The sequence below is a fragment of the Mangrovicoccus sp. HB161399 genome, from assembly GCF_013184745.1.
Classification (GTDB): Bacteria; Pseudomonadota; Alphaproteobacteria; order Rhodobacterales; family Rhodobacteraceae; genus Mangrovicoccus.
The window spans coordinates 114125-169646 of record NZ_JAATVU010000008.1; the positions used below are offsets into that span (position 1 = coordinate 114125).

General features: G+C 70.8%; 42 protein-coding genes (1 of these 42 only partly in view). 13 read left to right on the plus strand and 29 right to left on the minus strand.

The window, feature by feature from the left end; translation table 11 throughout:
• Window positions 1-173, minus strand: the 5' end (the start) of a protein-coding gene (locus tag HCC78_RS06595; RefSeq protein WP_172327948.1) for a LacI family DNA-binding transcriptional regulator. The gene continues 859 nt to the left of window position 1, outside the view; 173 of the gene's 1032 nt are visible here — the first part of the coding sequence; it begins with the start codon at window positions 171-173; its stop codon lies off the left edge, out of view.
• Between the two features lie 150 nt (window positions 174-323).
• Between HCC78_RS06595 and HCC78_RS06600 the strand changes: the two genes are divergently transcribed.
• Genes HCC78_RS06600 through HCC78_RS06625 form a run of 6 tightly spaced genes read left to right on the plus strand, consistent with a single transcriptional unit; the run spans window position 324 to window position 6277 of the window.
• Window positions 324-1337 carry a TRAP transporter substrate-binding protein gene (locus HCC78_RS06600; protein WP_172327949.1) on the plus strand — a complete coding sequence of 338 codons (1014 nt, stop codon included), beginning with the start codon at window positions 324-326 and terminating at the stop codon, window positions 1335-1337.
• Window positions 1337-1885, plus strand: a complete 549-nt coding sequence (locus tag HCC78_RS06605) for a TRAP transporter small permease (RefSeq protein ID WP_172327950.1) — start codon at window positions 1337-1339, stop codon at window positions 1883-1885. The genes HCC78_RS06600 and HCC78_RS06605 overlap by 1 nt, the downstream gene beginning before the upstream one ends.
• On the plus strand, window positions 1882-3159 hold the full coding sequence (locus tag HCC78_RS06610) for a TRAP transporter large permease (protein WP_172327951.1): 1278 nt from the start codon (window positions 1882-1884) through the stop codon (window positions 3157-3159). Before HCC78_RS06605 ends, HCC78_RS06610 begins: the two co-directional genes overlap by 4 nt.
• Window positions 3160-3167: 8 nt before the next feature.
• A complete protein-coding gene (locus tag HCC78_RS06615) occupies window positions 3168-3707 on the plus strand; it encodes a VOC family protein (RefSeq protein WP_172327952.1) in 540 nt (179 codons plus the stop codon).
• A gap of 7 nt (window positions 3708-3714) precedes the next feature.
• Window positions 3715-4980, plus strand: coding sequence for a RuBisCO large subunit C-terminal-like domain-containing protein (locus HCC78_RS06620; RefSeq protein ID WP_172327953.1), 1266 nt, complete (start codon window positions 3715-3717; stop codon window positions 4978-4980).
• Window position 4981: 1 nt separating this feature from the next.
• Complete coding sequence (locus HCC78_RS06625; RefSeq protein WP_172327954.1) at window positions 4982-6277, plus strand: four-carbon acid sugar kinase family protein; 1296 nt, start codon at window positions 4982-4984, stop codon at window positions 6275-6277.
• 103 nt (window positions 6278-6380) lie between these two features.
• Here the strand turns inward: HCC78_RS06625 and HCC78_RS06630 are convergent, their stop codons facing one another.
• From HCC78_RS06630 to HCC78_RS06640, 3 genes are all read right to left on the minus strand, one after another.
• The gene (locus HCC78_RS06630) at window positions 6381-8558 is read right to left on the minus strand and encodes a protein kinase (protein WP_172327955.1); all 2178 of its coding nucleotides are present in this window, start codon (window positions 8556-8558) and stop codon (window positions 6381-6383) included.
• 29 nt (window positions 8559-8587) lie between these two features.
• Window positions 8588-9217, minus strand: a complete 630-nt coding sequence (locus HCC78_RS06635) for an OmpA family protein (protein ID WP_172327956.1) — start codon at window positions 9215-9217, stop codon at window positions 8588-8590.
• 77 nt (window positions 9218-9294) lie between these two features.
• On the minus strand, window positions 9295-10359 hold the full coding sequence (locus HCC78_RS06640) for an OmpA family protein (RefSeq protein WP_371743786.1): 1065 nt from the start codon (window positions 10357-10359) through the stop codon (window positions 9295-9297).
• 184 nt (window positions 10360-10543) lie between these two features.
• On the opposite strand from HCC78_RS06640, the gene HCC78_RS06645 reads away from it, so the two are divergent.
• On the plus strand, window positions 10544-12040 hold the full coding sequence (locus tag HCC78_RS06645) for a caspase family protein (RefSeq protein WP_172327958.1): 1497 nt from the start codon (window positions 10544-10546) through the stop codon (window positions 12038-12040).
• 266 nt (window positions 12041-12306) lie between these two features.
• Here the strand turns inward: HCC78_RS06645 and HCC78_RS06650 are convergent, their stop codons facing one another.
• From HCC78_RS06650 to tssA, 19 genes are all read right to left on the minus strand, one after another.
• Window positions 12307-13170, minus strand: a complete 864-nt coding sequence (locus HCC78_RS06650) for a M15 family metallopeptidase (RefSeq protein ID WP_172327959.1) — start codon at window positions 13168-13170, stop codon at window positions 12307-12309.
• A 15-nt stretch (window positions 13171-13185) separates the two neighbouring features.
• Window positions 13186-13899, minus strand: a complete 714-nt coding sequence (locus HCC78_RS06655) for a protein phosphatase 2C domain-containing protein (protein WP_172327960.1) — start codon at window positions 13897-13899, stop codon at window positions 13186-13188.
• Window positions 13896-14594, minus strand: coding sequence for a type VI secretion system-associated protein TagF (tagF, locus tag HCC78_RS33605; RefSeq protein ID WP_172327961.1), 699 nt, complete (start codon window positions 14592-14594; stop codon window positions 13896-13898). The genes HCC78_RS06655 and tagF overlap by 4 nt, the downstream gene beginning before the upstream one ends.
• Window positions 14594-18268 carry a type VI secretion system membrane subunit TssM gene (gene tssM / locus HCC78_RS06665; protein ID WP_172327962.1) on the minus strand — a complete coding sequence of 1225 codons (3675 nt, stop codon included), beginning with the start codon at window positions 18266-18268 and terminating at the stop codon, window positions 14594-14596. Before tssM ends, tagF begins: the two co-directional genes overlap by 1 nt.
• Window positions 18265-19638: a type IVB secretion system protein IcmH/DotU gene (gene icmH, locus HCC78_RS06670; protein WP_172327963.1), complete on the minus strand. Its 1374-nt coding sequence runs from the start codon at window positions 19636-19638 to the stop codon at window positions 18265-18267. Before icmH ends, tssM begins: the two co-directional genes overlap by 4 nt.
• Window positions 19639-19669: 31 nt before the next feature.
• A complete protein-coding gene (tssK, locus tag HCC78_RS06675; RefSeq protein ID WP_172327964.1) occupies window positions 19670-21010 on the minus strand; it encodes a type VI secretion system baseplate subunit TssK in 1341 nt (446 codons plus the stop codon).
• The gene (tagH, locus tag HCC78_RS06680; protein ID WP_172327965.1) at window positions 21011-22432 is read right to left on the minus strand and encodes a type VI secretion system-associated FHA domain protein TagH; all 1422 of its coding nucleotides are present in this window, start codon (window positions 22430-22432) and stop codon (window positions 21011-21013) included.
• Between the two features lie 6 nt (window positions 22433-22438).
• Window positions 22439-22732 carry a PAAR domain-containing protein gene (locus tag HCC78_RS06685; protein WP_172327966.1) on the minus strand — a complete coding sequence of 98 codons (294 nt, stop codon included), beginning with the start codon at window positions 22730-22732 and terminating at the stop codon, window positions 22439-22441.
• A gap of 1 nt (window position 22733) precedes the next feature.
• Window positions 22734-23330, minus strand: a complete 597-nt coding sequence (locus HCC78_RS06690; RefSeq protein WP_172327967.1) for a hypothetical protein — start codon at window positions 23328-23330, stop codon at window positions 22734-22736.
• A gap of 10 nt (window positions 23331-23340) precedes the next feature.
• Complete coding sequence (locus HCC78_RS06695; protein ID WP_172327968.1) at window positions 23341-25395, minus strand: type VI secretion system Vgr family protein; 2055 nt, start codon at window positions 25393-25395, stop codon at window positions 23341-23343.
• A gap of 94 nt (window positions 25396-25489) precedes the next feature.
• Complete coding sequence (tssH, locus tag HCC78_RS06700; protein WP_172327969.1) at window positions 25490-28177, minus strand: type VI secretion system ATPase TssH; 2688 nt, start codon at window positions 28175-28177, stop codon at window positions 25490-25492.
• A 10-nt stretch (window positions 28178-28187) separates the two neighbouring features.
• Window positions 28188-29228, minus strand: coding sequence for a type VI secretion system baseplate subunit TssG (gene tssG, locus HCC78_RS06705; RefSeq protein WP_172327970.1), 1041 nt, complete (start codon window positions 29226-29228; stop codon window positions 28188-28190).
• On the minus strand, window positions 29192-31075 hold the full coding sequence (gene tssF, locus HCC78_RS06710; RefSeq protein ID WP_172327971.1) for a type VI secretion system baseplate subunit TssF: 1884 nt from the start codon (window positions 31073-31075) through the stop codon (window positions 29192-29194). Before tssF ends, tssG begins: the two co-directional genes overlap by 37 nt.
• A gap of 6 nt (window positions 31076-31081) precedes the next feature.
• Window positions 31082-31579, minus strand: coding sequence for a type VI secretion system baseplate subunit TssE (tssE, locus tag HCC78_RS06715; protein WP_172327972.1), 498 nt, complete (start codon window positions 31577-31579; stop codon window positions 31082-31084).
• Entirely contained in the window at window positions 31572-32396 is an 825-nt protein-coding gene (locus HCC78_RS06720) for a type VI secretion system accessory protein TagJ (RefSeq protein WP_172327973.1), read from the minus strand. Before HCC78_RS06720 ends, tssE begins: the two co-directional genes overlap by 8 nt.
• A 70-nt stretch (window positions 32397-32466) precedes the next feature.
• Entirely contained in the window at window positions 32467-32967 is a 501-nt protein-coding gene (locus HCC78_RS06725; RefSeq protein WP_172327974.1) for a type VI secretion system tube protein Hcp, read from the minus strand.
• A gap of 114 nt (window positions 32968-33081) precedes the next feature.
• The gene (gene tssC / locus HCC78_RS06730) at window positions 33082-34575 is read right to left on the minus strand and encodes a type VI secretion system contractile sheath large subunit (RefSeq protein WP_172327975.1); all 1494 of its coding nucleotides are present in this window, start codon (window positions 34573-34575) and stop codon (window positions 33082-33084) included.
• Window positions 34576-34577: 2 nt separating this feature from the next.
• Window positions 34578-35087 (minus strand): type VI secretion system contractile sheath small subunit, encoded by a 510-nt coding sequence (gene tssB, locus HCC78_RS06735; protein WP_172327976.1) that lies wholly within the window; start codon window positions 35085-35087, stop codon window positions 34578-34580.
• A 125-nt stretch (window positions 35088-35212) separates the two neighbouring features.
• Complete coding sequence (tssA, locus tag HCC78_RS06740) at window positions 35213-36250, minus strand: type VI secretion system protein TssA (RefSeq protein ID WP_172327977.1); 1038 nt, start codon at window positions 36248-36250, stop codon at window positions 35213-35215.
• A 213-nt stretch (window positions 36251-36463) separates the two neighbouring features.
• On the opposite strand from tssA, the gene HCC78_RS06745 reads away from it, so the two are divergent.
• Both HCC78_RS06745 and HCC78_RS06750 read left to right on the plus strand, forming a co-directional pair.
• The gene (locus HCC78_RS06745; protein WP_172327978.1) at window positions 36464-37627 is read left to right on the plus strand and encodes a class I SAM-dependent methyltransferase; all 1164 of its coding nucleotides are present in this window, start codon (window positions 36464-36466) and stop codon (window positions 37625-37627) included.
• 1008 nt (window positions 37628-38635) lie between these two features.
• Entirely contained in the window at window positions 38636-39478 is an 843-nt protein-coding gene (locus tag HCC78_RS06750; protein WP_172327979.1) for a class I SAM-dependent methyltransferase, read from the plus strand.
• 946 nt (window positions 39479-40424) lie between these two features.
• Here HCC78_RS06750 and HCC78_RS06755 read toward each other — a convergent pair.
• Together HCC78_RS06755 and HCC78_RS06760 are read right to left on the minus strand one after the other, a co-directional pair.
• Window positions 40425-40973 carry an RES family NAD+ phosphorylase gene (locus tag HCC78_RS06755; RefSeq protein ID WP_172327980.1) on the minus strand — a complete coding sequence of 183 codons (549 nt, stop codon included), beginning with the start codon at window positions 40971-40973 and terminating at the stop codon, window positions 40425-40427.
• Between the two features lie 3 nt (window positions 40974-40976).
• A complete protein-coding gene (locus tag HCC78_RS06760; protein ID WP_172327981.1) occupies window positions 40977-41315 on the minus strand; it encodes an antitoxin Xre/MbcA/ParS toxin-binding domain-containing protein in 339 nt (112 codons plus the stop codon).
• A 200-nt stretch (window positions 41316-41515) separates the two neighbouring features.
• Between HCC78_RS06760 and repA the strand changes: the two genes are divergently transcribed.
• From repA to repC, 3 genes are all read left to right on the plus strand, one after another.
• Complete coding sequence (gene repA / locus HCC78_RS06765) at window positions 41516-42703, plus strand: plasmid partitioning protein RepA (protein ID WP_172327982.1); 1188 nt, start codon at window positions 41516-41518, stop codon at window positions 42701-42703.
• Window positions 42700-43704: a plasmid partitioning protein RepB gene (gene repB, locus HCC78_RS06770; protein WP_172327983.1), complete on the plus strand. Its 1005-nt coding sequence runs from the start codon at window positions 42700-42702 to the stop codon at window positions 43702-43704. Before repA ends, repB begins: the two co-directional genes overlap by 4 nt.
• 191 nt (window positions 43705-43895) lie before the next feature.
• The gene (repC, locus tag HCC78_RS06775) at window positions 43896-45113 is read left to right on the plus strand and encodes a plasmid replication protein RepC (protein ID WP_253949081.1); all 1218 of its coding nucleotides are present in this window, start codon (window positions 43896-43898) and stop codon (window positions 45111-45113) included.
• Between the two features lie 64 nt (window positions 45114-45177).
• Here the strand turns inward: repC and HCC78_RS06780 are convergent, their stop codons facing one another.
• From HCC78_RS06780 to HCC78_RS06790, 3 genes are read right to left on the minus strand one after another with little or no spacing between them, the layout of a single operon-like run.
• Window positions 45178-46596 (minus strand): cytochrome c, encoded by a 1419-nt coding sequence (locus HCC78_RS06780; protein WP_172327985.1) that lies wholly within the window; start codon window positions 46594-46596, stop codon window positions 45178-45180.
• Window positions 46597-46598: 2 nt separating this feature from the next.
• Entirely contained in the window at window positions 46599-48188 is a 1590-nt protein-coding gene (locus tag HCC78_RS06785) for a GMC family oxidoreductase (RefSeq protein WP_172327986.1), read from the minus strand.
• A gap of 34 nt (window positions 48189-48222) precedes the next feature.
• Window positions 48223-48708: a sugar dehydrogenase complex small subunit gene (locus tag HCC78_RS06790; RefSeq protein WP_172327987.1), complete on the minus strand. Its 486-nt coding sequence runs from the start codon at window positions 48706-48708 to the stop codon at window positions 48223-48225.
• A 3436-nt stretch (window positions 48709-52144) separates the two neighbouring features.
• Between HCC78_RS06790 and HCC78_RS06795 the strand changes: the two genes are divergently transcribed.
• A complete protein-coding gene (locus tag HCC78_RS06795; protein WP_172327988.1) occupies window positions 52145-53026 on the plus strand; it encodes a DMT family transporter in 882 nt (293 codons plus the stop codon).
• Window positions 53027-54765: 1739 nt separating this feature from the next.
• Here HCC78_RS06795 and HCC78_RS34730 read toward each other — a convergent pair.
• Entirely contained in the window at window positions 54766-54906 is a 141-nt protein-coding gene (locus HCC78_RS34730; RefSeq protein ID WP_371743787.1) for a transposase, read from the minus strand.
• Window positions 54907-55522: the final 616 nt, after the last annotated feature.

Sequence of the window (55522 nt, forward strand, 5' to 3'; positions counted from 1 at the left end):
GCGAGGAAGCCGAGCTCTCGCGCCGCCTCCAGCACGCGGCGGCGCGTCCGCTCCTTGACGCCCTTGCGGCGGTTCAGCACCCGGTCGACCGTCGCCAGCGACACCCCGGCCCGGGCCGCGACATCGGCCTGCTGCGGGCGGGCACCGTCCGGCACATCCCCATCCTTTTCCATCAAACCCATCAAAACCCGTCATGCCGTTTTCTTTGACGGATGCTGCTCCGGAACGATAGCTTCCGTCAACAACAACATGCGAAGAAAGACGGCGCGCAGGACATCGCGCGCGACACATCGGAACGCATCAATTCTCAGGGAGGAGATCAGATGCCGAAGCTCCATCACATGACCCGCCGCACGCTGCTGGCGGCCGGCGCGGGCGCGCTGGCGGCCCCGCTGGTTGCGCGCCGCGCCGCCGCCGCCTCGACGCTGCGCTACGGCCACAACAACGAGACCGCCTCGGTCGCCGGCGCCCAGGCCGACTGGTTCGCCGAGGCGCTGGGAACCAGCTCGGGCGGCGAAATCGCGGTGCAGGTCTTCCCCAACAGCCAGCTCGGCAAGCTGCAGGAACTGGCCGAGGCGGTCTCGCTCGGCACCATCGCCTTCTCGCACAATACCGCCGGTGCGCTCGGCTCGCTCTACCCGCCCTTCGCTGCGCTCGACACGCCCTATCTGTACCGCGATGTCGGCCATCTGATGGCAGTGACCGATGTGGAGAGCCCGGTGATGCAGGAGCTGAACCAGGGGCTGATCGCCGCCGCCAATGTCCGGGTGATCTACGCGCACTACTTCGGCCGCCGGAACCTGACCTGCTCGAAGCCGGTGCTGTCGCCCGCCGATCTCGCCGGCACCAAGATCCGCGCCGTGCCCTTCCCGATCTACACCGCCGCGGTCGAGGGCATGGGCGCCGTCGCCGTGCCGGTCGACTGGTCCGAGGTCCCGACCGCGCTGGCCACCGGCGTCGTGCAGGGCCAGGAGAACCCGGTCAACGTCGTGCTGAACGTCAAGCTCTACGAGGTGCAGTCGCACCTGATGCTGACCGGACACATGTCGAATGCCGAGGTCGTGGTGATGAACGAGGATGCCTGGCAGGCGCTCGGCCCGGCCGGGCAGGACGCCGTGCGCGAGGCTGCCGCAGCCACCCGCGAGAAGGCCACCAACGCGATCCTCGACAACGAGGCCGCCGAGACCCAGCAGCTGCGCGACCTCGGCATGACCGTGATCGGCGAGGAGGACGGGCTCGACATCGGCGCCTTCCGCGCCTCGGTGGGCAAGCTCGTCTCGGACCGCTTCGGCGACGATTACGGCGACCTCTACGCCAAGATCGCGGCGGTCGGCTGATGGTCCGCGCCCTGCCCGGCCGCGCGGCGCTCGCGCGGCTGCTCTCGCTCGGCGCCGGCGCCGGGATGGCGCTGCTGGCGGCGATGGCCGGGCTGGTCATCCTGCAGGTGGCGGCGCGCAACTTCGCCGATGCGGGCCTGCCCTGGGCAGACGAGGCGGCGCGGTTCTGCGGCATCGGCCTGGTCTTCCTGGCAGTGCCGCTGCTGGCGCTGCGCCAGGTGCTGGTGGCGGTGACGCTTGGGCCCGACCTGATGCCCCTGCCGCTGCGCCGCGCGGCAGGGCTGGTCTCCGATCTCGCCACGCTGGCCTTCGCGGGGCTGATGCTGTGGAGCTTCGCCGCCTTCCTGCCGCGGGCGGGCAAGTTCCTGACCCCGGCGATCGGCCTGCCCAACTGGATCTACTACAGCCTCGCGCTTGCAGGCTGCCTGCTGCTTGCCGCGGCGGCCGCCTTCCGCACCGCGGCCGCGCTGGCGGGCCGCAGCGCCTGCCCTGCCGCCGCCGAGCGGAACGCCGGAACGCCCGCCGCCGCCACGGGAGCCGCGCCATGAGCCTGCTGCTGATCGCCCTCTTCGCCGGGCTCCTCGCCATCGGCGCGCCGGTCGCCGTCTGCCTGGGCCTGTCGGCCGGCGTGGTGATCGTCACCCAGGGCCTGCCGGTCTCGGTTCTGGCGCAGCGCAGCGTCAATGCGCTGGACAGCACGCCGCTCCTGGCGGTGCCGCTCTTCATCCTGGCCGCCAGCCTGCTGAACGCCACCGGCGTCACCACCCATCTCTTCGACCTCGTGCGCATGGTCTTCGGCCGCATCCGCGGCGCCGTCGCCCAGGTCAGCGTCTTCGTCTCGCTGATCTTCTCGGGCGTCTCCGGCGCGGCGCTGGCCGATATCGGCGCGCTCGGCGCGATCCAGATCAACCAGATGAAGGCCCAGGGCTACCGCGAGGATTTCGCCGCCGGGCTGACCGTCGCGGCCGCCACGATCGGCCCGATCTTCCCGCCGTCGATCCCGCTGATCATCTATGCCTCGGTCGCCAACGTCTCGGCGGTCAAGCTGCTGCTGGCGGGGATCGTCCCGGCGCTGCTGCTGACGCTGCTGCTGATGGCGCAGGTAGCGCTGGTCGCCCGGATGAAGGGCCTGCCCCGCGACACCCTGCGCCCGGCCCGCCGCGAGGTGGCCCGCAAGGCGGCCGTCTCCCTGCCCGCGCTGCTCGCCCCTGCGCTGCTGATCGGCGGGCTGATGAGCGGCTGGTTCGGCCCGACCGAGGTGGCCGGCGTCACCGTGGCCTATGCGCTGTTCATCGGCTTCGCCGTCTACCGCAGCCTGACGGTCCGGGCAGTGCTCGGCGCGCTGCGCGAGACGGTAGAGGCCACGGCGAACATCCTCTTCGTGGTTGCCGCCGCGGCGCTCTTCGCCTGGGTGCTGACCCTCGACCAGGTGCCGATGAAGGCCTCCGCCTTCCTGCTCGGCCTGTCGGAGAACCCGCTGGTGCTGCTGCTGATCGTCAATGTCTTCCTTCTGGCGGTGGGGATGGTGCTGGAAAGCATCGCCGCCATCCTGATCATCGCCCCGATCGTCGCGCCGGCGCTGGCCGCCGCCGGAGTCGATCCGCTGCAGCTGGGCATCGTCTTCGTGCTGAACCTGATGATCGGGCTGCTGACGCCGCCCGTGGGCATGAGCCTCTACATGATCACCGTGATCACCGGCATGCCGGTGGCGCGGGTGATCGCCGGGGTGATGCCCTTCTTCCTGCCGCTCTTGCTGTCGCTGCTGGTGGTTTCCGCCGTGCCGGCGCTCTCGACCTGGCTTCCCGAACTCCTGATGAACTGAGGTATCCGATGAGCACTCTCCTGGGCCCCATCCGCCAGCTCGGCTACGTGGTCGACGACATCGAGGCCGCCATGGCGCACTGGTCGGACGCGATGGGCGTCGGGCCGTGGTTCTACAACCCGCAGGTCCCGATCGAGGACTATGTCTTCGAGGGCGAAAGCTACCGCCCGCACAACTCGGTGGCGCTGGCCAATTCCGGCGGCATGCAGGTCGAGCTGATCCAGACCCGCAACGACGTGCCCTCCTGCTACCGCGACTTCATGCAGAAGGGGCTGCGCGGGCTGCAGCATGTCGCCTTCTGGACCCGCGACTACGATGCCGACCTGGCGCGGATGGAGGCGCAGGGCTTCACCGTCAGGATGTCCGGCTGCGTCGGGCGCAACGGCCGCTTCGCCTATTTCGCCGAGGAGCACCATCCCGGCACCTGCATCGAGCTGTCGGAGGTGCTCGGCCCCAAGGGCACGATGTTCGACCTGATCCGCGATGCCTCCGAGGGATGGGACGGCAGCGACCCGGTCCGGCCCTTCCCCGACCTTTCCGCGCTCTGAGGCCAAGATGGACCGGATCACCGCCGACTACCTGCTGGAGACCCCCTTCCCGCCCGCCGAGGTCGCCGCCATGATGGCGGGCGAGCAATCCTCGGGCACCTTCGTGCGGGTCGCGGGCGAGACCGACGCGCTGCGCGCCCGCACCGCCGCCGAGGTGGTCTCGCTCGAGGAGCTGGAGCCCGCCCCCGCCGCCTCGCTCCACTCCGCCTATGCCGCGCGCAAGGGCGCCGCCGCGCCGTTCCGACGGGCGAAGGTGCGCATCGCCTACCCGGCCGCCAATGTCGGGCCCAACCTGCCGACCCTGGCCGCCACGGTAGCGGGAAATCTCTACGACCTCGGCGAGGTCACCGGGCTGCGGCTGCTGTCGGTCGGCCTGCCTGCCGCCGTCCGCGCGGGATTTCCCCTGCCGCTGCAGGGCATCGCCGGCACCCGCGCCTCGGCAGGCGTGGCCGCGGGACCGCTCTTCGGCACGATCATCAAGCCCAATGTCGGGCTCGGCCCGGCCGAGATCGCCGCCCTGGTCGACCAGCTCTGCGCCGCAGGGGTGGATTTCATCAAGGATGACGAGATCTGCGCCGATCCCGCGAGCGCGCCCCTGGCCGAGCGCGTGCCGGCCGTCATGGCGGTGATCCGCAAATGGCGCGACCGCACCGGGCGGCTGGTGATGATGGCCTTCAACATCACCGGCGAGACCGACGCGATGCGCCGCCATGCCGATCTGGTCGAGGCCGAGGGCGGCAGCTGCGTCATGGCCAGCCTCAACTGGTGCGGACTTTCGGGGATGGAGACGCTGCGACGCCACACGCCACTGGCGATCCACGGCCACCGCAACGGCTACGGCGCGATGGGTCGGCACCCGGCGCTCGGCATCGGCTTCGCGGCCTACCAGGCGCTATACCGGCTCGCCGGGATCGACCACATGCATGTCCACGGCATCGGCGGCAAGTTCGCCGACACGGCGGAGGAGGTGGCCGAGGCCGCCCGGCTCTGTCTCGCCCCGCTCTGCCCGGAGGGGCCGGACGACCGCGTGATGCCCGCCTTCTCCTCTGGGCAATGGGCCGGGACGCTGCCGCAGACGCTGGACGCGGCCGGATCGCCGGACTTCATGTTCATGTGCGGCGGCGGCATCCTCGCCCATCCCGGCGGCCCGGCGGCGGGCATCGCCTCGCTGCGCGAGGCGCATGACGTGCTCGCCTCGGGCGGGTCGCTGGCCGCGGCAGCGGCGCGGCGGCCGGCGCTGCAGGCCGCGCTCGACTTCTTCGGGGCGCGCTGAGATGGCGGTGCAGACCGTCTTTCTCGGCGACGACTTCACCGGCGCCTCGGACAGCCTCGCCACCTATGCGCGCGCCGGGCTGCGGGCGCGGCTCGACCTCTCGGGCGCTGCGCAAGGCACGGCCGGGCTCGACGTGCTGGGCCTGGCCACCGACCTGCGTTCGCTTGCGCCCTCGGAAGCGGAGGCGGCCGTTGCCCGGCTCTGGCCCCGCATCGCTGCCGCTGCGCCGCGGGCGCTGCACCTCAAGGTCTGCTCCACCTTCGACTCCGCGCCGCAGACCGGGTCGATCGGCGCCGTGGCGCGGGCGCTCGCCGCCCGCTTCCGTCCCGACGTGCTGGCGGTGATCGGCGGACAGCCGGATCTGGGACGCCACTGCGCCTTCGGCACGCTCTTCGCCCGCGGCCCGGACGGCGCGGTGCACCGCATCGACCGGCACCCGGTGATGAGCCGCCACCCCGTCACCCCGATGCTGGAGGCCGACCTGCGCCGCCATCTGGCCCTGCAGGGACTCGATGGCCTCGGCCTCGTTGCCCTGCCCGCCCTCGCCGACACGGCGGCAGCGGCCGCGCGGCTGCAGGCTGGGCCGGTTCTGGTCGATGCAGCCTGCGACGGCGACCTCGTGCTGATCGCCGCCGCGCTGCGCCGCGCGGGCGGCAGGCAGCTGCTGGTCGGCGCCAGTTCGGTGGCCCGCATCCTCGGCGGCGGCGGCAGTGCCGGCGTGGCCCCGCCATGCGCCGCGCCGACGTCGCCGGGGATCTTCGCCTTCGCGGGCAGCCGCTCGTCCGTCACGGCTGCGCAGGTCGCCGGGGCCACCGCCTATGCGCGCCTGCCGCTTCCGCCCGGCGCGCTCGGCGACGGCGCTTCGGCGGCCGAGGCCGCCGCCCTGCTGCGCGGCGGCACGCCGGTGCTGGCCCATCTGCTGCCCGATGCAGGCTACGGCCTCTCCCCCGGCGCATTGGCGGACCGCTGCAGCGACTTTGTCTGCGCCGTGATGGAACAGGCCGGGGCGGGCTGGCTCGGACTGGCGGGCGGCGACACTTCGAGCCGCATCTGCGCGAGGCTGGGCTTTTCCTCGCTGGCCTACCGGCGCAGCCTCGGCCCCGGCGTACCGGTCTGCGCCGCCAGCCATGCCGATCCGCGCCTTCACCGCATGCGGATCATGCTGAAGGGCGGCCAGATGGGCGCGCCCGGACTGTTCGACGCCTTCGCTTCCATGGCTGCCGCGACCCGGCCGCACCCCGCGGAGCAACCGCTCCGAAGCGATGCCACCCGCAACCGTGGCGGCGCTTTCATCTGAAACGCGAATGACAACCGCCGCATCGCGGCGCCACCTCCCATGTCCGGTAAGTCCGCCGCAACGACACGCGGCCTCATGGGACCGGTCCAAAACCGCGGGCCGCCTAGTTCTCGGTGGTGAGGATGGCCGTGTCGATGCGGTAGCCGCCGAGCCCGCCCCGGGCCTGCACTGCGGCGAGCGCGTCGGCATAGCTTTCGGCGGATTCCGTCACCGGCCGGAATTCGTCGAAGATCCGGTCCCTGGTAAACAGCACGAGGATCTTCGACTTGCCCAGGACGCTGTCATCCACGGTGAAGGCGATCACCCCCTCGGCCGCCCGCGCGGCCGGATAGGCGACGCGGACCCAGCCGTCCTCCGCTTCCGCGCGCAGCGCGGAAACCGCGTTGTCCGGACGCAGCCGGTTCGGCAGCATGTGGAACACCACGCCCTTCACGTCGACGATCGACACCCAGAGATAGCCGTCGCCCAGATCCTCCGGCAGGCGGATGTCGATCACCGGGTTGTCGCCGACGTGGTAGACCGCCGACGGGTTGTCCGCCCCGCTGCCGCCATCGCCGAAGCGGATCGCGACATTTCCCGGCGCCGCTTCCGGCAGGACCGCATCCACCCGGCAGAGGCTGTCATTGAGGATCGCGGCATCGACCCGCACCGGACGGTCGCCCGCCACGCCCTGCAGCGCCGCCTCCAGCGCGGTCCGGCTGTCCGTACCGGCCAGCTGGCCGGTCACCGCCACGGCATCGTTCAGGCCGTAGCCGCCGGCGGGCGGCGCCTCCAGCTGCAGCGGACCGCAATCGGCATTGGCTGCCAGGACCGGGTCCAGCGCAGCGGCTGGCAGCAGCCGCGGCCCGAGGCCGATCCGCGCCGAAACTTCCAGCCCGGCGGGCGCGCCCGCGCCGAACGCGGCCTCGGCCTCGGATTGCGCCTGCCGCGTCGGGGCGAGCCCGGCCACGTTCACCCGCGGTCCCAGCGCCGAGATGCGGAATTCCTCCAGCGGGCCGGCATCGGCCAGAAGCGCCAGCATGCCCTCGCCCCAGCCATCGGGAATGTCGCCGGAGGCCAGAGTCAGGTCGGAGGTGCCGCCGAGCTCCTGCATCTGCACCGCGAGCGCCTGGAGCATCTCTTCGGAGGGAACATTGCCGACCGCACGGGTTTCGCCGTCCGGGCGCCGCTCGATGATCAGCGCATAGGGATCGGCAACCGGATAGGCGGGGCCGGTCAGCCCGTCGAGCAGGCCGCCGTACCAGGCGCCCGCCCCGGCCGCAGCCAGCAGCAGGGCCAGCCCCGCCGCAGCCAGCCCGCCGCGGCCCCTGCGCGGCGCGGGACCAGCGGAAGCGGGCGCCGCCGACGGCTCCGGGGCAGGCGCGGCCATGGCCGGGGCGATCACGGTGGCGTCGCCGGACAAAAGCTCGTCCAGCAGGTCCGGCTCCGGTTCGGGCAGAGGCGGCACGCTGTCCGGATCGCGGAAGGCGGACAGAAGCTCCTCGGCGCTCTGGAACCGGTCCTCCGGATCGGGCGCGGTCATCTTGCCCAGCAGGCGCCGCAGCGGTTCCGGCACGCCCTCCAGATCCAGCGGCGCGCGCTTCCTCTCCAGCACTTCCATCGGGTTGCGGCCGATCTCGGGCTTGCGGCCCCGGAAGGTGGCCAGCAGCAGCGCGCCCAGCGAATAGATGTCGGTCCGCGGATCGGCCTTGCCGGCCAGCTGCTCGGGCGCGGCATAGGCGTATTTCCCGGCGAACTTGTCGCCGACGATCGTCTCGGCGCCCGGATTGGTGTCCTTGGCGATGCCGAAATCGATGATCACCGCCTCGGCGGGCGATCCGCCCTTGAGGATGATGTTGTCCGGCGACAGGTCGCGATGGACGATGTTGCGCGCGTGCGCCGCGGCGAGCCCGCCCGCGATCCGCTGCCCGGCGGTCATCAGCTCGTCCGCCGTCATGCCGCCCGAGGCCAGCCGGGAATCCATCCCGGGGCCCTCGACGTAGTCCATGACAAGGTAGACGACGCCATCCGCCATCCGCTGGGCATCGAAATAGCGCACCACCGCGTCATGGCGGATTTCGCGGACATCCTCCTCGCGGGTCATCAGCGACAGGAAATCCTCGTCGCGGGCGAATTCCGCCCGCAGCGCCTTCACCGCGACGACGCGGCCGGAGATTTCCGAGCGCGCCTTGTAGACTTCCGAGACGCCCCCCCGACCGAGCAGCGCCTCGATGCGGTAGGTGTTGTTCAGGAGGTCGCCTGGCTGGAAGATATCGCCGGAGTCCCGGCCGGTCGTGGACACGCCTGACGGCTCCCTCTAGCTCACCGGGCTCAGCTGAGCGCCTGGAATTCCACCCGGCGGTTCTCGTCCGCGTTGGGGTCGAGATTTTCGAGCGGGAAGCCCTCGCCGACGCCCACCGCCTCGAGCCGCTCCGGCGCGATGCCGCAATCGTTGACCAGATGGCGCTTCACCTCCGCCGCGCGCAGCTGCGAGAGCTGCTCGTTGTAGCTGGCCGAGCCCGAGGCATCGGTATGGCCGACCACGCGGAAGGACACGCTGTCCATCTTCTGCATCACTTCGCAGAGGGTCGAGAGCTTGGGCTTCTGGTCGTCGCGCAGGGCGGCGCTGTCGAAGTCGAAGCGGATCTGGATGTTGACCTGCTCCTCAGGGGCGAGCGCCACATAGGTCGGGGTCTCTTCGGCAGCAGGCCCCGGCGCCGCTTCGGGGGCGGCCTCCGGCGCGGCGGTCACGGTGGTGCCGCCGGGCGCCGCCGCTTCGGCCGCGGCCTCCTCGCCGGGCTGCACCAGCACCAGTCCGCGGGTCTTCTGCTTCTGGAAGATCGCCTCCAGCTCGTCCGCGCTCAGGCTGCTGGCATCGGATTGCTGCGCCCGGACCGGACCGGCCGCGGCAAGCGCGGCACACAGCACGATCCCCAGTCCATGAAATGCATATCTCGGCATCTGGGACCTCCCTCCCTGCTTCGCCGGAATCGTATATCAGGCAACGTTGCGGAACAACGGCCTTGCCTGGAACGGCGTTACCCGCCCTCGACGGAAAACTCGATGCGGCGGTTGCGCAGCCGCCCCTCCGGCGTGCCGTTGCCGGCCACCGGCCGGGCCTCGCCGTAGCCGACGGAGGTCATGCGCCCCTGCCCGACGCCCTTGCCCAGCAGGTAGTCCACCACCGCCGCCGCGCGCAGCTCGGACAGCTTTTGGTTGTAGCCGGGGTCACCCACGCTGTCGGTATGGCCCGCGATCACGATGTCGAGACCCGGGCAGCGGTTGACGATGTCGGCCACCTGGTCGAGCAGCGGAAACGAAGCGGAGCGCAGCCGCGCCGAGCCCGACTCGAAAGAGATGTTGTCGGTGCGCGACAGGATCTCGAACCGCCCGACGCAGGCCTCCAGCGAGAAATCGCCCTGTGCCTCCAGCGCCGCGCTGGCCGGGGCCGGAACCGGCGCCGGCGCTGCGGGCGCGGCAGCGGCGGCAGGCTGCGGGGTCCCGGCCGCATCGGCGCGGAAGATGAAGTTGAAATTCACCGTGGTCGCCGGAACGATGGTGACGTTGGCGGTTTCCTCCAGCTTCTTCAGCCCGGCGGCGAGGTTGAAATCCGCGACCTGGATGGTCACCGGCTCGGCCGTCGCCACCGAGACCAGGTCGTCGCCGATCAGCGTCAGCGCCACCTGCGCCTCCAGCTCCCTGGTGACGCCGTGCAGCTCCATCGCGAAGGGCAGCGCGAGCGTCTTGCGCCGCGTCTCCGCCAAGTCCGCCACCATGTCCGGCGGGATCGTCGCCGTGATCTTCGCCTGCGGGTATTCGAAGGTCTCGAAGAACAGGAAGCGCATCCGCACGTTGCGCAGGTCGACCTTGGTGTCGACGCTGTCGAGCAGCACGGTCAGCTCGGCATGGCCGGACGGATCGATCGTGCCGGAATAGGTCGCGAAGGAGGAAATCTCGATCTTCGAGCCGTTCTTGATCGACTGGAACTGAAGCGACGACGCCCCGCCGTCAAGCGTCCAGCCATTGCCGAACGGACCGGCATGGGCCGCGGGGGCAAGCAGGGCGGAGAGAAGGGCGAAGAGGCGGGCGGTCCGGCGGGTCACGGCAATTCCAATCACGTTTTTTCGCGACAAGATCATTTGTTGTTCAAGTTCACTGGCAAGACTATGCCGCGAAGCTACGCGACCGGCGGACGTGTCCGCAACAGGTTTCGGGGCGTTTCCGCGGACCGTTGGCCTCCGCCCTGCGGTGGTCTAGGCTCGCGCCAGTCGTGACGGGAAGACAGCAATGCGTTTCTTTATTTTCTTGGCTGTGGCAGCCACCGCGGCGCTGGCCGCAGCGGCACGGGCGGAGGAGCGGATCGCGCTGGTGATCGGCAATTCCGGCTATGCCGCGGTGCCGTCGCTGGAGAATGCCGGCAATGACGCGCGGCTGGTGGCCGGCGCGCTGGAGGCGACCGGCTTCGCGGTCACGCTGATGGAGGACGCCACCCAGGCCGCGCTGAAGCGCGCGGTGGCCGAATTCGGCCAGGCGCTGCGCGCGGGCGGGGCCGACACGGTCGGGCTGTTCTACTATGCCGGGCACGGCGTGCAGTCCTTCGGCGCGAACTACCTGCTGCCGGTCGACGCGAAGCTGACCGATGCCGCCGACCTGGACCTGGTCGCGATCGACGCGGCCTCGGTGCTGCGCCAGATGGCCTCGGCGCGCAACCGCACCAACATCGTCATCCTCGACGCCTGCCGCAACAACCCGTTCGAGGCGATCCGCGATCTCAACGACAACGGCCTGGCCGAGATGAAGGCGCCGACCGGCACTTTCCTGGCCTATGCCACGGCGCCGGGCGCGGTGGCGCTGGACGGCACCGGCGCGAACAGCCCGTTCTCCTCGGCGCTGGCGGCCGCGATGCAGACCGAGGGCGTGCCGGTGGAGCAGATGTTCAAGACGGTGCGCAACGAGGTGATCGCGGCGACCGGCGGGCTGCAGACGCCCTGGGACACGTCTTCGCTGACCCAGGACTTCGCCTTCCTGCCGGCCCGGCAGCTCAGTCCCGAGGAGGCCGCCGAGGCACAGGTCTGGGAGTCGGTGCGCACGACCACCGACCCGCTGCAGGTGATGCTGTTCCTGCGCTCCTTCCCCGAGGGCGCCAAGGCCGCCGAGGCGCGGGCACTGCTGGCGAAGCTGCTGTCCGAGGAGATGGGCGTCGATGCCGTGGCCCCGGCAGGGCAGGACGCGCCGCCCCCGCCCAGGCCGGCCGCCGCCGCGCCGCAGGACCGCGAGGTCGCGCTGATGGATGCCGCGCGCGCCTCCGGCAGGCTGGAGGATTACCGCGCCTATCTGGAGGCCTTCCCGCAGGGCGTCTTCGCCGAATTGGCGAAGATCGAGATTGCCGGGATCGAGGCGAAGGCTGCCACCGATCCCGATCCGAAGCCCTCGGCCGCCGCGGCGACTCCTGCCCCTGGGGCGCCCGCGGCGGAGCCCGAGGCCGAGCCCGCCCCGGTCTTCTTCGACCGGCCGATGACCGAGGGCGCGCCCGAGATCGTCGGCCGCACGATCATGGAGGTGACCGGGCTCTCGCCGCTCTACCCGCCGATCGAGGGCCTGCCGGAAGAGATCTGGAAGGACAAGCAATGCTCCAGCTGCCACAGCTGGACGCGCGAGGCGCTCTGCACCCAGGCGCAGGTCTATCTCGGCGAGAGCATGACGCGGGCGGTGGCGAAGGAGCATCCGCTGGGCGGATCGTTCAAGCGCAACCTGCGGGCCTGGGCGGCCAACGACTGCCGCTAGGCTCCGGCCCGGCGGCCGGCAGCGCGGCATCCGCGGCGGCCTGAGATCGGGCTCCGGAACGGATCGGCGGCCTCGGCTTCCCGGAAGAACAGGAGGCCGAGGCGCCCGAACCGCATCGGACATCGGCGTTCCGGAGCGGTGCGGACGCTGCCCGCGATCCGTTGGCCTGACGAAAAGCGTCCGGCGTCCCGCCGTGGCGGACATGGCCTGCGGGCGCCCTCGGACCATTGCGCAGGAATGGCCGGATGCGCTCCGCCGGCCGGCGGTCAGATCAGCCCTTCGGCGCGCCATTCGACCAGCTGCTTCTGGCTGACCTCGAAATGCATGCTGTCCTCGCGGCGGAATCCCGCGCCCCAGACCCAGCCTTCCTCGTGGAAATAGTCGGCGATCAGGATCAGCCCCAGCTGGGTCCGCCCGTCGGCGAAATTGTCGAGCTGCCCGGCGATGTTGACATCCAACGCCAGTCCGAAGGCATGGGTCGAGGTGCGCCCCACCGTGCCGCGGATCTGGCGCACGCAGAGCGATCCCGAGGTGTCGATCAGCCCGTAGAGATCCGGGTCCGAAGCCTCGATCCGGGCGAAGACGCGCTTCAGGCTCTCGATCGCGGGCTCCAGCATGTTCACGCGGATCGGTCCGACCTGCTCCACCCGCAGCTTGTCCTTCAGCGCCGGGTTGGTCATCGGCTCGCAATCGTCGCTGAGCACCTCGCGCGGCTTGCCGAGGAAGTCCTGCAGGAAATCCGGCGAGGCGACGGTGATGCCCTTGTTGACGTTCAGCCGGTCGGCGATCAGCACGACCTTGGCATAGGCGTCGAGGATCGGGTTCGGCCCGCCCTGCCGGAAGCCGCCCGCGCCGGGTCCGGCGCCCTGGCCGCCCGGCACCGGCTGCACCGGCCGGCGCAGGCGGCTTTCCTCCAGGCTCTTCAGCCGGCCCTCCAGCTCGTCGATGCGCTGCTGCTGGTTCTCCAGCTGGAAGCGCATCCGCTCGATGTCGATCCGCGCGCCGCTGTCGATGCCGCCGCCGCCGCCCACGGTTCCGACCGGAAGCTGCAGCCGCGGCAGCAGCAGGAGCCCGGCGAGCCCCAGCGCCAGGACGACGATGGCCGCGATCAGCCAGGGAACGGCGCGCATGGACCCTCCTTCCGCCTACAGGATGTCGACGACGATGGCCGAGACATTGTCCGTCCCCCCCGCCTTCAGCGCGCGCGAGATCAGCGCCTCGGCCACGGTTTCCATCGGCTCGCGGTCCAGCACCTCGGCCAGCTCGCGGGGGCCGACATGCTTGGTCAGCCCGTCGGTGCACAGCAGGAAGCGGTCGCCCGGGCGCACCTCGCCGCGGATCTTGTCGAGCTCCAGCGCCTCGCCGACGCCCACCGCGCGGGTGATCACATTGGCATGCGGCATCAGTTCGGCCTCTTCCCAGGTGACGGTGCCGCCCGCCACCAGCTCGGCCACCATCGAATGGTCGGCGGTCAGCATGTCGAGATGCCGCTCGCGGTAGCTGTAGAGCCGGCTGTCCCCGGCCCAGAAGGCCGCGAAATGGTCGTTGGCCAGGATCAGCGCCACAACCGTCGCGCCGATCGGCCCGCGGCCGCGGCGCGCGGCCTCGGCCAGGATCTGGGCATGGGCGTCGAGGATCGCGCGGCGCAGCGCCGCCATCATCTCGCCCGGCCCCAGCCCCGGCGGCAGCGCCGCGACCGATGCCGTCACCGTCTGGCTGGCGAAATCGCCTGCCTCGTGCCCGCCCATGCCGTCGGCGACCACCCAGATGCGGTGCTCCGGCAGGGCGAGGATCGCGTCCTCGTTGATCTTGCGCACGCGGCCGACATGGGTCGCCGCGCTGTGCCTGATGACCGTCACCCGTCCCTCCCTTCCGGCGCCGCCCGGCTCCCCTCCCGGAGCGCGGGGTCGAACAGCGCCGCCGCCGTCTCCGCCCGCGGCATCTCCGGCAGCACCATCAGCCGGTGCCCGCCGCCGCCGGCGATGCAAGACCAGTAGCCGGGCAGAGCCCCGTGGCGCAAGGTCAGTGCGCAGGCGAGCCCGGCAGCGAGGCCCGCCGCATCCGCGGCCGACACGTCGAGCCAGCCGGACGGCGCCGCGAAGCCGATGCCCTGCGGCACCGCAGGCGGAGCGATTGCGGCCAGCCGCTCCGCCAGCATCGCCGCGTCCATGCCGTCTTCCAGCGCGTCGAGCGCCGCCGCCTCCAGCGCCGCGAAGACCGGCCCCGCACCGAGATGCAGGGCCGGCAGGAGCTCCGGCGGACAATCCGCGGCAGCCGCCAGCGCCAGCGGGAACTGCCGCCCGACCCGGTCGACCGAGGGCATCATCACGCCGGTCGCCGCCGCCTCCCCCGCCATGCCCGCAGGCAGGGTGAAGCGCCAGATCGGCGCCGACATGTAGCAGCCGGTCCAGCGGTCCCCGAGCCGCGCGCGCGCCTCCGTCATCGCCGCCTGCAGCCAGCCATCCCAGGCCCGCACGAAGCCCGGCGGCATTCCGAGCCGCAGGAAATCGCCCAGGCCGGGGATCTTGCCGTAGGCGCCGAAGCCCGCCGCCATCAGAAGCTCTGCGGGCAGCTGAACCGCGCGAGGCTCGGCAACGTGAAGGGGTTGGCGAGCGACCCCGCCTGGATCTCGAAGATCGCGATCCGCCCGCCCACGTTGAAGGTCACCCGCGTCCGGTCCGCCGCGGTCGTGCCGCGCAGCGCCGCCGCGTCGAGGATGCGGAACAGCGCCCACGGCCCGGTCTGGGAGATGTCGTTGACCGAGTTGCGCTTCGGCCGTTCCAGCACTACCTGGCTCAGCCCGACGCTGCCCGGCCAGGTGATTGCCGCCGGGCGCGGGCTGTCGCCCTGGCTGAACGCGATGGTCTGGCCGTCGATTTCCCAGGACACGGCGCGCGCATCGGGGTCGAGCGCCTGCGGATTGACCTGGAAGCGGATCTGCGGCGCGGGACCGCCGGCGAAGAACGCCTCGCGGATCGCGGCGGCATGCTGCATCTCGATCAGGACGTTCTGCGAGATCCCCAGATCCTCGCCGTTGACGGGCTTCCAGCTCCACGGATTGGTCGAGGTGTCGACGAAGGGCGCCAGCGTCTGGGTGAAGAACCCGTCGATCAGCCCGCCCGGCCCGAAGAGCCGCCCGAAATCCTGAAGGGGCACGTCGGTGCGCGAGCCGCGCTTGAACGGATAGGTGTTGCCGGTGACCTGCAGGCAGGCCGGCAGCACCTCAGCCTGCCACTTGGCGGAGATCGCCGCGCGGGTGCCGCCCGCGGCGACGCCGCTGGATCCGACCGCGATCTGCGCCGCCCAGCGTTTCATCGGCCCTTCCAGCCGTCCGGCGGCGGCGCGGAAATTGGTCAGCGCCACGCTGCCGGAGCCCAGGTCGGTGACCCCGCCGGCGATGCTCATCCGATTGAGGTCGTCATAGACCGAGCCGAGAAGCGAGATCATCGCGTCCAGATCCGAGGGCTGGCCGCCCTCGCTGGCCACCAGCTTGTGAAGCCAGGCGAATTCCTCCTGCACGTAGCTGCCGGGCGGCGGCGGCAGCCCGTCCGGCCCCGGCGGGCGGGTCTTCTGCACCTCCTCCAGGAACAGCCGGCTGTCGCTTCCCAGCCGCAGCGTGGCCGCCCGCCCCGCCACCGCGCCGGCCGCGGAGAGCACGCCGCCCGCCGCGGCAGGGACCGCCGGTTCGCTGCTTGCGGGCGGTTCGGCCAGCCGGGTCTCGGCATCGACTGCGGTCAGGATGTTGGCGATCGGCGAGGACGGGCCCGAGAGGATCTGGGTGACCTCGACGGCACGCGACAGGCTCTCGATCGGGATGATGTCGACATCGGCCAGCAGCTGGTCATAGGCCAGCTTGTAGTCGTTGAAATACTGGTCCAGCACGTCGCGGCTGAGTGCCACCAGCGCCTGCTCGCTCTGCTGCTCCTCCGCGGTCGCGCCCAGGACCCAGCTTTCCGCCTGCACGCGCGCCACCACGTTTACCGCCTCGCCGAGGAAGAAATCGTAGAAGCCGCGCTTGGTGAAGATGCCCGGCACCCCCGCGTTCAGCGGCTTGCCCGAAGGCCGGATCATCGCGCTGGCGATCTTCGGCCCGCCGATGTCGGTGAGGCGGAATTCCGGCAGGGCCTGGGCCTCCTCGCTGGCCAGGATGCCGCTATAGACCCGCTCGGCCAGCGGCATGGCGGTCAGCACGTCCTGCACCTGCCCGACCAGGTCGCTGTTCAGTTCGATCCTGTCCATCGGCTGCGCCAGCAGGGCGGCCAGATGGACGTTCAGCGCCGCGCGCTCGGCCTCGAAGGACGCGCCGGGGAAGCTCGCCGCCCAGTCCTGCGCCAGCCAGGAGGCAACATAGTCGCGGTCCATCGGCCCCAGCTGGCCCAGCATCAGATAGGTCTTGAGCGCGTCGTAGAGGAAATCCGGATCGTTGATCGACCGGCTCATCTGCTCTTCGAGGCCCAGCAGGATCCGCGGCAGGAAATGCCGGTTCAGCGCCGCGCGGTAGCTCAGCCGCGCCTGGTTGCCGATCGCATAGCCCTGGTAGAGCCCCCAGCCCAGCCCGGCAGGCACCGGCTGTCCGGTCTCCTGCCCCGGAAATCCGGCGGCAATCTCCAGCGCGGGCAGCACCGACAGCACGTCGCTGTCGGCTACCGGACCGGGCGGGATGCCGGCGCCGGAACAGCCCGCCTGCGTGGCCGCCTCCACCGCGCCCGGCGCTTCCTCCGAAACCGCGCCGCCGGCGCCCTGCGCCCCCGGCACGCCCTCGATGCAGAAACGGTAGGCGGCAATCTGGGTCTCCGCCTCGGCAGTCAGCGCGCGGTTGCCCAGATAGCTGCGGGTCCATGCCCCGCCCAGGCCCGCCGCGGCCAGCACCGCCGCGGCGACGGCAAGGCGGCGGCTCCAGCGGTAGCGGCGCTCCACCTTGTCATCGGCGCTGACGAGGCCGGCCTCGGGGAAGATCACGTCCGAGAAGACCCGCGTCAGGAAATAGGACAGCCCCGAGCCGCGGCCCGAACCGATCGCCTGCCGCCCGATCCCGAAGGTGCGCGCCATGCCCTGCATCAGCCGGTCGATCGGCGTGCCCTCCTGCGTGCCGGAAGTGAAATAGACCCCGCGCAGCAGCTGCCGGTGCTCGTAGCTGTTCTCCTGGAAGAGCTCGGACAGGAATTCCTCGGCGACCGGCTTCAGCGAGGCGACCTGCGCCGGGAAGGCGGCGATCAGCGCGCGGCGCTGCGGGTCCTGCTCCTCCTGCATGCGCCCGATCAGCCCCTCGTTCAGCCGCGCCAGCAGCGCGTCGAATTCCGGCGCCAGCCGGTCCCAGGCCGGGGTCTTGTCGCGCGGATCGCCCAAGGGCAGCGTCATGCCCCAGACCTGCGCCAGCCCGTCCTTGCCGAGCCGGCCGAAGGTTTCCTCGAAGCCCGCCACGAGATCGGCCTTGGTGAAGAGCACGTAGACCGGGAAGCGGATGCCCAGCCGCGTGCGCAGCTCGTGCAGGCGGCGGCGGATCGCCTGGGCATGGGCCCTGCGGGTGATCTCGTCCTGGTTCGACAGGTCGGCAAGGCTGATCGCCACCAGCGCGCCGTTGACCGGCTGGCGCGGGCGCTGGCGCTTCAGCATGCCGAGGAACCCCAGCCAGGCGGCATTGTCCGAGGCCGCGTCGCTGTCCTGCGTGGTGTATCGCCCGGCAGTGTCGATCAGCACCGCCTGGTCGGTGAACCACCAGTCGCAGTTGCGCGTGCCGCCCACCCCCGCCAGCGCCGCCTTGCCGAATTCGTCCTCCAGCGGGAAGTTCAGCTTCGAATTGGCGATGGCCGTCGTCTTGCCCGCGCCGGGCGGGCCGATGATCACGTACCAGGGCAGGTCATAGAGCCGCTTGCGCCCGCCCTTGGCGCCGCGCAGCACCTTCAGCGCGCGCTTGAGCTTCCCGCGCATCTCGGCCACGTCCTCGGCGGCATATCCGTCGGGCGGAAGGTCGTCCGCTGCCTGCGCGGTCACTTCCTCGACGATGGCCTCGTCGCGCTTGCGTCCGGTGACCAGCACCAGCAGGATCAGCAGCAGCGTCAGCAGCCAGAGCACGGCAAGGCCGATCAGCCGGCCCGTCACGGTGTCGAAGGGGCGCGCCTCGCCGATCGCCAGGAGCGGCCCGACCAGCCAGATGATGCCGGAGAAGACCAGCGCGACGATGACGAGGATGCCGACCGCAGACGTCAGCGCATTCCAGACCTGCTTCACTGGCCGGTCCCTCCCTGTTCGACGCCCTCGCGCAGGAGGATGATCTCGATCCGCCGGTTCTTGGCCTTGCCCTCGCGGGTCGCGTTGTCGGCGATCGGCTCGCGGTCGGAGCGGCCTTCCGCCCGGAGCCGCGAGGGATCGCCGACCAGCTTGGCGAGCCGCGCCCGCACCGCCTCGGCGCGCGCCAACGACAGCGCCATGTTGTCGGGGAAGCGCGCAGTGCGGATCGGGTCGCTGTCGGAATGCCCGGCGATCAGCACCGGGCCGGTGGTGCTTTCGTTCAGCGCCTGCGCCACCGCGGCCAGCGGACCCTCGAATTGCGGCTGCAGCCGGTCGGAGGCGGAGGCGAACATGTTGGCCCCGGCAAAGCGCACGGTGATGGTGTTGGCATCCTGGAACGCGGTGACCAGCCCGGCCTCGATCGCCTCGGTCAGGAAGCCCTGCACCTCTTCGAGCTGCCGCGTGTCGTCGGGAAGGGGCAGCGCGGGCGGCGCCGGGCGGTCGAGCTTCGCCACGCCCGGCGGGTCGAGCACGGCAAGCTGCCCGGCGATGCCGCGGGTGGACAGCCCCAGCAGGTAGCTCAGGCCCAGGAATCCGGCGAGCAGCACGAGGCCGAGAAGCCCGGCGGAAATCCAGACCGGCTTCCACGCCGAGAGCGGCCGGTGGGGCTTCTTCACGCCTTCCCAATGCGGCGACAGCGGCTCGGGCGCCGCGCCGCGCTGCGCGGCGACGATGCGCTGCAGCCCCAGCCGGATCTCGGCATGGCGGTCGCGGCCCGACTGTTCGACGCGCAGCCGCCCCTCGAAGCCCAGCGACAGGCAGACATATAGGAATTCCAGCAGGTGCAGGTTCTTGGCCGGGTCCTGCTCCAGCCGCGCCAGCAGGTCGTAGAAGCGGTCGCCGCCGACCGTCTCGCGGTGGAAGGTGGCGACCATGCTCTGCTGCGCCCAGGCGGAGTCCGACGCCCAGGGCGTGTTCAGCACCACGTCATCCACCGTCGCGCAGATCGCGTAGCGCGCCACACGCACCGTCTGCTGGTCGACGCCGGATTGCAGCGCGCGGTCCTCGAAGGCGCGGATCTCGGCCACCACCGCGCGGCGCAGCTCTTCGGGATCGGCATGCTGGGCGCGGTTGCGGATGCGGCCCACTAGCGCGAACAGGCTGGAGGCCGCGGCATTGACCGGGTTCGGCCCGGTCATCGCCACCGCCGCCCCGCCCGGCAGCGGCGCCTGCGCCGGCTGGGATGCGGCCGCGGCGGGACGCGCCGCCGGGGCCTCGGGGGCAAGCGACGGCCGCCGCCCGCCCGGATTGGGCCGGATCACCGTGCGGTCGGTATCGCCGGGCTCCGCGAACGGATCGTCGTCTGACATCTGCCCCTCCCTTCACTCGGGCCGGCCGGGCCTAGCCCTGCCGGATCGCCCAAAGTTCCATCGTCAGCCCCGGATATTCGCCGGCCACGTGCACGGCGATGCCCCCCGAGGTCGTCATCTTGCCCCAGTAGGGGCTGGCCGCGTCGAGCTGGAAATACACCTTGCCCGCCTCGTAGGGGATCTGGCGCGGCACCACCGGCAGCGGCGTCAGCTCGATCCCCGGCAGGGCGGAATTGACCAGCGTACGGATCTCCTCGACCGGGCCGATCTTGGCCTGGCCCGCGAAATGGCGGCGCAGCGTCTCCTCCGCCATGTCGGCGCCGACGGCCAGCACGAAGCCCGCGGAGCCGATCAGCTTGCGGTCGGCGATCAGACCGACGGAGATGCCGTATTTCCGCGGGTCGAGCGGGATCGCCACCGCGTTCGATTCCAGCACTGCCGAGAGGTAGCTGCGCAGCTCGCGGATCACCGCGCCGTAGCAGACTGTCAGGTCGTGATGCTGGTAGGCCAGGAATTGCGGCGGGTGGCGGTCGCGCGCCATGAAGGTGGCCAGCTCGCCCGCCAGCGCCAGCAGGAAGGCATAGAGCCTCTCGGGATGCAGGTTCTCCACCTGGGTGAAATGCCGGACCACCGGCAGCGCGCGGTTGATCGCCTGCAGCAGCAGGAAATCCTGGATCTCGGCCGTCGCCTTGACCGTGCCCGACTGGGTCAGCCGCCCCGACAGGGCAGTCATGCGGTGCGCCAGCAACCCTTCCAGTTCCGTCAGGAAGCCCGACAGCACGGCGGAGGCGCGGCAATCCATGACCGAGGGCACGAAGCTGCCGTCCAGCAGCACCTCGCTGTCGGGGCGCACCTCGATGATGCGGGCGACGGGGATCCGGACCTTGTCCGAGAGGTCGTCGACCGCCAGCCCGAATTGCAGGCGCAGCTTGCCTATGCCCAGCGTGACCGGCGTGCGGGACGTGCCCATCGTGTCGGTCACCTGCTGCTCGCCCGGGCGCAGCCGCGCCGCGGACAGTTCCGCGCCCGACATGTCGACCTCCATCGCGCCCTGCCGCCGCGACGGCACGGTCAGGTAGACGATGCAGTCCTTGACCTGCGCGGGCACGTCCAGCGCCGGCGGATGGTCCTCGGCGTCCGGCACGCGGAAAAGGCTGCCGTCGGGCGTGATCCCGGCGCAGGACTTCACCGCGAACTGGCCGATCTTCAGCGCCTCGCGGTCGATCTCGAAGGACGAGACCCCCCAGGCATAGGGCGCGATCCGCTGCGCCAGGCCCGCGGCCAGCGCCGCGGTATGGCGGTCCTGCTGCTGGAAATGCTGCGGCTGCAGGAACAGCCCCTCGCTCCACAGAACCCTGCTGTCCCAGGACATCTAGCTCCCCCTGCTCCTGTCTTCCTTCAGCCGCCTCAGCTGCGCCTGGTAGGCCTTGCCGAATTCCCGCGCGAAAACCTCGTGGAAATCGGTCTCGGCCTGCCCCGCGATCTCGCCGTAGAGCTGTTCGTAGGCTTCCCAGTAGCGCGCCTTCTTGCCCTTGAACATCGAGCCGAGCCCGCCCGAGGCGGCGATCCTGCCCTCGAGCTTCGCCGGATCGAGCTCGGCCAGCACGCCCTTCAGCGCCGCCTCCATCCCGGTCACCATGGCGACCTGGTGGGCGGTAATGTCGTCGATCGCCTCGCGCGCCGCCTCTTCGGGGTCGAGGAAGCCGCGCGACGGGCTGATCATCCCCTCCACCGCCGTCTCCGGCGTGACCGAAAATTTCAGAGGGTTGTTGCCGCGCGGCGAGATCATCGTGGTCTCGATGCGGAACTCGCTCTTCAGCATGGTCCGCGCCATCAGCGTCTCGCGCAGACCTTCGACCAGCCCGCGGAACACCCGGCCGACCCGGGCCATGACCTTGGGCGCCTCGTCCGCAGGGACCGCCAGGCCCTCCATCCCCGCGCCGGCGAGGAAGGAGGCCAGGAGCGCGTCGCCCCCGGCCGGGGCCGCGGCGGGCGCAGGGACCTCCTGCGGCGGTTCGGGCGCGCGCTCCGGCCGCTCCGGAACCGGCGGCGGCGCCGGCAGCGGATCGCCGGTCGAGGTGTCTTCGGGGATCCCGGGGGCGGCGGGCGGCGGCGCGGCGTCCTCCCCGGGTTCGAGGAACTTGTCCCAGTCGTCGGGAATCTGCGGCGCCTCGCGCTGCGGCAGGCGCATCGCGTCGCTTCCGGCCGGGCCGTGCTGGGGCATGGCCGGACCCGCGGGACCGGGCGGCGGCGCGAACAGCTCGTCGGGGTCGAGCGGCGGAAGGATGTCACCCGCGCCCTCGTCCGGCCCCGGGCGCGAGACGCTGCCATGGCCCCGGGGCTTGGCGGACTCGCCCAGCAGGTCGTCGAGGAAATCGCCGCCATCCTCCTCCGGCTGCCAGCCGGCGGCAGTGCTGCGCGCGGCGGGCGGCGGGGCGTCCTCCAGCGGCGGCAGCGCGGCGGGACCGGGCGCCGCGTCGGCGGCGATCTCGATCACCAGCTCGTAGCTGCCGATGCACAGGATGTCGCCGTCGTTGAGCGGCGTCGGCGCGGGGCCCAGCCGCACCTTGCCGTAGTTGAGGAACGTGCCGTTGGTGGAGAAATCGACCACGACGAGATTGCCGTTCTGATCCTCGATCGCGCAGTGGCGGCCCGAGATCATCCGGTCAGGATCGGGCAGGACGACATCGTTCTCGGCGCCGCGGCCGATGGTCAGCGAGCCGCCCCTCATCTCGACCGGGCGGCCATCTCCGGGCACCGTGCCCGTGGACTGGAACTTGACGGTTACCGGCATGCGTCCTCAGCCACCCGTGATGACCGTGGGGGCGCCCATGATGATCGTCCCGCCCATCGCGCAGAGATCGCCCATCCGCGCCGCAGGCAGCTTCTGGATCATCACCGTGAACGACCCCTTGGCGATCGGATGCGGCACCGGCGGCGCGGGCGGCGTGATCGACATCGACATGTCGGTCACCCGCGCGGCCGGCAGCGAGCAGACCAGCACGGTCAGCGCGCAGGGCGGCAGGATCGGGCTCGGCGCGCCCATCGTGCAGGGCCCGGCATGGGGGTCGGTCATCCTTGCCTGGGGGGGCATGTCAGCTCTCCTCCTTCTGCCGCGGCCGGCCCGAACCGCCGCGGGCGATGTCCAGCGCGCGGTCGATCAGCGCCGCCGCCGCGTCCTCCAGCGCCATGTCCGGCCGGTCGAGCGCCATGACGTTGACCCCGAAGGCCGCCGCCGCCGCGCCGCCCGGCGGCGCCGCCATCCCGGCATAGTCCCCGGCGCCGAGCCGCCCGCCGGCATAGAGCGCAGCCATCGCGCAGAGCGTCAGGTCGTCATCGGCATCCGCCGCCTCCAGCGCCTGCTGCACGGCGGCCAGCGTCTCCTCGCCGGGGCGGTAGACCCAGGCCTCGGCCGCCAGCAGCGTCGCCGGCGGTTCTTCGCCCCTTGCCGCGCAGACATCGCGCCCGGCGAGGCAGGCCCACCAGCTGCGCTCCCGCCCCGGCAGCGCCACGGAGAGAAGCCGCAGCATGTCGACCTGCGCGCCCGCCGCCTGCAGCCCCGCCAGCACATCCGGAACCGACGCGCTCGCAGGCAGCGGCAGTTTCGTCGCCAGCTTGGCATTCGCCCCCGCCAGCAGGCGCACCGCCGGCTCCGCCGGGATCTTCTTCAGCTCTGCAAACCGTCCGTCCATCGCCATTGCCTCAGTTGATCAGCGTCATGCCGCCCTTGAGGATCAGCAGCCCGTCGCCCTTCACGGTGCTCATCGGCGCCTTCGCCTCCAGCATGGCGGTCCCCTCGATCTTGATCATCGGCCCCTTGATCGTCACCCCCGTGGGATCGATCTTGATCGAGCTCGGCCCCACCTTCATCTCGATGCTCTGCATCGCCTCTTCCTCGATCTTGCCCGCGGAGCATTTCAGCGAATAGTTCCCGGCATTCAGCGTCGTCGTCATGTTGCCCGTCTTGACCGTGCGGGTGACATTGCCCTGCTTCACCGTCAGCGCGACATCGCCCTGCACCGTCTCGGTCTGCTTGCCCTGCGTGACCTCCATCGTCTGGTCTCCCTTGGAGACGGTGAAGGAATGGTTGCCGTCGGTCACCGTCTCGGTCAGGTCGTTATGCACCGTCAGCGTCATGTTGCCGGGGTCCTTCTTGTCGGAGCCCACGGTGATGGTTGCGTCGTTCTTGACGATCTGCTCGTAATCCGTCTCGGCCTGGAAGCGGACCAGCTCCTCGTCCTTCTTGTCCTCGAACATCAGTTCGTTGTAGCCGCCGCCGCCCTTCGAGGAATTCGTCTTGATCCCCGACTGGGTCTTGGCGCCGTCGAGCCCCCAGGGCGGCATCGTGTCGGCATTGTAGAGCATCCCCGTCACCAGCGGCCGGTCGGGATCGCCCTCCTCGAACTGCACGACCACCTCCTGGCCGATCCGGGGGATGTGGATCATCCCCCAGTTCTTGCCCGACCAGGGCGTCATGTGGCGCACCCAGCAGGTGGAGGTCTCGTCCGAGCCGCCCAGCCGGTCCCAGTGGAACTGGATGCGGATGCGGCCGTACTTGTCGGTATGGATCTCCTCGCCCGAGGGGCCGGTCACCACGGCGGTCTGCACCCCGGCGATCGCCGGGCGCGGCGTCGATTGCGGCGCGCGGTAGGGCACGGCTTTCGGCAGCGCGCGGAACTCCACGGCCAGGTGGTCGTCCTGCGGATTGCCCTGGACCCGCGCAATGCGCCGCCCCGCGCCCAGCCCGCTGCCCGCCGTCGGGTCCGAGTCCTCTCCCATGATGACGGTATGGGTCACGCCGATCACCACGAATTCCTCGGATTTCTGCGTGCGCTCGTGGCGGTCGAGCTTCATCGTGCCGCCGCAGGTCACCGCAGCCACGTTCGCCCCGGCCGCGAAGGTGCGGTGCTTCCAGGCGCGGCTCTCCATCTTGATCCGGGCGTAGCGGTCGCCGTCGCCGGTTTCGGCATAGAGCCCGGGATAGTCGTAGACCTCGACATCCTTCAGCGAATGCTTGCCCTTCGGGATCGCCTTGGCCGCGGTCAGGTCGGCGCGCGGCTTCTCGAAATCGAAATCCGCCAGCGTCACCTTGCCGGAGGGCGCGAATTCCGCCTCGTCCCAGGCATAGACATGCTCGGACTGGATGTTCGCGGCGACGTCCTTGAATTCCAGCGGCAGCGCGGCCGGGATGGCCGAATGCGCCGAGGCGCTGTCGGCGAGGATCATCTTGGTGCTGCCGCCTCCGTGCTCGAAGAAGTAGTAGATCCCCTCCTCCTCCATCAGCCGCGAGACGAAATCGAGGTCGCTCTCGCGGTACTGCACGCAGATCGTGCGGGTGGGGAAGCTTTCCGAGGTCCGGTCGGTCAGGTCGCCCGAGAAGCCGTATTCCGAGATCACCTCCTTGACGATCTCCAGCGCGGTCTTCTCCTGGAAGATCCGGCAATCGGCGCCGCGGGACAGGAACCACAGCCAGGGCCGCAGCTCCAGCGCGTAGAGCGCGTTGCCCTCGTGGCTGCCGAGCGCCTCGGCGGTGATGACGTGGCCGCTGAACTGCTTTTCCGCGCCCTCGGTCCGCGGCAGCGTCACGCCGACCGCGGTGCCCACCAGATCCTCGAGCTTCACCCCCTTGTCGGGATGGACGAAGTCCAGGCGCATCTCGCCGAGGGTGCTGAACCCTTCCGTCATGACAAGCGCCACCGGCAGGGCCTTGTCGCCCAGCACGCTGGTCATGGTCATCGGCGGCGTGATTTCGGCCATGGGACCTTTCCTTTCCGTGTTCCGCTCCCGCGGGCCATGCCCGCGGAACGCCCGTTCCGGCACCGGGGCGGCAACGCCCCGGCGCATGTCGCGCCTATTCGAAGGCGTAGGTGAACTCGCTGCCGCTGACGTCGATGGCCACCTTGCTGACCTCCTCTCCCGCGATCATCCGCATGAGGAATTCGCGGCTGATATCGGGCAGCATGGTGTTCGTGACGATAGCATCGATCATGCGCCCGCCCGAGTCCAGTTCCTGGCAGCGCGAGACGATGGTCTCCACCACGTCCTCGCTATAGGCGAAGGGCACGCCATGGGTGGCCTCGACGCGCTTCTTGATGCGGTTCAGCTGCAGCTTGGTGATCTCGCCCAGCATCGAGGGGCTGAGCGGATAGTAGGGAATGGTGACGATCCGGCCCAGCAGCGCCGCCGGGAAGACCTTCAGCATCGGGTCGCGCAGCGCCTTGGCGATGCCCTCGGGCGCGGGCATCAGCTCGGGGTCCGAACACATGTCCATGATCAGCTCCGACCCGACATTCGAGGTCAGGAGGATCAGCGTGTTGCGGAAATCGATCTGCCGTCCCTCGCCGTCCTCCATCACGCCCTTGTCGAAGACCTGGAAGAACAGCTCGTGCACGTCGGGATGCGCCTTCTCCACCTCGTCGAGCAGCACCACCGAATAGGGCTTGCGCCGCACCGCCTCGGTCAGCACGCCGCCCTCGCCGTAGCCGACATAGCCCGGCGGCGCGCCCTTCAGGCTGGAGACGGTATGCGCCTCCTGGTACTCGCTCATGTTGATGGTGATGACGTTCTGCTCGCCGCCGTAGAGCACCTCGGCCAGCGCCAGCGCGGTCTCGGTCTTGCCGACCCCCGACGTGCCCGCCAGCATGAAGACCCCGATCGGCTTCGACGGGTTGTCTAGGCCGGCGCGGCTGGTCTGGATGCGCTTTGCGATCATCTGCATCGCGTGGTCCTGGCCGATGACGCGCTTGGCCAGATGGGTGTCGAGATCCAGCACTGTCTGCATCTCGTCGCGCATCATCCGCCCGACCGGGATGCCGGTCCAGTCGCCGACCACCGAGGCCACCGCCTGCGCGTCCACGATCGGCAGGATCAGCGGGCTCTCGTCCTGCAGCCCGGCCAGCTCGGCATTGGCGGCGCGCAGCTCCGCCAGCGCCGCCTCGCGCTCCCCGGCGCTCATCGGCGATCCCTCGGCCTCGGCCTCCTCGACCGGCGCGCCGCCCTCGCGCAGCTTCGCCCGCAGCTCGAGGATCCGCGCCACGACGGCCTTCTCCGCCTCCCAGCGCGCCTCCAGCCCGGCCAGCCGCGCGGTCTCCTCCTCCAGCGCGTGGCCGATCGCCTCGCGCCGCTCGCCGACTTCCTCGCCCGCAGTCTCGTCGCGCGCGATGATCTCCAGCTCGGTCTGGAAGGCCTCGATGCGCTTGCGCGCGTCGTCCACCTCGGCAGGCACCGCGTGCTGGCTGACCGCGACGCGGGCGCAGGCGGTGTCGAGCACGCTGACCGACTTGTCGGGCAGCTGCCGCGCCGGGATGTAGCGCGCCGACAGGCTGACCGCCGCCTCCAGCCCCTCGTCGAGGATCTGCACCTTGTGATGGCTCTCCAGCATCGAGGCGATGCCGCGCATCATCATCACCGCCTTGGCGATGTCCGGCTCCTCGACCTGCACCACCTGGAACCGCCGGGTCAGCGCCGGGTCCTTCTCGATGTGCTTCTTGTACTCCGCCCAGGTGGTCGCGCCGATGGTGCGGAGCGTGCCGCGCGCCAGCGCGGGCTTCAGCAGGTTCGCCGCGTCGCCGGTCCCGGCCGCGCCGCCGGCGCCGACCAGCGTATGGGTCTCGTCGACGAACATGACGATCGGCACCGGGCTGGCCTGCACCTCCTCGATCACCTGGCGCAGGCGGTTCTCGAACTCGCCCTTCATCGAGGCCCCGGCCTGCAGCAGCCCGACGTCCAGCGACAGGAGCCGCGCATCCTTCAGCGCGGGCGGCACGTCGCCCCGCGCGATCCTGAGCGCGAAGCCCTCGACCACCGCGGTCTTGCCGACCCCGGCCTCGCCGGTGAGGATCGGGTTGTTCTGGCGGCGGCGCATCAGGATGTCGACGATCTGGCGGATTTCCGCGTCGCGCCCGACGATCCGGTCGATCTTGCCCTCGCGCGCCGCCTGGGTCAGGTCGGTGCAGAACTGCGCCAGCGCCTCCTGCTTGCCCAGCTGCGCCGAATGCATCGCCCCCGAGGCCGCGCCGGGATCGTCGCCCAGCGAGGACCCGTCCTGCGCGCGCAGGCTTTCCTCGGGCGAGCCCGAGGTGACGGACGCGAAATTCTCCACCAGGTCGTCGACCTTGATCTTGGCGAATTCGCGGCTGATGCCGAGCAGGATGTTGCGCAGCCCCGGCGTCTTCATCAGGCCGATCGCCAGATGCCCGGTGCGGACATGCGCCGTGCCGAACTGCAGCGAGCCGAAGAGCCAGCCCCATTGCACCGCATCCTCGATATGGGCGCTGAGATCGCTGATCGAGGCCGCGCCGCGCGGCAGCTTGTCGAGCGCCGCGGTCATGTCGCGGGCCACCGCCGAGGGGTCGAGCCTGTAGTGCTCCATGATGCGGTGCAGGTCGCTGTCGGGCTGCTGCACGATCTGGAACAGCCAGTGGACCAGTTCCACATAGGGGTTGCCCCTGAGCTTGCAGAACACCGTCGCCTCGTCAATGGTCTTGTAGCCCAGGGTGTTGAGCTTGCCGAATAGTGCCGCCCGGCTGATTTCCGCCATGGATCCCTCCCTAGATCGCGCCGATGGGACCGGACCCGGCCCCTGCCGGGGGCGTCAGGACAAGATCCCCGGCATCTCCGCCCCCCTGCCGCGCCCCCAGCCAGCTGGTCTGGCCGAGCCGCGTGTCCCGCCCCAGCCTGGCGGCGGGAACGTCCCCGCCGCGCAGCACCAGGTTCACGTCGAAATCCAGTTCCAGCCCGGCATAGCTGCGCACCAGCGCCGCCAGCTGCGCCAGAGCCTGCCCGCCCGGCAGCATCCGCTCGTAGGCCGCCAGATCCAGCGGCCCCAGGCGGATGCGGATCTTGGCGCTGCGGCTCCAGACCCGGGCCCCGATCACGGTGCCGCGGCCCAGCCCCGCCCGGCCCAGCTGCCAGCGGTCGTCGGGCGACAGCTCCAGCCAGCTGCCCTGGAATTCCAGCACCTCCGCCGGGGCGGCCAGATAGGCCGACAGCAGCTGCCGCAGCCCGTCGGCATTCTTCGGCCCCTGCCCCAGCAGCCCGGCGAAGAAGCGCTTGGCCAGATCCGGCAGCGCGTCGCGGTCCTGCATGCCCTTGCCCGCCACCCCGGCCAGCGCGGCGACGCGCCGCTCGAAGCCGCCGCCGCGGCCGCGGTCGAGCCCGGGCGCGGGCTGCGCCTCGGCCCAGGCGCGGTAGAACAGGCTGGCCATCCGGTGCGTCAGCATGTCGGCGAAGGCCACCAGCGTCGGATCGCGCCGGTCGCGCTGCCTTTCGCGCGCGTATTCCGTCAGGTGCAGCGGCATCGGCCCCTGCGGCCCCCAGAAGCCGAAGGCCATGTTGCGCAGCGCGCCCGGGCGCCCGTCGCGCGGCGGCACGAAGCCCGAGATCGCGCTGGCGGGAAAGGCCAGCTCGGGGTCCTGCCCCAGCCGCACCCGGTCCTGCGACGGCTGCCGCGTGCGTCCCAGCGGCGCCTCCTGCTGCAGCTCGGCCTCGAGAATGCGCAGCGCCAGCAGGATATGGTAGCTCTTCGGATCGGCCCGGAACTGCGCGTAATGCGTCAGATCAGCCGCGCCTTCCCTGCTCTCGGGCGCCATCTGGCCACCTCTCCCCTTGTTTCCGTGCGCAGCACGGTTTCCGTGAAACTGTTCATCGTGACGTATTTGGCGAAGAAGCGCTCCAGCACCGCGCCCAGCAGATAGGCGCTGGAGCCTTCGAAGAAGCTCTCGTCGCAGGTCAGCTCGATTTCCAGGCCGCGCACCGCCGTCGACAGCACCTCGTCGACCAGCCGCCGGGCCCGCGGCCGCGCCGCGACCCGGACGATGCCCTCCAGCTGCTTCTGCACCACCCGGTCGCCCGGCGGGGCATGCACGCCCAGCATCTCGCGCAGCGCATCCGCCGCGGCGCCGCCCTCGGTATCGACCAGCGACAGGTAGTTCAGGCTCAGCTGCGAGATCAGCCGCCAGGCGGTCTCGCCGTCGGAAATCCCCGGCCGCGGCCGGGTCGGCGGCACCGGCGTGGCGATCCGCGCCACCGGCCCGCCATCGGTCAGCTGGAAGATCTCCGTCCCGCCGGTCGCCAGCAGGAGCGGCAGGTCGCGGTTGGTGACCAGCGCCCGCACCGCCAGCTGGGCGAGGTTCGCAGGCCAGGGCGCGGCGGCGGCATCGACGAGATCCAGGTAGATCTCCGCCCCCAGATAGGAGGAGCGCGTCCCCTGCAGCTTCTCCTTGCGGCTGCGCTGACGCATCCGCCGCCGCTGGGTGTAGTAGGCCGGCCCGCCCGCGCGCAGCGGGGTGAACTCGCCCGCGGCGAAGAACGGCAGGAATTCGGTGTCCTGCTCGCCCTCGCTGCTGTAGCCCTTCACCGAGCTGACGGCATAGATCTCGTGGTCCATCGGCGCGGTGCGGTCGACGACGACATGCTGCTCTACATCGGCGCGGGTCACCTGCACCCGGTCGCAGCGGCGCTCGAACAGGTTGATGGCCGGCGCGCAGTGCAGCGCGAAATTGTCCGGCGACAGCGTGCCCTCGGCCGCCGGGTTGCCGTGGCGCAGCAGCACGTAGATGTCGACCGCGCTGCCGTCGGCCCGGCCGAGCGCCGGGGCCAGCCCCGACAGCTCGACGAAGCGGTAGCGCTGCGGCAGCGCGAAATACTCCTGCAGCAGCCGGTAGCCGTCGAAGCTCCGGTCCGGCACCGGCAGCAGCGCCTCGCCGCGCTCGAAGCCCAGGGGCGCGATGCCGCCGCGCAGCGGCTGCACCCAGTCGGCGCGGCGGTCGGTCGAGCGCCCGGCAAGGCCGAGGGACTCGTTGCACAGCAGCTCGTGCAGCATCCAGGCCGTGCTGCCGGTGCCCGACAGGTGCACCTGCAGGCGGTCGAGGCTGAGCTCCGAGAGCGGCGCGCCGCCATGGCGCTCCAGCCGCAGCCGCAGCCCGGCGCGCGCCTCGCCCGCGGCATCCGCCGGGGCCAGCCCCGCCGCCACCAGCGCGCCGCGCCCTTCGATGTATTCCGCCTCGGCGACCCGCAGCGGCCACAGCGTCACGTCCTGCGCCGTTCGGTACTCGCAGCGCGTGGCCGAGCCTTCGGCCGGCAGCGCGCTCAGCCGCGTGCCGCGCGCCAGCAGGTGGCCGTCGGCCAGCGCGGCATTCTCCATGTCCGGCACGAACTGCGCGATCATCATCGACGGCACCGGCGCCAGGAACTGCGGGTAGACGATCTCGAACAGGTGGCTGGCAAAGGCCGGGTACTGCAGCTCCAGCTCCAGCTGGACCCGCGCGGCCAGGAAGGCCGAGCCCTCCAGCAGCCGCTCGACATAGGGGTCGAGCACCTCGGTCCCCTCCATCCCCAGCCGCCCGGCGATCTTGGGATAGGCCTCGGCGAATTCCGCGCCCATCCTGCGCAGGTAGGACAGTTCGGCTTCGTAATGGCGCAGCAGCCTGGTATCCATCGCGTCTCAGCCCACGGTATCGATCTTCAGCGCGCCGGTGGTCACGTCGACCTCGGTGCGCAGGTACAGGTTCAGCGGCAGCGGCTGGGCCCACATGTCGGCGCGGATGTCGTAGCTGATCACCGTTTCGCGCGCATGTTCCTCGCTGCGCTGCAGCACGGTCAGCGTCGAGGCGTCGATGCGCGGCTCGAAGGCGGCGATCGCCCGGCGGATCGCGTCGCGGATCAGCCCCGCGCGGGTCTGCACGGAATAGGCCCCGGCCACGTCGGACACGCCGTAGTTCAGCACCGAGGCCGCCGCCTGCGGCCAGGCCTCGGCATCGATCTGGTCCTCCAGGTTGCAGGTGTTCAGCAGCCAGGCCAGGTCGCGCTGCAGGATCTCGCGCAGCCGCCGCGCGTCGATCGCGCGGGTGCCGCGCGCTTCCGTGCGCTCGCCCGGCGCCTCGTCGGTCAGACGGTCGAGCAGCGAGGGCTGCAGCCGGTCCTGCAGGCGGCGGTCACTCATCGGCCGCAGCCCCGCCGGAGCCTTCGATCGCCAGCTCGCGCAGCTCCAGCAGCGGCAGCTCCTCGGCATCGGTCGCCAGCAGCCGCTGGCCGAGCCCGGCGAAGGTGTCCGCCCCGGCATCCTCCCAGGCGGTGGCGCGGCCCAGCTTCTGCGCGTCGCTGCCGCGCGCGGCAGTGCCGGCGTAGCGCGCCGGGATCAGCGCCACGAATTCGCCGCCGTTCCGAAGCGTCAGGTTGCAGGGCGTCCAGACCGCGTCGCGCAGGTCGGCGGGCGCCTCGGCCACCAGCCGGTGGATCGCCGCGAAGGGCAGCCAGTAATACTTGCCGTTGACCACCGCCTCCAGGATCGGGCCCAGCCGCGGGTCGGCATCGGCAATCCATTCGAAGGGGCGGCCGTTCAGCGTGCCGCGGCTGGCGGGCGCCGCCTCGAAGGCGCGCGCGCGCAGGTCGGCAGCGGCGGCGGCATCGCCCGCGGCCAGCAGGCGCAGCGCCTCGACCATCTGGGCGATCCAGTCCTGCGGCTCGCCGAAGACCAGGGGCTGCTTCTCGCCGGCGAAGACCTTCTCGCGGAAGACCTCGCAGATGATCGCCTCGCGGTAGGCCTGCGCCATCGGCAGCGCGGCCGGGTCGAGCTGGGCGGACATCTTCGCCTGCGCCACCGCGCGGCTCCAGTCGCCGGTCAGGCACAGCAGCTGGAACAGGAAGATCCGCAGCTTGGGATTGGACGGGTCGGCGCGCACCGCGTCCTGCAGCGCGGCAAGCCCGGCGGCGAGGTCGCCGTTGCGGACCAGCGTTTCGGCATCTGAAAGGACGGTCAAGGAAGGTTCCTCCGGGTCGCGTCGGCAAGGGCGGCACGGCCCCCGCGGGGGGACCGTGCCGGCATCGGCATCACTTCGTCTTCATCTTGGCGATGTCGTACTTGAACTCGATGGGCTTGCCCTTCTTGCCCTTCTCGTCCTGCGGCGTGTACTTGTACTCGACCTCGGCGAAGTTCAGCGAGACGTTCTCGGTCAGACGGTCCTCTCCGCCCGATCCGCCGGTCGAGACCGAGGTGATCAGCACCTTGGTGAACGTGTACTCCATGTACTCGTTCTGCGCGGTGCCGGCCTTGCGCACGACCAGGTAGGCCTTGTCGAAATGGTCGCCCACGGCGCAGGCGTACTGCAGGATGGGCGACATCGTGTCGACCCACTTGGTCACCGAAAGGTCCTGGAAATTGGCCTTGCCGGCACCGCCGCCGCCGCCGCTGTGGAACGTGCCCGACTGGGAAATCCCCCAGGACCAGGCCAGCACGTCGCAGGCCTTCTTCTTGGAATAGGTGTCGTCCTGGGTTTCGCCCTCGGCCTTCTGGGTGCCGCCTTCGAAATACAGATACATGTCAACGGCCATGGAGCCTCTCCTTCAGATTTGTCAGATATGCGGGTTGTCCCCCGGGCGGCACGCGGCCGGCGCCGGGGCGGGAATCCGGGCGGCTCCTCTTCCGCCCGGACAGGGATCGATGGCTCAGCTCTTCTCGGAAGGGAGCTTCGACACCAGCCGGAGCGAGACCGTCAGGCCCTCCAGCTGGTAATGCGGGCGCAGGAAGAACTGCGACCGGTAATAGCCGGGATTGGACTCGTCCTCCTGCACCACCACCTCGGCGGCGGCCAGCGGCTTGCGGGCCTTCTCCTCCTCGCTCGACACCGCGGCGGTGTAGTCGACGTAGTTCTCGATCCAGGCCTGCAGCCAGGTCTGCATGTCGTCGCGGCTCTTGAAGGAGCCGATCTTGTCGCGGACCATGCATTTCAGGTAGTGCGCGAAGCGGCAGGTCGCGAACAGATAGGGCAGCCGCGCGCCGAGCTGGGCATTGGCGGTCGCGTCCGGATCGTCGTATTCGGCGGGCTTGTGCAGCGACTGCGCGCCGATGAAGGCCGCAAGGTTGGTGTTCTTGCGGTGCACCAGCGGCATCAGCCCCAGCTTGGCCAGCTCCGCCTCGCGGCGGTCCGAGATGGCGATCTCGGTCGGGCATTTCATGTCCACCCCGCCGTCGTCGGTCGGGAAGGTATGGGTCGGCAGGTTCTCCACCGCGCCGCCCGACTCCACGCCCCGGATGCGCGAGCACCAGCCGTATTCCTTGAAGGAGCGGTTGATGTTCACCGCCATCGCATAGGCGGCGTTGATCCAGGCGAAGTTCGACGATTCCGCGTTGCCGGTATCCTCCTCGAAGGCGAATTCCTCCACCGGGTCGGATTTCGCGCCATAGGGCTGGCGGCCGAGGAAGCGCGGCATGGCCAGGCCGATGTACTTGCTGTCCTCGCTTTCGCGCAGGGCGTTCCAGCCGGCGTATTCCGGGGTCGACACGACCTTGGTCAGGTCGCGCGGATTGGCCATCTCCTGCCAGCTGTCGAACTGCAGCAGCGACGGCTCCGCGCCGGTGATGAAGGGCGAATGCATCGCCGCGGACACCTTGGCGATCTCGCCGAGCAGCTCCACGTCGGGCGGGCTCTGGTCGAAGAAGTAGTCGCCGACGAGGCAGCCATAGGGCTCTCCGCCGAACTGGCCGTACTCCTCCTCGTAGAGCTTCTTGAAGATCGGCGACTGGTCCCAGGCCGTGCCCTTGAACTTCTTGAGCGTCTTGTGGAGATCCTTCTTGGAGATGTTCATCACCCGGATCTTCAGCATCTCGTCGGTTTCGGTGTTGTTCACCAGGTGGTGCAGCCCGCGCCAGGCGCTCTCGAGCTTCTGGAACTCCTCGTTGTGCAGCACCAGGCTCATCTGCTCGCTGAGCTTGCGGTCGATCTCGGCGATCATGCTCTCGATCGAGGCCAGCGCGTCATCCGAGACCAGCGCCGCGTTCTCCAGCGCCTGGGCGGCCAGCGTCTTCACCGCCCCCTCGATCGCGGTCTGCGCCGCCTCGGTGCGCGGGCGGAACTCCTTCTGCAGCAGCGCGGAGAAGTCGGATCCGGTTTCCTCGGCGACGGCCGCGCCGCCCTGGGCTTCGGTTGCCTCTTCGGCCATGCTCACTCCTCCCCGGATTCGTCTGCAGGCTTCGCGGCCGCGGCGAGCGACTTGAGAAGCTCGGGATTGCTGATCGCCTCGGAGATCAGGTTCTCCGCGCCCGGCTTGCCGTCCATGTAGGACATCAGGTTCGACAGCGACTCGCGCGCCTCCAGCAGCTCGCGCAGCGGCTCGACCTTGCGGGCGATCGCGGCGGGCGAGAAATCGTCCATGCTCTCGAAGGTCAGGTCGACCGCCAGGTTGCCCTCGCCGGTCAGCGTGTTCTTGACCGTGAACTGGGCCCGCGGCTTCATCGCCTTCATGCGGTCGTCGAAATTGTCGACGTCGATCTCCAGGAACTTGCGGTCGGCAATGCCCGGCTGCGGCACCTCGGACTTGCCCGCGAGATCGGACATCACGCCCATCACGAAAGGCAGCTGGACCTTCTTCTCGGCACCGTAGAGTTCCACGTCATACTCGATCTGCACCCGTGGCGCCCGGTTGCGGGCGATGAATTTCTGCGAACTTCCCATGCGGTTCTCCCTGACTGGCCTGCGCCGCGCCCCCTTTGCGGAGCAGGGCGGTTTCCTGTTCGTCGCTGCGGTCCCGATGCCGGTTCAATCTTTTTTCCGCCGGCCGCGCATCGGGGCGGCAGCGGCTAATCCTCGTCCTCTTCGATGCCGCCGATGAGGTAGACATTCTCCACCCCCTGGGGCGCCATGTCCTTCATGATGGTCACGAAATCTGCCCCGATCAGGCGGCGCGCGCGCTCCAGCAGGATCGGCAGCGGGCTGGAGGGCTCGTGCTTGCGGTAGTAGTCCATGATCCGCTCCAGCGCCTTCTTGGCGTCGGCGGGCGAATTGATCGTCCCCGGCGGGGCCGCAGCCGCGGCGGCGGCAGGCGCGCCCGCGGCCGGGCCCTCCGCCGCAGCCTCCCCGGCCGCCTCCTCCGGCGCCCCGGGGCTGCCCGCCGCCTCGCCGAGCCGCTGCACCGCCTTGTAGAGCAGCCGGGCCAGCGGCGACAGGTCGGGACCCTGCCCCGGCACCTTGTCGTCGAACACCGCCTCGATCGCGCGGGCATCCTCCAGCGCCTGGCGCGCCGAGGCGGCCAGCACCGCCAGCGTCTCCGGATCGGTGTCCTGGAAGGCCGCGGCGATCGCCGCCGGATCCGAGATCGCCGAGCCGTCCTCGGGCGGCTCGCGCTCGCCGTCGGCAACCTCGAGGTCGCGCAGCGTCACCCGCCCGAAGGCCTGCGACTGGGTCATCGGCGCCGAGCGCACCGCACGCAGCAGCGTCGCGCCGTCGACCAGCCCGCGCAGCGTGTTCACCCGGAACAGCGCCATGTCGTCGGGATCGTCGGGATCCAGCTCGGGATGGCAGCTATCCCAGAAGCCCTCCAGCGCCCCGCGGATATAGGCCAGCCCCTCCGCCAGCCCGGGATAGCCCTCCGTCGCGGCGGCGGCATGGGTGTAGTGGACAGCCGCCCTCAGGTCGTGGCAGCGCTCCAGGATCTGTTCCGACAGCCGCGCCACCTCGCGGTAGTCGGGCGCCTCGGCGGCGAGGATCTCGCTGCCGGCCTGGCGTTCCTCGCCCGGCCTGGCGGCGCGTTCCAGGGACTGGAAATCGTCGTCATATTCGGGGTCCGCGCCGCTGGGCGCCTCGCCGGAGAACGCATTCAGATGATCGTGTATCGACATAATGACGATCTCTTAGTCGATTCGAACGGAACTAAATGTGACTTAGGACACTGAACCGGAAACAAACCTGCGGCACGGAAGAAACGCAGAACAGGCTCCGCGCCGTCCGGGAACCCTGCCCCAAGCATCGGATTCCCGCAAGGCGTATCGCGCGGAGCTTGAAACGCGGAAGCCGGGCCGTCACCGTGGGTTGCGGGAAGAGGAGTATGATCGATGGAACAGCAGGAGACCGGCGCCGCGGCGCCGCCCGCGCCGGACGGCGCATCGCAGATGCGCGGACGCCTCGACAGGCTGCGGCAGGATCTGGAGTCCCAGGTCGCCGAGATGAGCGCCATTCTCGCGCCGCGCCGCCGGATCGACGGCGCAAGGCTGAACATGCACCTGCTGGCGACCGGCCAGCTGGTCCATGACGGCCACCGCATGCTGGCCGACAGCATCCGGCTGCGCAGCAGCGATGCCGAGGCCGCCGGCGAGGACCGCGCCGCCCAGGACCGCAGCCAGCGCGCCTGGACCGCGCTCGGGATCCCGCTCGGCCAGATGAGGCTGGAGCTGAACAAGTGGCCGATGGTGGAAAGCGCGCTGCGCCCGCAGGTCACGCCGCGGCGCACGCCGCTGTTCGAGGACCCGGCACTCGCCACCCCCGCCGCCGCCGCCCGCGAGGAAATCACCGACCTGCTCTTCGAGCAGCTCCACGGCCTGCTCAATGCCGGCGGCCAGGACGAGGCGGCGCTCGCCCATGGCTGCTATGCCGACATCCCGCTCGACCAGAGCGTCTTCCTGCGCCAGGTCCATGCCGCGCGGCGCTGCCTCAAGGTGCTGCGGCCGGACCGGCCCAGCAGCTTCATCGATGTCGGCTGCGGCGCCGGGCTGAAGGTGATTTCCGCCGCCCCCTATTTCGACCGCTGCACCGGGCTGGAATACGATTCCGGCTATGCCGCGCTGGCCAGGGAGCATTTCCTCGCCCTGCCGCATGGCCGCTGCCGCGCGATCGAGGGCGACGCCCTGGAATTCGCGGGCTACGGCGACCACGACGTGATCTATTTCTACCAGCCGATCCGGGAAACCGAGCGGCTCGCGCAGATGGAGCGCCGGATCATCGCCCAGGCCGGGCCCCGCACGCTGCTGATCGCGCCCTACCGCAGCTTCGGCCAGCGCGCCGACGGCTACGACGGCTGCGTCCATGTCGCCGGGCACATCTGGATGACCGGCAGCAGCGCCGCCGAAGCCGCCGAGCTCTGCAGCGAGGCCGAGCATATCGGCACCGACATCCTGCAGTCGGGCGACGGCAACGTGCCGCTGATCTGGGATCCGCTGACCGACATGTCGCGCAACCGCGGCTACGAACCGATGCAGCGCGAGACCCCGCGGCCGCGCTGACGCCCCTCCCCCGTGCCGTCGGCCCGATCGTCCCGGCCGGCGGCTCCGCCTCCGGGACGGCCGGGCCCAGCAGCCGGGCCGAACACCGGCGTCCCCGGCCTCCTTCAGCCGGGCAACGGCACATGCCCCCTGTCCGGGACCCGCTGGCCGGCATGCCGCGCAACCGCGGCGGCGAACCGATGCAGCGCGAGACCCCGAGGCGGCGCCGACGCCCCTCCCCCGTGCCGCGGACCCTGTCCTACCGGCAGGCGTCCACACCTCCGGGCGACCGGGCGATGCAGCCGGACCGCACAGGGGCGGACCGGAAACCCGCAGCCGTCCGGCGTCACCATGCTCTTTGCTCTCGGCCGGGCGCCGCCGTCCGCCATATCTTGCAGCCACGTCAGGGAACCGAAGCAGCGCGGGACTCCGCGACCGCGCGGACGTTCCTCCGCCCGGGACGCCAGCCCGACCTCCCCGGCCGGCGGCAGTGCCTCCGGGTACGGCCGGTCTCTCCAGCCGGGCCGAACAGGGGCGGCTCGGGCATCCACCGCGGAACCGAAGAGGGCGTCCCCGGCCCCGCAGCGGGGCTCCGGCAAATCCCCCCTGGCCGGGATCTGCCGGCCGGCATGTCGCGCAGCCACGTCTGCAAATCGATGCAGCGCAGGATCCCCAGGGCGCGCTGACGCCAATCCGCCGCTTGCCGCCGATCCCGATCTTCCCGGCCGACGGCAGTGCCTCGGGGAGGCCGGCCCCTGCAGCCGCGCCGAACAGGAACGCCCTTGGCCTCCCGCAGCCGTCAAACGTCACCATGGCTCCGGTGCGGGATCCGCCACCCGCCATGCCGCGCAGCCGCGGCGGCGAACTGGTGCAGAGCAGGAACCAAGGCCGCGCTGACGCTGCCTGCGCAGGCGCGGGTGCCTCCGGATTGCGCGTCCGGACCTCCGCGGACCGCCGCCGCGGGAAAAGCCCTGGGCGCCGCGGCGGCGACCCGTGCTAGCCTCCTGCCGAAGCGGAAAGGAGATCGCGATGCAGGCAAACCGGGCGCAGGCCGACTACTGGAACTCTCCGGCAGGGATGAAATGGATCGAGCACGAGCATGCGCTCGACACCGCGATGCAGGGCATGCTGGACGGCATGCTCGATGCCGCCGCGATCGCGCCGGGCGACCGCCTGCTCGACATCGGCTGCGGCACCGGGGCCAGCACCCTGGCTGCCGCCGCGCGCGCGCCGGACGGCGCCGCGCTCGGGCTCGACATCTCGGCGCCGCTGCTGGACCGGGCGCAGGACCGCTGCCGCAGCGCCGGGACCCGCAATGCGGCGTTCCTGCTGGCCGATGCCCAGACCCACCGCTTCGCGCCGGCCGGACGGGACGGGCTGGTGTCGCGGCTGGGGATGAGCTTCTTCGCCGACCCGGTGGCCGGGCTGCGGAACCTGGCCGCGGCACTGCGCAGCGGCGGCCGGATGACCTTCGCCTGCTGGGCCGCAACCGCCCTCAACCCGTGGTTCTCGATCCCGGCCGAGGCCGCCCGCGCGCGGCTGGGCCCGGCGCCCGCCGCCGCGCCGCATGCCCCGGGGCCGACCGCCTTCGCCGATGCCGCGCATGTCGCCGGACTGATGGCGCAGGCCGGGCTGCGCAGCATAGAGGCCGGCCCGGCGGAGATCGAGCTGACCCCGCCGGACGGGACGGCCGGCGCCGCCCGCGCCGCCAGCCGGGTGGGACCGGCAGCGCGGATCATGAAGGCCCATGGCGGCAGCGCCGCAGATGCGGCCGCGATCGAGGAGGCGGTCCACGCGGCCTTCGGCCAGTTCGGCGGCCCGGACGGGGTGCGCGTGCCCGCCGTGGTCAATCTCTTCTCCTGCCGCGTCTGACGTCCCGGGCGGCACGGCCCGCCGCAGGACCGGCCAAGCGCAGGCACGGTGCCGCCAGTTCGGGGTCCGACGGCCGACAGGTCCTGCAACCGCGTCTGCGCACCGACTCTGCGTGGCACCCCCGGGCCGCGCCGGCGTCCATCCGCCCATTCTGCCGACCCGAATTTCCCGGCCGGCCGCACGGCTCCCCGCGGCCGACCGTCCTTCGCCCGGCCGGCCGCTGCCTCGGTCCCGCCCCTTCCGGAGGGCCCTGCCGCCAGGCCGTGATCGCGCCCCAAGCCATGCCGGGCGCTCCTGCAGGCCGGGCTCCGTTCCCGCCGCGCCGGAACTCGTCCGCCACGCTGGCCGCGCAGCGGATTCCGCCATGCGGCTGGGCCCCCGCCCTGCGCGCCTGCGCAGGCCTCTGCCGCGGAAATCCCCCGCTCCGCCGGGCCGGACCGAAGCACCCGGCCCTCTCAATGGCCGTCCCGTGCCCGCCCGGACCTGTCCGGGAGCCGCGTCCGATCCAGCCCGTCCGCCGCCAATCCGCCACCGGCCCCGAGGTCCGGGCCACCTGTCGCGACCAGTCCCTACCGTACCGACATGCCCAATGCAGCCGCGCTCCCCGCCGGATACCGGATCAGGGGGCTCCGGAACATCGGCCTCCGCTTCGGCGCCGGGTGTTCCGGTCCGGGTCCGCAACAGGCCGCGTGCCCCATGCGGCGCGATGCCCGGCCGGGTCCCCTGCAAGCCACGCCCGCGCGCGCCGGGAGCGGCACCATCCGCTCCGCCGGGGCGCTGCGCCCCGGCACGGCGGGCCGCAAGGCGCCAAGGGAACGTCCGGCACGCCCGAGCGGAGGGAGGCCGGACCGGCGGTTTCTGCAGGGTCCGGCCCGGAACTGCTGCCCGCCCCGGCCGGACGGGCGCCGCCTTGCGGGCAGGTCCGAATGCCGCCCCGGACCGTCCCTCAGCCGGGCGGCGGGCCCCAATCGGCCGGTCCCATCGCCTCGACCGGGCTGGCGGCGAGCCCCGGCACCTTGCTGCAGAACACCACCGCGTTCAGCGCGCCGGAGCGCGCCGAAGGCACGATCAGCCCGTCGAAATCGAGGAAATGCGCCGCCTCGCCGATCTCCTGGGTGCGCGGGTATTCCGCCTGCCGCCCGGCATAGGACAGCCGCCCGTAGCTTTCCGTGCGCAGCCCCGCCGCCGCCAGCGCCGCAAGATCGAGGAAGCGCAGCGCCCGCTCCAGCACCAGGCCGATCCGGTGCATCGAGTAGCGCACCTTGCTCGGCATCACCGGCTGGCCGCGCATCAGGTGGAACCGCATCTCCTCCAGCGCGCCGCGCTCGGTCAGCGAGGTGTAGAGCACCGCGAAGCTACCGTCGTCCCAGCGCCCGCCCGAGGCGCTGCATTGCAGCGGGTCGCGGCCCTCGCGCACCAGGCGCCAGACCGGGCCGTCATGCAGGACCGGAGGGATCGCCTCCAGCGCGTCCAGCAGATCGGGGTCGCGGCGCATCGGCTAGAGATAGACGTCGTTGTCGAGACGGTCGATCACCGCCAGAACCTCCAGGCTCTGGCCGTCATGGATCAGGTCGATCGCCCGCCGCCCCTCCAGCTGGGGATGGCGCGCATGCAGCCAGGCGCGCACCTCCTCGGGCTCGTAATACTCGCTCAGCCGCCCGACGACGTAGTAGAGATCCGACAGGATCAGCCCGTTCCGCGGCTGCGGCCGCATCTCGCCGGCCTTCCAGCGCGACACGGTCGCCTTGGAGACGTCGGTGATGTTGGCGATGTCGGTGCCCTTCAGCGCGCCGAACTGCGCCAGCTCGCCGATATAGCGGGAGACCGGACTCTGCATCTGCGGCCCTTCCGGAGGTTGCGTTGCGGTTTCACGGAATGAGATGGTGAAACACAGGGGCAGAGTCAAGCGTCCCGCCGGCCACGCCGCAGATGCCAACTGTGGAAAACTCTTGCACGAATCCGGATCCTTGCCCAATAGTCACGGAAAAGGATCCAAGAACGTCAAATTCCGTGAACACGGACGCGGGCAGGAAGCAGATGGACACAATAGACGCTCGGGCGCATCTGAATGCCGTCATCCGCGGGCATTCCGAGACTCTCGCCGTGCAGCTGCATGCGCTGCGCGAGGGACTCTTCCCGCCCGATGCCGCCAAGGCTATGCGGAAATTCACCTCCGGGGAAGCGGCGCAGCTGCTCGGAATCAACGATTCCTACCTGCGCAAGCTGCATCTCGACGGCAAGGGCCCGACGCCCGAGGTCACCGGCGGCAACCGCAGGCACTATTCGGTGCAGGATCTGCGCGATCTCCGCGAGCTGCTGGAGAAGACCGCGCGCAAGCCCGGCGACTACCTGCCCGGCCGCCGCGAGGGCGACCACCTGCAGGTCATCGGCGTGATGAACTTCAAGGGCGGCTCCGGCAAGACCACCACCTCGGCGCATCTGGCGCAGTACCTGGCGCTGAACGGCTACCGGGTGCTGGCCATCGACCTCGACCCGCAGGCCTCGATGACCGCGCTGCACGGGGTGCAGCCGGAATACGACCTGCCCGACGGCGGCACGCTCTACGACGCGATCCGCTATGCCGATCCGGTGCCGATCCGCGACGTGATCCGGCCCAGCTACATTCCCGGGCTCGACCTGATCCCCGGCAATCTCGAGCTGATGGAATTCGAGCACGAGACCCCGCGCGCACTGGCCCAGGGCAATGCCGGGCTGTTCTTCTTCCGCGTCAAGGAGGCCCTGGCCCAGGTCGATGCCGATTACGACGTCGTGGTGATCGACTGCCCGCCGCAGCTGGGCTTCCTCACCATGTCGGCGCTGTCGGCGGCGACCGGCGTGCTGGTCACCATCCATCCCGAGATGCTCGACGTCATGTCGATGTCGCAGTTCCTGCGGATGACCGCCGACCTGATGGACGTGATCGCCGAATCCGGCGCCGACATGTCCCACGACTGGATGCGCTACCTGCTGACCCGCTACGAGCCGACCGACGCGCCGCAGAACCGCATCGTCGCCTTCCTGCGCACCATGTACGGCGACAACGTGCTGAACTCGCCGATGCTGAAATCCACCGCGATTTCCGACGCGGGCCTGACCAAGCAGACGCTCTACGAAGTCTCGCGCTCGTCCTTCACCCGCGCCACCTACGACCGCGCGATCGAAAGCCTGAACGCCGTCAACGGCGAGATCGCGGACCTCATCCAGAAGACCTGGGGACGGAAATGACCGACCAGAAGAAACGCCGCATGTCGATGCTGGACGGGCTGGCCAAGGCCGGCACGGCCGCGCCGCCGCCCTCCTCGATGATGGGCGCGAACCGGGCGCTGCGCTCGGCGCGGGACGCGGTGGACAGCCACCATGTCTGGGAACTCGACCCTGCCGCGATCACCGACACGCGGATCGCCGACCGGCTGGATCCCGAGGACGTGGCCGACCTGCGCGAGGCGATCGAGACGAACGGGCAGGCGGTGCCGATCCTGGTGCGCCGCCACCCCTCCGAGCCCGAGCGCTACCTGCTGGTCTACGGCCGCCGCAGGCTGGAGGCGATCCGCTCCTCCGACAAGGTCCAGAAGGTCCGCGCGCTGGTCGCCAATCTCGACGAGGGGGCGGCACTGAAGTCGCAGATCTCCGAGAACATGGCGCGGCGCGACCTGTCCTTCATCGAGAAGGCGCTGTTCGCCCAGTCGCTGGTCGAATCGGGCTTCGGCACCCAGGCCAAGGTGGCCGAGGTGCTGACCGTCACGAAATCGGCAATCTCCATGGGCATCGCGGTGGCCGAATCGGTGGGACGCGACCTCGCTGCCGCCATCGGCCCGGCCCATGGCATCGGCCGCCCCCGCTGGGAGGCGCTGGCCCAGGGCATCGACGCCTCCGGCATCGACCGCGAGCGGCTGATCGGCATCGCCGCCGACGTGCATGACCGCGCTGCCGTGGCGGTCTTCGACGAAAACGCCCCTGGCCAGGCCGAGGATCCCTCGGTTCTGGCCTTCAACGCCGTGATGAAGGCCGTGGGCACGCCCCCGGCCCGGCCGCGCGCCGCCCCCGCCGCCAAGGCCGGGGCCAGGCCGCTTTCGGTCGACGGCACGCGCATCGGATCGCTGCGCCGCTCCGCCAAGGGGGTCAGCATAGACCTCGGCGGCGGCGCATTCGCGGATTGGGTCGAGGCAGAGGCGCCCGGCCTGATCAGGGAGCTTCACGCGCGCTGGAAGGCGCACGGCGGAGACTGAGGCAGAAAAGAAGACAGGCAGGAACAGGAGGCACGACAGAGACAAAGAAAAGGTCCCGCAAAGCCGGAGCTCCACGAGACCCTCACTTGTTTTTCGCACTCTCAAGCTAGAGGTCCCAGCCCCGCGCCGCAAGTCCGAACGGATTCGCGGGACAGGTATTTTTTGTCTTCGTGACAGAAATCATGAGCTACATGCCGATAACGCCCTTCCGGCGAAGGGTGGATGCTGTCCTTTTGGACACTCATCGCAAGGCCACGGCCGCGCGCAGCGGGGAAGCCGTGGACAAATGGGAAGCGCTGCGCACGCTCGCCGCTGCCCGGACCGAATACGGGCTGTCAGACCGCGACCTCTCCGTGCTGCAGGCGCTGGTCAGCTTCCACCCTTCCGCGATTCTCGGCGGCGGCGCCGGAGACCCGGTGGTCTTCCCGTCGAACCGCACGCTCTGCGAGCGGTTGAACGGCATGGCCTGCTCGACCATGCGCCGCCATCTGGGCAAGCTGGTCTCCGCCGGGGTGATCCTCCGCCGCGACAGCCCGAACGGCAAGCGCTATGCCCGCCGCTTCGGCGCGGAGAAGATCGCCTTCGGTTTCGATCTCTCGCCGCTCCAGAACCGCCTGCCCGAGTTCCGCGACGCCTCCGCCCGTCTCGCCGCCGAGGCCGAAGCGCTGGAACGTCTCCGCCAGACCGTCAGCCTGATGCGCCGCGACGCCGCCGAGCTGGCCGCCTACGGTCCCACCGTGCGCCCCGCTCCGCTCTGGGCCGAGCTCGCCGCCCTTGCCGCAGACGCCGCCAAGCTGCTCCGCCGCAAGCCCGAGACCACCTTCCTCCGCGCGCTGGAGCGGCGCCTGGCGACCGCTCTGGCCCGTGCCGCCGCCCTGCTGGACCCGTCCCGAACAGAAGAAACGAGCACCAGCGCAGCCCCGGATGAGCAGCACATAGAACCCCAAGATAAAATTCAGATAGACCCGCAGCCGCGCCCGGTCGATCCCCCTCGGGAAGATGCCGGAACCGGTTTTGCAGGGAACCCGAAGAAGCCTGAAGCCAATCCCCGAACGGCACCGCCCGCGCCGCCCATAGTGTCGCTGGGAGACGTCCTGGCAGCCTCGCCCGGCATGGAAACCTATTGCCGGGATCCGATACGGGACTGGCACGATCTGGTCCGCGCCTCGGAAGCGATCCGGCCGATGCTGGGAATTCCGCAGGCAACCTGGAACACGGCAAGATCGGTGATCGGCGAGATCGGCGCGGCCATCTGCATCGCGGCCATCCTGAAGAGGTTTGCCTCGATCCGCAGCCACGGGGCCTATCTGGCAAGGCTCTGCGTGAATGCGTCCAAGGGCGAACTGTGCCTGGAGCAGATGGTGATTTCGCTGCTGCCGGACGGAAAGAGGGCGGGTTCACAGCTGTGAACCCGCCCCCGTTTCGATCCATGCGGCGGATGCGCCGCGGAGTTCACAACTGTGAACGCACCGTCTATGCAGCGTGCGCTCCCCGGCGCGACAGCCGGACGATCAGCGCGACGATCGCCGCCGCCACGAGCAGTGCAGCGGCGATCCCGGCCCAGGTCAGCCAGGCCGCATTGCGGACCAGCCAGGGCGTCCCGCCGCCCGAGCGGATCGTCGCGACCTCCGCCTCGCCGACGGTTGCATCCGACCCGCTGAAGGTGGCGGTGACATAGCTGGCCAGCGCCGCGATCTGGGCGTTGCCGAGGTCCTTCGAAAAGCCCGGCATAACCGTGTAGCCTGCCGCGTCATGGCGGCTGATGCCCTCGGCGATCGTCATCACCAGGTTCGAGGGGTCCTTCGAGGTCACGGAGGACACGGCCGACAGGGACGGGAAATGGCCGTCCGGCGCCCCCTGCCCGTCCACGCCATGGCAGGCCGCGCAGGCCGCGTTGTAGAGCGTCGCGCCATCGGTCGTGCCATGCTCCGCAAGCGCGGAGGCGTGGTCCGGATTGCCCTGCCAGTCCGTCGTCTCGTAGCTGGCCAGCCCGACCGGAAGTGGCTCCGCGGCACCGGCGCGGTCGACCGGCGACGACACGGCCGGAACGGTCTTCAGATAGGCCGCGATGGCCTGGAGGTCGCTGTCCTCCAGATGGCTCAGCGAATGCTCCACGGCCTCGGCCATCGGACCCGCAGCGGAGCCCTTGCCGATGGCGATGCCGTCCCTGAGATAGGAGACGATCTCGTTCCTGGACCAGCTGCCGATGCCGGTGGCCATGTCCGGGGTGATGTTCGGCGCGCGCCAGCTGCCCAGGGAACCGCCGCCGAGATAGCGTGCCCCCTGCTCGTTCATCAGCACCCCGCGCGGCGTGTGGCAGGTGCTGCAATGCTCCAGCGCATCGGCCAGATAGGCGCCGCGCGCCTCCTCTTCCGAAAGGCCCGCAGGCGCGGTCCAGCCGGGTTCCGGAGCGAAGAGCAGGTTCCATCCGATCATCAGCGCGCGCTGGCTGAACGGGAACGGAAGCTCGGTCTGCGCGGCGGGCGCTTCCTCCACCGGGGCGACGGCTTGCGTGAAATAGGCGTAGAGCGCCTTCACGTCGGCATCGGCCATCTTCGCATAGGACGGGTACGGCATCGCCGGATAGAGATGCGCGCCGCCCGGCGCGACGCCCCGGCGCAGCGCGCGGCCGAACTCTTCCTCGGTCCAGCCGCCGATGCCGAACGTCTTCGACGGGGTGATGTTGGTGGCGATGATCGGCCCCATCGGCGAAGCGATGGCATAGCCCCCGGCGAAGGGCTCTCCCCCGGCCGGGTCGGTGTGGCAGGCGCTGCAATCGGCGGCGCGGGCGATGTATGCGCCGCGGGCCGCGAGGTCGTCGGCGGATTGCGCGGCGGCGGCCGAGGCAAGGCCTAGGGCCAGCGCCGCGAGCGGTGCGATATGGCGGGCCATGCTCAGACCTCCTTCGCGATGGTGTCGGCGGCGCGGATGCCGAGGGCGACCGCGGTCAGGGTCGGGTTGACCACCGAGGAGGACGGCAGGTTGCCGGTGCCGACGACGAACAGGTTGTCGTGGTCCCAGCTGCGGCAGTCGCCGTCGACCACCGAGTCCGTGGGGTCGTTGCCCATGATGGTGGTCCCCATGATGTGGTCGTGGTTGGCCAGCTCGCGCGACATGTTCAGCGTCTCGCCGTCCATCGCCTGCACGAAGGCGGTGAAGTCGGCGATGCAGGGATCGATCGCCCCGCGGCAGTAGCCGTCCGCGGCATAGGTCAGGCGGATGTTGGGATTGCCGAGCGCGTCCTTCAGCGGCCCGGGCTGCACCCGGTTGGCCGGATCGGGCAGCGTCTCGAACATCGAGTAGAGGCTCATGTAGCGGGCGCTGTCATGGCGGATGCGCCGGTCCAGCTCCGAGCCCAGAACGCCCTGCGACAGCAGCCGCTTGGTCATCGCCTCGTTCGGGACGAAGTTGTTGACCGCGTGCTTGATGCCGGAATGGCGGGCGCGGCTGGCGCCGTCGCGGTGGCTGAAGATCGCGCCCTGCTGGATCGGCCCCCTGCCCGGCCAGACCGCCTCGGCCGCGAAGAAATCGACGCCCAGCCCGAGATGCGGCATCAGGTTGCGTCCGACCATGTCGCTGGAATTGCCGACCTCGGACATGATCATCAGCTTGGGGCTTTCATAGCCATGCGCGGCCAGCACGAAGGCCTTGGCCGAGAGCCGCCCCTCGGTGCCGTCGGAGGACTTGTAGCGGACCGATGCGATGCGGCCGTCCGGGCCCTTCTCGATCCGGTCGACGGTCGCGCCGGTGATCAATTGGCAGCCCGCCTCGACGGCCAGGTCGGCATGGAACACGCCGGAGTAGTTGGCGCCGATCGGGCAGACCGGGGCGCAGTTGTTGTTGCCGACGCATCCCGGGCGGCCGCGGTAGCTGCCGCTCATCATCGCCGAGGGCTCGGCGACGACCTCGTAGCCCATCGGCCCGATCGCCTTGGCGAAGGTGTCGAGCATGTAGCTGTTCTTCTGCGCGGGCATCGGGAAATCGCGCGAGCGCGGCGGCCAGGTCTCGCCGGGGCGGGTGCCGGACTGGTCCTCGTGCAGGTTGCCCGCGACGCCGATCTCGTATTCGGCCCGGTCGTACCAGGGTTCGAGATCGTCATAGGAGATCGGCCAGTCGCGGCCGACGCCGTAGGTCGACTTCATCTTGAAGTCGTCGGGGATGAAGCGCCAGGTCGCGCCGCCCCAGTGCCAGGTGGAGCCGCCGACCAGCTTGAGGAAGTTGGCCACCATGGCGAAGTCGCCGTCATTCTGGACATAGGCATGGGAGGCGGAGGTATGGGCCCAGGGCTCGTCGGGATAGGGGCCGTTGTAGTCGGTGCGGCGCGGCGAGTTGCGGAAGGACTGGATCAGCTTCCAGCGCGGGATGCGGACGCCCGCCTCGAGGATGATGACGGACTTGCCTTGCTGGGCCAGCTCGTAGGCGGCGTTGCTTCCGACGGTGCCGGAGCCGATGACGATGACGTCGGCGTCGTGGTCTTGTGCCATTGGGGGATGCTCGTATCGGGAAAAGGGGAGGGGATCAGTCGGCGTCGATGCCGGAGGGCGGCTCGGCCCAGTAGTTCTGCCGGTGCTGCGAATATGTGGGGATCGGCGTGGCGCTGCCGGTCGGTTCCCACATCAGCGCGCCGCGGTAGGTGACCAGCGTCGCGTCGTCGGATTCCTTCGACGGGTCCGCGGTGCCGGTATAGCCGAGATACCAGGTGGCGGTGATGGTGGTCAGGGTTTCGCGCTCCGCGGCGCCGGGGCCGGTGGCGAGGAAGGCGTCGATGTCCGCCGCGCCGGAGGCGTCGACTGCGGATTGCAGCGCGCCGAGCTTGGCGCCGAAATCCGGGTCGAGCGCCATGAGCTGGGCGAGGGCTCGCTCCGCGAGGGCGGGGTCCGGCGCGCCGCGGCCGGTCGCGAAGGCGGAGAGCGCCGAGAAGCGCGGCGAAGGTCCGGCGGCGGCGGGGCCGGGCCGCAGGCCCGCGGCGGCGGCGAGGCCGGCCAGGGCGGAGGTCGCGAGCATGTCGCGGCGGCTGAGGCGGCCGGGTCCGGCGGCAGGGCTGCGGCCTTCCGTCCGGGGGGGGGTGGGATGGCATTGGCTGGGCTCCATTCTCTGGCGGATCGAGGGCCGGAGCGCTGCACCGCGGGCGCGGAAGGGCGGAGACCCGGTGCGGTTCCGGCTGGGCGGCATGATGATGCCGGGCGCGGCACTGGCCAGCCGCGGGGGGCAGAAGACACTCTTCGGAAATTTCGAACAATTCGGCAAAACAGATGCATGAAATTCGATTTCAGAGAAGGAAGGCTGCGCCGCCCGCGCCGGTGGCAGCGGCACGGCCGACCGGGGGCGCGGGAGGCAGCGAGGCGGGGCTGGAGGCGCTCCGGTTGGCCAGGGCGTGTCGTTCCTGACAGGCAGCCTTGCTGCGCGTCACGGGGGCTCTCCGGGTCTCTGGCACGGCGTTCCGGCCGGAGGCTGGCCAGCGGGCGGGTCCGGAACGGGGCAGGGGCCGCCTGTGCGTTTCAGGGGAGGGCGAAGGGCGGCCAGGCTCGGATGGCCGGGAGCGGCGCCTGTCCCGGCGCCGCCGGTCGGCATCAGCGCGGCCTGGCGGGACCGCCCTGATGCCGGGGTCCGCGACGTCATCGCCGCTCCCGGCAGGCTGCGGCGGGCGAAGCACCCAACGCCGTGCGGCTGGCGGCTGGCCGCCGGGAAGCCGGGCGCTTCCGTGCAGCGATGCGGCCCCTGCTTTGCGATGGGGCCATCGTGCCTGTCCGCATGTCCTCGCGCGGCTGCAGGCGCGGCCTGCGCACATCGGCCGGGGCCACCCTTCCGCCGGTCCGTCCCGATGGAAAGTGCGGGCCGGCTGCAGGCAGCGTGCCGGGTCCGGGAGCTTCTGAGCCGTGGCGGGTCGGCCGCGTGCCCGCCATGCGGCCGCTCATCGCCCGAAGGATGGCTTGGCGTCCGGCCGCTGGGTGCTGCTGCGGCGCGGTTCGGGCCGCGGTTCCGCGCTACCGGACGTCCGCTCGGGCCCAGGCCAACCCAAGCTGTCCTCTGCTCCGGCAGGGAGCGGCCCGGCGCGGGGCTGGCCGATTTGGATCGACGCCCGTTCCGGCAGCGGATGTGCTGGCCCGCCGTCGTGGCTGCGCTGTCGATGCGCCGGGCAGCCCTCCGGCAACCGCAGGCCCGCGATCCGGCTGTCGGTCTGCGGCAAGCGGGCAGGGGGGACGGCCGGGACATTGCGACGGGGCCTCGGCCCGTGCCGCCGCTGGACAGGGGGACGGTTCCGCGGTTCCATGCCGCCGTCGTCCGGTTCCGCTTCGGGGTGGCCGGCGGCGGTCCTGTCCGGTTTCCGGTCGCGGGGCTGCCCAGGCATCGGGCTTCGCCGTCCTGCGGCTGCTGTGGTGCTGCAGTGCCGTGCCGGAGCCAGGTGGCCAGGATCCCGGGACGGCCCCTGCGGGGCTGCGGTTTGCCATGCTTCCCGGCGGCCGGGATCGCGCGACAGTCATCCCGACGGGAAACCGTGCCGTGCCCTTGCGGCTTCGGCTTCCGGGCCGCGTCATCTTTCCGGGGCCGTCCTGCCGTGCTGTCTGCTCCTGTTGCCAAGATGGCTTGCCGGGCAGGGGCCGAGGGCGGCGCGCTGCGACCTGCAGCAGCCGGGCCATCCGGAGGCGCGCGGCGTTTCGATGCCTTGGCATGGGCATTTGCGCTGCAGATGGCCCGGCCACGCGCGGTCCGGGCTGCCTCCGCCGATCGGCGTCGCGGCATCTTGCCCGGTCCGGAGGAGCCGCCTGCGGCGCCGGCCCTCCCGGCTGCAGAGGCAGATTCATGCGTCCGGCAGAACGGATCGGGCAGGAGGAAACTTACCGGACATAGGCAATACGGTCATGTCGCGGCGGTAACAATTCAAAATGGCCACAAAAGCGCCGACAATGAATCTGGAAGGTCACAGCCGGCAGAACGTTTCCGGGCCGTTTCCCGCTTCATGGAGCCGGAAGCAGCGCGCGGAGCCCTTGGCGCAGCGCAGCGCTCGGCCGGGGGCGACGCAGGCGGCCACCGTGGAACTTCGGGGAAGGTCCGGGTCGCGGCGCCCGGCGCCGACGCGGGGAAGAGATGGAGCCGTGGCACCCGTGGGGCTGCGCAAGCCCATGGACTGATGACCGGAGGACGACTGGCGCTGCTCGCGCTGGTCAAGCAGCGTGCCGAGCGCGACCTTGTGCGCGAAATGCCGGCCTGTGCTGCCGTCCGCATCATGGAATTCGAGTGTCGTGGCACTGGTCCGGGGGCGGATCACAGCGTGAAAGAAGGTCGAGGCGGAGACCGGCGCGGCGAAGGGGCCCGCTCCCCCCGCGCGAGGTCCGGCGCGACAGGTGCCGAGCGAGAGACTGCGACAAGCGGGCGGGCAGGGCCGTGCCGGAATTCCCGGCGCTCGGGAAGGGGCAATTTCCCAACTTCCCGGAGCGTCGCCGGACCGCCGGGACGGTGCCCATGGCAGCCATCCGGGAGGCCCATGTTCATGCCCATGTCCACGGGATTTCCACGCGAACCGTCGGCGGTCCGGTCGAGGCGACGGGCGCAGGCGGCGTGCCGAAGAGCCATGCGAGCCGCTCTTGCCGGGTGGTCGGCGTGCGGGGGAATGCATTCCCCGCGGCCGGTCGGAGGCGCCTGGCCCTCCGGCGGGGAAAAGGCACCCCGGACCCCTTCCTGTTTCCTGTGCCGCCTCCGCCCATGGCGCGACGCAACCTGCCTGAAGGTCCGCGAAAGCGGCAGGATCATCGGCAAGGCCGCGATGCTTGCCGTGGCCGTGAACGAGGACGGCAAGCGCGATGTGCGCGGCGCCGCCGGTCCTCTTCATTCCCTGGGGAACGTGATCCCGGTGCCGGCGGCGGGCAGAGCGCGTCGGCGCGGCCATCCGGGGTCCGGACCGGGAGGAGCATCCGGCGGCTCGGGGCAGACGGCGCCGGGCGGGACAGGCCGGAGACCATTCCGGCCGCGTGCCTGGGCGGCCGCCTGGAGAGCACTTTGACCGGCAGGCAGAACCGGACCGAATTTGCCGGGCAGGGCTCCGGCGTCCGGCCCTCAAGTCTGCCCCCAGGGATTTGCCGCTGGCGCGGACCGGTCCGTATTCCGCCGGGCGGTCTGCTGCTCCTGCCCGTTGCGGGACCGCCGCAGGGCGAAGCAATGCCGCCGGTCCAGTCCGTTTTACGTCAGCCGGCGGATGACGGCTTGCGCAAGCCGGCCGGCCGGCCAAGCGGGCCGACGATGCGGATCTCCACGGCCAGGGGTCTGCAGCGATGCCGGACGGCAGGCCAGAACGCCGGGCATCTTCGCCCCTTCCGGACCGCGGGGGCAAGGCCGCGGCAGCCCGGCGGGGACATCCGCGCGGTCTTGCCGGATCCGGCGGCAATCTGCCAAGAGGGGCGGACACGCCCGGCGGCGCGCGCCGCGGCAGGCCGAGGAGACAGGCATGCAGACAGCAACCCTGGCAGGACCGCGGGACCGCACCCTCGGCATGCTGCTGATGTGCGCGGGCGTCGCCTGCCTCAGCACGAACGACGCGATCGCCAAGCTGCTGGCCGCGGACTACCACCCGATGCAGATCCTGTTCCTGCGCAACCTCTTCGCCCTGCCCGCGGCGCTGGCGATCGCGGTGACGATGGGCGGGCCGGGGGCGCTGCGCTCGCACCGGCCGGCGGCGCATCTGCTGCGCGGCGTGCTGTGGATCGGCGCCGCCTTCCTGTTCTTCTCCAGCCTGCGGCTGATGCCGCTGGCCGAGGCCACGGCGCTGGTCTTCGTCGCGCCGCTCTTCATCACCGCGATCTCGGCGCTGTTTCTCGGCGAGCAGGTCGGCTGGCGGCGCTGGCTGGCGGTTCTGGCGGGCTTCCTCGGCGTCCTGGTCGCGATCCGTCCCGGGGCCGAGGCCTTCCGCCCGGCCTCGCTCCTGCCGGTGGCGACGGCGGCGGTCTATGCGCTGCTGATGGTCAGCGCCCGCTGGGTCGACCGCCGCGAGAGCGTTTGGACGCTGCTGCTCTATCTCACCGGGGCGGGGACGCTGGTCAGCGCGCTGGCGGTGCCGTTCTTCTGGGTGCCGCTGCAGGCCGGCGACCTGTGGCTCTGCGCGGCGATCTCGGTCTTCGGCACGGCGGGCATGACGATGATCACACAGGCGTTCCGGCTGGCGCCCGCGGTGGTGGTGGCGCCGCTCGACTACACCGCGCTGGTCTGGGCGACGCTGCTGGGCTGGGCGCTGTGGCGGGAAATGCCGGCCCCGGCGGTGTTCGTCGGCGCGGCGGTGATCATCGCCAGCGGCGCCTTCACCATCTGGCGGGAACACCGGGCGCAGGGCTGAGCCCGGCTGGCCCCGGCGGAGACAGCGGCCGTCACCCCGAGCTGGAAGTCCGGGCCGTCCCTGGCTCCGGCCAGGCGCTTGCCGCGCCGCCGGCTAAGGAGACGGTTCTGCCGTCGAGCGCGGTGCCTGGCGGGCCCTCGGCTCCGGGCGCCTTCAGCGCGCTCCTGCCCGCGCCGGAAATCACCCGGGCGCCGGTCTCGGGGCTGCGGCGGGCGCGGACGGCGATCTGGCTTCGGAGGTGCCGGACAGGTTTGCCACCGGCTAGCGGCAGGCCGCGGGCGTGCAGCCGACGGTGATGGCGGCCCCCTTGGGCAGGCTGCCTGCAAGGCCAGCGGCACCATTGGCCGCAGGCACGAAGTTCATGCCGCTCCCAGCTTCGGGCAACGGGCCGTTCCCGGTCTTCAGCGCCCCCTTGATCGGGAAGGCGCCGCTGCCGGATCGCGGTGTCCCTGGCGGCGGTCTTCGCCTGCAGCTGGCCGCCCCGACCTTGCCGCCGCTGACGGCGGTTGGGCCGGGGAGGAAGGAACCCGCGCTGCCGCAGCCCAGTCCCAGCGTGGGTCCGTCCACCCGGGGCGGGCCCAATTTCGGGTTCTTCGGGCCGAGCGAAACATCTATGGAGATGTCCGTTCCGGAGAGATGGACCGGGATCTTCGGCCCCGGCAGCAGCGCCATCGAGGATAAGGATCTGCAGCGCGCTGTCCGGCATGATGGCGATACAGAGGAACCCGACCTAGTCCAACTTCCGGAACCTGTCCGTCTTGAAATCGCGCTCCATCTCGCGCGGCCGGATTAGCCGCCGAAGCCCAGATTGGGTTCGCGGCGACATGGACGGTGCGCTTATCGGACGCCTGGAAGGGCGCGGAGCGCTTGCCGTTCTTGCATGTGCAGCCGACGCCGGGCCCGGCCATCTGCTTGCCTGTTTCCCGGCGTCGGGAAGGCAGGGCTTGCTGCGGCCGTCGACGGCCATGCCGCGGAGGAACCGGTTCGGCTTGCAGGGCTTCGTGCCCTTGGCTTCGGCCCGGTTTGTCTCGCCCACCAGCGTCCTGCCTGGCGACACCTGCCATCTGGCTTCCGGCGACGGCTTCGATCCCGGCCCGTCCAAGGGCCGGGCAGCGATCCACGAATGCGCCGCAAGCGCCATCGGTCCGGGCGACGCCGGGAAGGATGCGGATCTGGACCCCGCCCGTCCGGCGGTCGGGACCGCGGGGCAGGATCCGCGCCTGGAGGGCTTCAGGCGGCTCGCCTGGGCCTCGGCCGGGCTTCGGGCGTGGTCCCCCGCCTTCCGCTTCCGAATGGCCCGTCCGAGGTATCCCGCCGCCTGCAGGAAATCGTTTCGAGAGATGGCAGCGGGGCGGTCGCGCGGCCGGGCCATTGCGGCGGAGCGGCAGCGAGGGCCTGGCGGCCATCGGTCCGAAGGCATGTCCGAACGGGCTCGGCCCCGCGCCGGGGGATCGTTGCCCGGCTGCGGCGGGTCTCATGCGCGTCGCCAGCGGCGCTCGAACCGGTGGCCCATCCTCTGGCCACTCTGCCGCGGCCGGTCCGGTATCCCCGATGTCCGGGATCCGGGACAGCGGGTCCGGCCGCAACGGACCGCCGCCCTGGCGGCCGGAGGTGAACGCGGCGGCGCGGATGTCGCCAGCCGTTGCAGCCGTCGCCAGACGCACCTCGCGCCGCTGCGGCGCGCGATGCTTGCGCGCCGGCCATCAATCATCGGGCTTTCGCGGCGCCACTGTCCCACTTCAATCACGGGGCAAGCGGAGGCCCATGCACTCCGTTGCCCGGGCTGGGATCAGCAGGTTGAGCGGCTGGCGGGAGGCCCGATGCGGGATCTGCAATGCGATCCGTGCCTGGCGCCGGCAGAGCGTCGAGTGGTCCGGCACAGGCCGGCCCGGCCATCTCGATCAGGCCCGCGCTGAGACCGTTGGCGAGTGGGCCCGGACCAGCGGCGCCACATTGGTTCGCCTTGATGAATCTGCGGACCGAAAAGGACCTCCAGCATCGGGCAGGTCCGGATGGCAGTCGCCGGGCAGGGCTCCGCCCGTCCGGCCCTCAAATGCTCCCCCCGGTAGATTTGACTCTGGCGCGGAGCGGACCGGACTTCCCCGGGCCGTGTCCCGCCCGACCTCATTCGCGGACAGGTTCGGGATGGCCGCGCCTGCCGGTTCTTGCCGCGGGGCACGCAATCTCCGGATCGAAAGGGAGCTGCGTCACGTGGGCGGGGCGCGCACCGCCGCCAGCGGCGCGCGGACCAGCGGCGCATCCTTCGGCAACGGCCCGGACCAATGGCGCAGCAGTCGCGGGTGGGCCGGGCCAGTTGGCTGTTCGGCAGCGGCTGGCACCGGGCTTCGGCATGGGGCCGATCTGACCTCCGGGCTTCCCGCACTGAATCCCTCTGGCCCATAGCAGGCTGCTGAAATAGTCGGGCGAGCGGAACGGTTTCCGTTTTGCTGGGCGTGAATGCGCGATCTTCCAGCCTTTCCTTGCCTCTCGGCGCAG

Coding starts and splice junctions, on each gene's coding strand:
- HCC78_RS06600 (WP_172327949.1), top strand. CDS start 324: ATGCCGAAGCTCCATCACATGACCCGCCGCACGCTGCTGGCGGCCGGC.
- HCC78_RS06605 (WP_172327950.1), top strand. CDS start 1,337: ATGGTCCGCGCCCTGCCCGGCCGCGCGGCGCTCGCGCGGCTGCTCTCG.
- HCC78_RS06610 (WP_172327951.1), top strand. CDS start 1,882: ATGAGCCTGCTGCTGATCGCCCTCTTCGCCGGGCTCCTCGCCATCGGC.
- HCC78_RS06615 (WP_172327952.1), top strand. CDS start 3,168: ATGAGCACTCTCCTGGGCCCCATCCGCCAGCTCGGCTACGTGGTCGAC.
- HCC78_RS06620 (WP_172327953.1), top strand. CDS start 3,715: ATGGACCGGATCACCGCCGACTACCTGCTGGAGACCCCCTTCCCGCCC.
- HCC78_RS06625 (WP_172327954.1), top strand. CDS start 4,982: ATGGCGGTGCAGACCGTCTTTCTCGGCGACGACTTCACCGGCGCCTCG.
- HCC78_RS06635 (WP_172327956.1), bottom strand. CDS start 9,217: ATGCCGAGATATGCATTTCATGGACTGGGGATCGTGCTGTGTGCCGCG.
- HCC78_RS06645 (WP_172327958.1), top strand. CDS start 10,544: ATGCGTTTCTTTATTTTCTTGGCTGTGGCAGCCACCGCGGCGCTGGCC.
- HCC78_RS06650 (WP_172327959.1), bottom strand. CDS start 13,170: ATGCGCGCCGTTCCCTGGCTGATCGCGGCCATCGTCGTCCTGGCGCTG.
- tagF (WP_172327961.1), bottom strand. CDS start 14,594: ATGGCGGCGGGCTTCGGCGCCTACGGCAAGATCCCCGGCCTGGGCGAT.
- icmH (WP_172327963.1), bottom strand. CDS start 19,638: ATGTCAGACGACGATCCGTTCGCGGAGCCCGGCGATACCGACCGCACG.
- tssK (WP_172327964.1), bottom strand. CDS start 21,010: ATGTCCTGGGACAGCAGGGTTCTGTGGAGCGAGGGGCTGTTCCTGCAG.
- tagH (WP_172327965.1), bottom strand. CDS start 22,432: ATGCCGGTAACCGTCAAGTTCCAGTCCACGGGCACGGTGCCCGGAGAT.
- HCC78_RS06685 (WP_172327966.1), bottom strand. CDS start 22,732: ATGCCCCCCCAGGCAAGGATGACCGACCCCCATGCCGGGCCCTGCACG.
- HCC78_RS06690 (WP_172327967.1), bottom strand. CDS start 23,330: ATGGACGGACGGTTTGCAGAGCTGAAGAAGATCCCGGCGGAGCCGGCG.
- HCC78_RS06695 (WP_172327968.1), bottom strand. CDS start 25,395: ATGGCCGAAATCACGCCGCCGATGACCATGACCAGCGTGCTGGGCGAC.
- tssH (WP_172327969.1), bottom strand. CDS start 28,177: ATGGCGGAAATCAGCCGGGCGGCACTATTCGGCAAGCTCAACACCCTG.
- tssG (WP_172327970.1), bottom strand. CDS start 29,228: ATGGCGCCCGAGAGCAGGGAAGGCGCGGCTGATCTGACGCATTACGCG.
- tssF (WP_172327971.1), bottom strand. CDS start 31,075: ATGGATACCAGGCTGCTGCGCCATTACGAAGCCGAACTGTCCTACCTG.
- tssE (WP_172327972.1), bottom strand. CDS start 31,579: ATGAGTGACCGCCGCCTGCAGGACCGGCTGCAGCCCTCGCTGCTCGAC.
- HCC78_RS06725 (WP_172327974.1), bottom strand. CDS start 32,967: ATGGCCGTTGACATGTATCTGTATTTCGAAGGCGGCACCCAGAAGGCC.
- tssC (WP_172327975.1), bottom strand. CDS start 34,575: ATGGCCGAAGAGGCAACCGAAGCCCAGGGCGGCGCGGCCGTCGCCGAG.
- tssB (WP_172327976.1), bottom strand. CDS start 35,087: ATGGGAAGTTCGCAGAAATTCATCGCCCGCAACCGGGCGCCACGGGTG.
- tssA (WP_172327977.1), bottom strand. CDS start 36,250: ATGTCGATACACGATCATCTGAATGCGTTCTCCGGCGAGGCGCCCAGC.
- HCC78_RS06745 (WP_172327978.1), top strand. CDS start 36,464: ATGGAACAGCAGGAGACCGGCGCCGCGGCGCCGCCCGCGCCGGACGGC.
- HCC78_RS06750 (WP_172327979.1), top strand. CDS start 38,636: ATGCAGGCAAACCGGGCGCAGGCCGACTACTGGAACTCTCCGGCAGGG.
- HCC78_RS06755 (WP_172327980.1), bottom strand. CDS start 40,973: ATGCGCCGCGACCCCGATCTGCTGGACGCGCTGGAGGCGATCCCTCCG.
- HCC78_RS06760 (WP_172327981.1), bottom strand. CDS start 41,315: ATGCAGAGTCCGGTCTCCCGCTATATCGGCGAGCTGGCGCAGTTCGGC.
- repA (WP_172327982.1), top strand. CDS start 41,516: ATGGACACAATAGACGCTCGGGCGCATCTGAATGCCGTCATCCGCGGG.
- repB (WP_172327983.1), top strand. CDS start 42,700: ATGACCGACCAGAAGAAACGCCGCATGTCGATGCTGGACGGGCTGGCC.
- repC (WP_253949081.1), top strand. CDS start 43,896: ATGCCGATAACGCCCTTCCGGCGAAGGGTGGATGCTGTCCTTTTGGAC.
- HCC78_RS06780 (WP_172327985.1), bottom strand. CDS start 46,596: ATGGCCCGCCATATCGCACCGCTCGCGGCGCTGGCCCTAGGCCTTGCC.
- HCC78_RS06785 (WP_172327986.1), bottom strand. CDS start 48,188: ATGGCACAAGACCACGACGCCGACGTCATCGTCATCGGCTCCGGCACC.
- HCC78_RS06790 (WP_172327987.1), bottom strand. CDS start 48,708: ATGCTCGCGACCTCCGCCCTGGCCGGCCTCGCCGCCGCCGCGGGCCTG.
- HCC78_RS06795 (WP_172327988.1), top strand. CDS start 52,145: ATGCAGACAGCAACCCTGGCAGGACCGCGGGACCGCACCCTCGGCATG.